This window comes from Caballeronia arationis (assembly GCF_001544975.2).
Taxonomy (GTDB): domain Bacteria; phylum Pseudomonadota; class Gammaproteobacteria; order Burkholderiales; family Burkholderiaceae; genus Caballeronia; species Caballeronia arationis.
Genome location: NZ_FCOG02000032.1, coordinates 1 through 57,671 on the forward strand (window position 1 = coordinate 1; position 57,671 = coordinate 57,671).

The following is a 57,671-nucleotide window of genomic DNA, read 5'->3' on the forward strand; positions in this document are numbered from 1 at the left end:
CTGCTTTCTTTGCTTACTTTCTTTGCAGCAGCAAAGAAAGTAAGTCCCGCCCCGGACAGGGGCAGAGCCAATAGACCGACGCGAAAACAAGTTCCACAGAAGCCCAGAAACATCCAACGGTGTAACCGCCCCAAAAACCAGCGCCCCCACGACGCTCAACATCACGATGAACCCACACAACTCTCCGGTTTCACCCATCCTGCCCGGCGCCTGGCTTGGCATGGTCGGTGGCGGCCAGCTTGGCCGCATGTTCTGTTTCGCGGCGCAGTCGATGGGCTATCGCGTCGCCGTCCTTGATCCGGACGAGTCGAGCCCGGCGGGCGCCGTCGCAGACCGTCACATCCGCGCGTCCTACGACGACAAAGCCGCGCTCACCGAGCTCGGTCGCCTGTGCGCGGCGGTATCGACGGAATTCGAGAACGTGCCGGCCGCGAGCCTCGAATTCCTCGCGAACTGCACGTTCGTGAGCCCCGCGGCGCAGTGCGTCGCGATCGCGCAGGATCGCGTGGCGGAAAAGCGCTTCATTTGCGATGCGGGCGTGCCGGTCGCGCCGCATGTCGTGATCGAGTCGCCGGACGCGCTCGCCGCGATCCCCGACGAGAAGATCGCCGCCGTCTTGCCCGGCATCCTGAAGACGGCGCGTCTCGGCTACGACGGCAAAGGCCAGATCCGCGTGCGCAACGTCGATGAAGTGCGCACCGCGTATGCGTCGCTGTCGGGTGTGCCGTGCGTGCTGGAAAAGCGCATGCCGCTCAAGTTCGAGGTGTCGGTGCTGATTGCGCGCGGCGGCGACGGCAAGTCAGCCGTGTTCCCGCTCGCGCAAAACGTGCACGTCAACGGCATTCTCGCGAAGACGGTCGTGCCCGCGCCCGACGCGCCCGCTTCTCTCGTCGCGCAGGCGCAGGACGCCGCGCTCACGATCGCCGCGAAGCTCGGCTATATCGGCGTGCTGTGCGTCGAGTTCTTCATACTCGAAGACGGCACGCTGATCGCCAACGAAATGGCGCCGCGTCCGCACAACTCGGGGCACTACACGGTCGATGCCTGCGCGACGAGCCAGTTCGAGCAGCAGGTGCGCGCGATGACCGGCATGCCGCTCGGCGACACTCGCCAGCATTCGCCGGCCGCGATGCTGAACCTGCTCGGCGATGTCTGGTTCGACGGCAAGAAGGCGCGCACGCCGCCGTGGACGGAAGTCGCTGCAATGCCGGCGGCGCGCCTGCATCTGTACGGCAAGGAAGAGGCGCGCGCCGGCCGCAAGATGGGCCATATCAACTTCACGGCGGCGACGCTCGAAGAAGCCCGCACGGCGGCACGCGACTGCGCGCGCATGCTGCACATCCCGCTCGACTGAGCGCGCGCCGATGAGCATCATCTACCCGGGCGCGGCGCAGATCGACGAGGCGGCGGCGCTTCTCGATGCGGGCGAACTCGTCGCGTTCCCGACCGAAACGGTGTACGGCCTCGGCGGCGACGCCGAGAATCCGGATGCCATCGCGCGCATCTATGCAGCGAAGGGGCGACCGGCGAATCATCCCGTGATCGTGCACCTCGCACCGGAGGGCGATCCGGCGTACTGGGTGCAGTCGCTTTCGCCGGACGCGGTCAAGCTGATCGACGCCTTCTGGCCTGGTCCGCTCACGCTGATCCTGAAGCGCGCCGCGCATATACCGGCGGCGGTCAGCGGCGGGCAGGATTCAGTCGGAATTCGCGCGCCGTCGCATCCCGTGGCGCAGCAGCTTTTGTCGGCGTTCAGTGCACGGCGAAGCGGACATGGCGGCGTCGCGGGACCGTCGGCGAACCGCTTCGGACATGTCAGCCCGACGACCGCGCAGCATGTGCGCGACGAGTTCGGTGCAACGGTCCACGTGCTCGATGGCGGCGCGGCGGACGTCGGCATCGAATCGACGATTCTCGATCTGTCACGCGGCTTTCCCGCGCTGTTGCGCCCCGGCCATGTGAGCCCGCAGGAGATCGCGGACGTGCTCGGCGTCGCGCCGCGCCTGGCGGACGGCAGCGACGCCACTGCGCCGCGCGCCTCGGGAACGCTGAAGGCGCATTACGCGCCGCGCACGCCGCTCGTGCTGTTACCGTTCGCCGCGCTCGAAGCACTGCTCGCGTCGCATGGCGCTTCCAGCGCGAAGAAAATCGCGCTCGTCGCGCGTGCGTCGAGCGCGGGCGAGTGGGCGAAGGCGCCGGGCGTGCATTTCGTCGCCGCGCCCGAAGACCCGCAGACCTACGCGCGCGATCTCTACGGCTTGCTGCGCGCGCTGGACCGGGCGAACGTCGAGCGGATCCTCATCGAGAAGCTGCCCGATTCGATCGACTGGATCGCGGTGAACGATCGACTGGGCCGCGCAGCGGCGGCGTTCGAGGCGCAGGAATAGGCGTCCCGTCCCGACGACGCAAAAGCAAAACGCCCGGTCGATCGACCGGGCGTTTTGCATTCAGACGGCTTTTCAGAAAGCGGGAATCACTTGCCGAGGCCGGACTTCGCGATCGCCTGCTCGACGGCCTGCGCGTACAGCACGTGCAGATGGGTCGTCGGATGGATGGTGTCGGCGTACATGTAGGTCTGGTCCGCGCCCGCGACCGTCTGCGTTTCAGGCGAGCAGAAGAGCGAGCTGCCGAATGCCGTCGGGTTCGTCTGGCCGGCCTTCGTGGCGGCGGCGATCATCGCCTGGAGGTTGCAGGCCGTGCCGGTATTCGACACCGTGAAGCCCATCGACTGAAAGTTCGCCGTGATGTTGGCGAGCAGCGGCGGCAGGTCCACGTAGATAACCTTGGAAATCAGGCCGGCCTGCGTCAGCGCGCCCTTCAGCACGGTATTGAAACCATTCGATGCGCTCGACAGCGTTACACCCTTGTCGGCGCTCATGAGGCCCTGCGGCGTCGTGCCGATGTCCGGCACGTTCGACACGACGACGTGCGTCGCACCCGCCTGCAAGACCCGCCCGATGACACCCGCCAGATCGATCGCCGCTTGCTGGATCGCGGCCTGCGCCGCCGCGCCTGCCTGTTGCGCAGCTTGCGGGGTGATCTGCCCGGCCGCGGCCTGCGCGGCGGCAGTCTGCGCTACAGTCAGATTCAGCAGGATGTCGTTCGCGCCGCCGTTGATCAGCACGAGCTGATTCGCGTTAAAGGCGCCGTGCGCGGCGATATAGTTGCTCACCTGCTGGTTGATCGGGATGGTGGTCGCTTGCGAGAAGTCGGCGTTGGTCGTGCCCGGCGTCGCGTGGCCGATGCCCGGCTGCAGCGTCACGCGCGCGCCGCCCTGGCCGTAGCCGAAGCCGGTTCCCGGCGTGAGCGGCACGCCGAAGCCGCCGGTCGCGGCGGGCGTGAGCGTGTCGCCGTAGTACTGCGCCACGTTCTGCGTCCAGACCTGTCCCGGGTTCGTCGTGAAGCGGCCGCCGCCGAAGCTGCGGGTGATCACGGGCGAGTACGTGCCGACGTCGGACAGGCTGTCGCCGAACGAAACGACCTGCAGCTTGATGCCGCCGGGCGGAGTCGAATTGTTGTTGTTGTTGTCGTCACCGCCGCCGCCGCATGCGGCGAGCAAGGCGAGCGCGGCGCCCGCAGTGGCGAACTGGGCATATCGCAGCATCGCGCCGCGCGTCGTGTAGTGCTTGTTCATCGACCTCGTCTCCATCTCTTGGTGAATCTTGTAATTGATGCCGCGGCTCGACTGCCGCGTTTTTTATCCATGTTTTCAGGCGCCGCGCCGGGACATGCCGCCCAGCCAGCGTCGCGATAGCTTACCGAATCTTCACACCTCCATCAGATGTTTCGCGCGAATGGCGTATCGTCGGGGCGTGGCCGCGTGCGTGAGGGATATCCAGCGCCTGTTTCGAGCGCGTCGAACGGATCGGCATGAACGCCGGCAGAAGCAATCCGGGATCGAATTGCATGCTTGTCTCCCTCCTGGCGAGCGGTCTGTGCCGCCGTGCCCGACAGCAACTTTTGCATGGGACCCGAGTAAGCGCTAAAGCGCTAACTCTGGTCGACAGCGTACACGGCGAGCGCGCGGCGGCGCTCGCTACTTCGTAGAAGGAATATTCGAGGCCCGGACCGCGCGGTCCGGGTTTCTACTCGGCCGCGCCGGGCTTGCGCGCGCCCTCGTACACCCACTCGAGCAGCGCATCGTGGGCGGCACGCGCGGCTTCCGCGCGTGGATCGTTGATGAAGCTCACGACCACATAGGTCTCGCCGTTCCCTGCGCCCACGTAGCCGGCGATTGCGCGAACGTCACGCAGCGTGCCCGTCTTGATGTGAGCATTGCCGAGCGCGCCTGCGTTAGTCAGCCGGTTGCGCATCGTGCCGTCGACACCCGCGATCGGCAGCGATTCCGTGAACACCTGCGCGACCGGGCTCGAATTCGCCGCCTGCAGGAGATCGGCGAGCGAAAGCGCGCTGATCGTCTCGTCGCGCGACAGGCCGGAGCCGTTGTCGAGCGACAGGCCGTTCATCGGCAAGGCGCTTCTGCGCAGGAACTGCTGGATGGCCTGCGCGGACTTCGCGGGCGTTCCGGGCGGCTTCGCGGTGGCCGCGCCGATCGTGAGGAACAGGTTACGCGCCATCACGTTGTTGCTGAACTTGTTGATGTCGCGAACGATGTCTGAGAGCACCGGGCTGCGGTGCGTGCCGACGAGCCGCGCGCTCGACGGCGTCGCGCCTTCGCGGGTCGTGCCGGCGAAGGTGCCGCCCGTCTGCTTCCACAGCGCAAGGAAGCCGCCCGCGAAGAACGTGGAGTGGTCGAGCGCCGCGACGTTGATCGTGCGCGAGCCGCAGCGCAGCGGATAGTCGCCGATGAACGACGCCTGCACGAAGCCAGTGTTCGTCTGCGCGACGCTCGGCGAAGCCGCCGGCAGCGTGCCCGCGCACGCGCCGCGCGTGACGCGCAGTTCGTTGTCGATCTGCAGTTGCGCGAGTTGCGGCAGCACGTCGATGGAGACGCCGCCTTCCGGATTCGGCGTCAGCGTGAAGGACAGCGACTTGAACGCGTACAGGAGCGGATCGGGGCCGACGTTGTACGGCGCGCTGTCGTCGTGGTCGAAGGCGGGCAGGTCGCGCGTGGAGGCGTCGAAGTAGCGCTTGTCGAGCACGAGCGCGCCGTTGATGCCCGTGATCCCGTTGCGACGGATCTGGTCGACGAGATCGATCAGTTCTTCCGGCACGAGCTTCGGATCGCCCGTGCCCTGGATGTACAGGTTGCCGTGCAGCACGCCCTGCGCGTCGACGTCGCCGTCGGCGTAGGCCGTCGTCTTCCAGCGATAGTCCGGGCCGAGCAGCGAAAGGCCGGCGTAGGTGGTGACGAGCTTCATTGTCGAGGCGGGGAGCATCGGCGTGTTCGCGTTGATTGCGACGACCGGCACCGGCGCGCCGATGCGCTGCACGACCACGCTCATCGACGACATCGGCACATGCGCGCGCGCGAGCGCGCTCATCACGGTGGGCGGCAAGGGACCGGACGGCACGACGACGCGTTCCGCGCGTCTGGCTTTAACGCCGCCGTGCGCCGCGCGCTTGGGCGACTGCGCCTGCGATTCGGCTTTCGTGCCGCCGCGCGCGTCGGCCTGAGGGGCATACGCGAGCGCGCCGCCTACGACGAACGCAACGGCGAGCGCGTACGAAGACAGGCGCGCAGGGAAGGAGCGGGGGACGGCGCAAAGCGGAGCGAGCAGCATGAATTCTTTTTGGATGCGAAGTGGTGAGCGCCGCACATGCGTCGGGGCCCGGAACGAAGCGGCTATTGTAGACAAGCTTCCTTGCTAAATCGTTGCCGTGTGACGCAGTGTGCCGTCGCGCGCCTTTAAGTCCCGCTTAATCCTTGGGCCGCCGGGCGCGGCTAAAATGGACCGCACCCCCATACGATAACGAGCGCGCCATGCGAATCCTGCTAGTCGAAGATGATCGGATGATCGCCGAGGGAGTGCGAAAGGCGCTCCGTGCCGACGGTTTCGCCGTCGACTGGGTGCAGGACGGCGACGCGGCGCTGACGGCCGTCGGCGGAGAGCCCTACGACATGATGCTGCTCGACCTCGGCCTGCCGAAGCGCGACGGCCTCGATGTGCTCAAGAGCCTGCGTGCGCGCGGCAACGCGCTGCCGGTGCTGATCGTGACGGCGCGCGACGCCATCGCGGATCGCGTGAAAGGGCTCGACGCCGGCGCGGACGACTATCTCGTCAAGCCCTTCGATCTCGACGAGCTCGGCGCCCGCATGCGCGCGCTGATCCGCCGTCACGCTGGACGCGGCGAGTCGCTCGTGCGCCACGGCCCGCTCACACTCGATCCGGTCGGCCATCAGGTGACGCTCGACGGCGCGCCCGTCACGCTCTCCGCGCGCGAGTTCGCGCTGCTCGAAGCGCTGATGGCGCGTCCAGGCGCGGTGCTCTCGAAGAGCCAGCTCGAAGAGAAGATCTACGGCTGGGGCGAGGAGATCGGCAGCAATACGGTCGAGGTATACATCCATTCGCTGCGCAAGAAGCTCGGCGCCGACCTGATCCGCAACGTGCGAGGCCTTGGCTACATGGTCGCGAAGGACGCCTGATGCATTCGATTCGCCGCCAGCTTCTCGTCTGGCTGCTTGCGCTCGTGATCGTCGGCGTGGGGTTCGCGGGCTGGCTCATCTACCGTCAGGCGCTCGCCGAAGCCAACGAACTCTTCGATTACCAGTTGCAGCAGATCGCATCCGCGCTGCCGTCCGAGCCGTTTTCGTCGGTGCTCAGTTCGCGTGCGGACAGCGACGAAGGCGTCGTGATCCAGATCTGGAATCGCAACGGCGTCCTGATGTACTACTCGCATCCGCGCGTGCCGCTCGCGCCGCACGCGGAACTCGGCTTTTCCACCGAGATGACCGCGCGCGGCGAATGGCGCGTGTACAGCGCGATCGTCGGCGACAACGTCGTGCAGCTCGCACAGCCGCTCTCGATCCGTAACCGGCTCGCGGCGGGCGTCGCGTGGCGCACACTGTGGCCGCTCGTGCTGCTGTTGCCGTTCCTCGGGCTTGCCGTGTGGCTGATCGTCGGACGCGGGCTCGCGCCCTTGCAGCGCGTGACGCGCGCGCTCGACACGCGTCATCCCGAAGCGCTCGATCCGTTGCCCGATACGCGTCTGCCAGAAGAAGTGCAGCCCGTCGTGCACGCGCTGAACGCGCTGCTCGCGCGCCTCGCGACGGCGCTCGACACGCAGAAGGCCTTTGTCGCGGATGCCGCCCACGAACTGCGCACGCCGCTCGCGGCCGTGCAGATCCAGGCGCAGCTCGTCGCCCGCGCGCAGGACGACGCTTCGCGCAAGGAAGCGCTCGCGGACCTGCAGGCGGGCATCGCGCGCGCGACGCGCCTCGCGGAGCAACTGCTCGCGCTCGCGCGCGCGGACCCCGACAGCAAGGCGCCGATGCAGGGCGTCGACCTGCATGCGCTCGTCGACGAATGCGTGGGCGCGAGCGTGCTGCTTGCGCAGGAACGCGGCGTCGACCTCGGCATCGAGACGAGCGAGGCCGCGACCGTCACCGGCGACCGCGACGCGCTGCGCGTGATGCTCAACAACGTGATCGACAACGCAACGAAATACACGCCGAGAGGCGGGCGTGTCGACGTCTCGCTGAAGGTCGAGGGACGTCCGGTCGTGCGCGTGGCCGACAGCGGCCCGGGCATTCCGGCCGAAGAGCGCAATCTCGTCTTCGACCGCTTCTATCGCGCCGGAGAAGGTGCGAGCCGCGCACGCACCGACGTCTCGGGCAGCGGCCTCGGACTGGCGATCGTAAGGCGCATCGCGCTTCAGCACGGCGCGACCGTGGAGCTCGGCGGATCGCCTGCTGGCGGGCTGCTCGTCACCGTGCGATTCTGACTCGTGTGCTTTAGCGCGAACTTTCCGGCCACTTTAAGCGACCTTTAAGCGACGCCACGTAACCTTCGTTTCATCCTAAAACGCCCCTGTCAGGAGCACTCGATGAAAGCGAAGATCCTCACCCGCAGCGCCGTCGCTGCAGCCGTCGCCGTCGCCTTGTCGGCGGGCTACGTGGCCGGTCACAACAACATCCCGGCGCCGCAGGTCATCGCACCCGCACAGGCCGCCGCGTTGATGCCGGCCGAAGCCGCCGCGAAGACCGGCGTTCCCGACTTCTCCGGCCTCGTCGAGACCTACGGCCCGGCGGTGGTGAACATCAGCGCGAAGCACGTCGTCAAGCAGACTTCGTCGCGCGGCAACGGCGCCTCGCAACTGCCGATCGATCCGAACGATCCGTTCTATCAGTTCTTCAAGCGTTTCGGCGGCATGCCCGGCTTCGGCGGCCCCGGCGGCGGCAATGGCGGGCAGGATCGCCCGAGCGAAGGCCTCGGGTCCGGCTTCATCGTGAGCAGCGACGGCTACATTCTCACCAACGCGCACGTCGTCGATGGCGCGAATGTCGTCACCGTCAAGCTCACCGACAAGCGCGAATACCGCGCGAAGGTCGTCGGCGCGGACAAGCAGTCGGACGTCGCGGTGCTCAAGATCGACGCGAAGAACCTGCCTATCGTGAAGATCGGCGATCCGAACGGCAGCAAGGTCGGCCAGTGGGTCGTCGCGATCGGCTCGCCCTACGGTTTCGACAACACGGTGACCTCGGGCATCATCAGCGCGAAGTCGCGCTCGCTGCCGAACGAGAACTACACGCCGTTCATCCAGACCGACGTGCCGGTGAACCCGGGCAACTCGGGCGGCCCGCTCTTCAACCTGCAGGGCGAAGTGATCGGCATCAACTCGATGATCTATTCGCAGACGGGCGGCTTCCAGGGACTTTCGTTCGCCATCCCGATCAACGAGGCGATCAAGGTGAAAGACGCGCTCGTGAAGACGGGCCACGTCGATCGCGGGCGCCTCGGCGTGACCGTGCAGGGCATGAACCAGACGCTCGCCAATTCGTTCGGGATGAAGACGCCGCAGGGCGCGCTCGTGAGTTCCGTCGAACCGGGCGGTCCGGCCGCGAAGGCGGGTCTGCAGCCGGGCGACGTGATCATGTCGCTCAACGGCCTCGCGGTCACGGATTCGACCTCGTTGCCGTCGCAGGTCGCGGGCCTGCCGCCGGGCAGCCAGGCGAAGGTGCAGGTCTGGCGCGACAAGGGCACGAAGGACCTGACGGTGACGGTCGGCGCGCTCAACGACGCCAAGACCGCGAGCGCGAAGGGCGACAAGAGCGATGGCGACGGCGCCTCGGCGCAGGACGCGCGCCTGGGCGTGGCGGTGCGGCCGCTCACGCCGGAGGAAAAGCAGGACAGCTCGCTGTCGCGCGGTCTGATCGTCCAGCAGGCGAACGGCGCCGCGGCCAACGCGGGCATCCAGCCCGGCGACGTGATTCTCGCGGTCAACGGCCAGCCGGTGATGAGCGTGCAGCAGTTGAAGGCGATGGTCGCGCACGCGGGCGACAGCCTCGCGCTCCTGATCCAGCGCGACGATGCGCAGATCTTCGTGCCGGTCGATCTGGGCTGATCGGCAGGGCCGGCGAACGCGCGGTCGGGCACGAAGTATGCTGTCGCCACGTCGTGGTGCCCCATCGCGCCGTGCCGGTGCATCGGGCGTATTTCGGGTCAAGCGTAGCCGTGCGCTGCGCGAACACAAGGAGCGAACGACAATGACGATCAAGACCAAAGGCAGGCATGCGGCGCTGGCGATGGCAGCCGCAATCGCGCTCGGCGTGACGGGCGGCGCGTGGGCGCAGGCATCGAGCGCCGGGACGAGCGACACGAGCAGCGCCGGCAACACCAACGGAGGCGGCCTGCCGCAGATCGAGCAGCAAGGCAGCGTGTCGTACACGTCGGGCGGCGTCGGGCTCGACGAATCGAAAGCGCTGTTGCGCGAACAGGCTCAGTGGCCGCTATCGTTGCGCTTCACGGGGCCGACCGCCGACTATCTCTCGGGCGTCCACGTGAGGATCGTCGATGCGAAGAACGCCGAAGTGCTCAATGCCGTGGCGATGGGTCCCTACATGCTGGTCAAGCTGCCGGCCGGCAGCTACACCGTGTATGCGAAATACAAGGATCAGGAGCAGAAGCACGCTGTGAGCGTCGCTGGCGCCGGCAAGGCGAAGGCCGCGTTTCACTGGAGTATTCAATGATCGGCGAGTAAGCGTCCGGCAAAACGCCGGCTTGCGATCTTGCGTGAAATACGCACGATCGAGCGCGTGAAAGCGCGCACACAGCCGGCCGGAGTTTGCTCATAATGAAGCCACGGGTCACGTATTTGCCCGTGGCTTTTTTTTGCGGTTAGTCCGGGGACAACGACGTGTCCCGCGCTTTTCTCGCCGAACCGGGAGGGCATCGATGAACACCGACACGCAAGATTCCGCGCATCGCATCGAGATCACGCCGAACGGCCGTCGTTGCCGGGTGATCCATCAGGGCGTCACCTTCGCGGATACGCACGCATCGCTGACCGTCGTCGAAACCGGCTTGCCCGCCGTACATTACTTCCCGCGCGCGGACGTCAACATGGCGCGCCTGCAGCGCTCGATCCACGTTTCGCATTGCCAGCACCTGGGCGATGCCACCCATTACCATCTTCTGACCGAGGACGGCCCCGTCGAAAACGCCGCCTGGAGCTACGAGCAACCCACCGAGGGCGCCGCCCGGATCAAGGGCTACCTCGCATTCCATGCGACACGCGTCGACCGCATCGACGAGACTTCCTGAACGCCGCATCCGTTTTGTTGCTTTGCCCGTAACGCCGATTCTGCTTCGCCGCTTCATCCACGCCGCAACATAACGAACGAGTGCAGTCTTTGCCTGGGAGGCTCAGATGGAAGTCACCGATGCGTTGCGTGTTCCCCTCGACCCGGTGCACGTCCGGGAAGCCCTCGGCGATCTCGCGCTCCTGCGGGCGAGCCTCGACAACTGCGAATCGTTCGCGAAGCTCCCGGGCGGCGAATATGCGCTCACGATGATCGTGCCACTCGGCGCGTTGCGTGCGCGCTACGAGATTCGTGCGCATGGAGCCGGCGTGACGCGGCAGAACGCACATACCGATGGCGAAGCGGATGCCGCCGCACCCACGCCCGACGCGCCCGGCGCATACGCGCGCACGCTGAGTTTCAAGGCGCGGGGCGAAGGCGTCGGCTCGTTGCGCGGACAGATCGCCGTCGCGCTCAATCCGGATGCGAACGGGGAATCGACGTGGATCGAATACACGCTGTGGGCGACGGTTTCGGGGCCGCTTGCCGGCTTGCCGTCGCGGCAGATCGAGAATTCGCTGCGCGAAGTCGCCGACGATTTCTTCTCCGAATTCTGCGAAGTCGTGCGCGCGAAGCACGGCCTTTCGTCGATACGTGCGCAGCAGGAACCCGGCACGCGGCGTCACGTCTTCCTGCGGCCGAACGCGATGTCGGCGGCGTTCATGCGGCGGCCCGGCGCGGCACAGCGCCAGATGCGCCCGGGCGGCGCCGATGCCGCGAGCGGCGTGCTGCATCACCGGCTGCCGGGACACGGTCTAGGGCACCGCGACCGCGACCATTCGCACGATCCGCATCCGCTCGGCCTGCCGGGCTGGGCGTGGGCGGCGATGCTGGTCTGCATCGCGCTGTTCGCGTTCCTGGCGCCGCGCGTCGGGCTGCAGTGAGCGCAAGCCGCTTCTTCGGCTAATTTCCCCGAAACTCCCGCCGATACGTCGACGGGGACGTCTTCAGCGCCTGCGCGAACTGCTGGCGCAGCGTCGCGCCCGTGTTGAAGCCGCACGCCTCGGCGATCCGGTCGATCGAAAGGTCGGTCGTCTCCAGAAGCCGCCGTGCGAACGCGATGCGTTCGCCTAGCAGCCACGCGCCCACCGTCGCGCCCGTCAGCCGATGGAAGCGCCGCGTGAACGTGCGCCGGCTCATCGCGACGCGCGCCGCGAGCGCGTCGAGCGAATGCTGTGCCCCGAGATTGCCGCGCAGCCAGTCGAGCAACTCCGCGAGACGGTCGCCGTGCGCGTGCCTCGGCAGCGACTCTTCGATGAACTGCGCCTGCGAGCCCTGCCGGTGCGGCGGCACGACGAGCCGCCGCGCGACGTGATTCGCGGCTTCGGCGCCGCACAACTGCCGCAACACATGCAGACAGCAGTCGATTCCGGCCGCCGTTCCCGCCGACGTGGTGAGCGTCGCGTCGTCCACATAGAGCACCTTCGGATCGAGCCGCACGCGCGGAAAGCGCCGCGCGAAGTCGTCGGCCCAGGCCCAGTGCGTGGTGGCGGCGCGGCCGTCGAGCAGGCCGGCGGCCGCGAGCACGTACGCGCCGAGGCACAGGCCGATCAGGTGCGCGCCGCGCGCGTGGGCTGCCCGCAACGCGTCGAGGAGGGCGACGGGCGGCGCCTCGGCGGGATCGCGCCAGCTCGGGACGATCACGATGTCGGCACCGGCGAGGGCGTCGAGCGCGTGTTCGGCTGCCATCGTAAAACCCGCGGTGGTCGACAGGCGTCCCGGCTCGGCGGCGCAGACGCGGAAGTCGAAGCGCGGCAGGCCGGCGTCGGTGCGGTCCTCGCCGAACACGATGCACGGCACCGACAAGTGAAACGGGCTGATGCCATCGAAGGCGACGACGGCGACGACAGTCATTTGCGTTCTCCCGCGCGTGGCGTATTGGCCCGATTCTATCGCTGCTTGGCTATCGGGCCACTTACGCGCGAACGCGCGGACCGCGAGAATGAATCCATCGCCAGCCAATTCGAGGAAATGAACCATGCCACGCCGCGCCCTGATCGTGATCGATGTCCAGAATGAATACGTCACCGGCAATCTGCCGATCGAATATCCGGATGTGAATGTCTCGCTCGCCAATATCGGCCGGGCGATCGATGCCGCGCATGCGCATCGCGTGCCGGTCGTGGTCGTGCGGCAGGTGGCGCCCGCGACTTCGCCGCTGTTCGCGCAGGATTCGCACGGCGCCGAATTGCACGAGGTGGTCGCGAGCCGCCCGCACGCGCACCGGATCGACAAGGCGTTGCCGAGCGCCTTCGCCGGCACCGATCTCGCCGACTGGCTCGCAGGGCACGAGATCGACACGCTCGTGATCGCCGGCTACATGACCCACAATTGCGACGATTCGACCGTGAAGCACGCCGTGCACTCGGGGCTGGCGGTGGAATTTCTCTCCGACGCGACGGGCGCCGTGCCCTACGAAAACCGCGCCGGCCGGGCGAGCGCGGAGGAAATCCATCGCGTCTTCAGCGTCGTGATGCAGTCGCGTTTCGCGGCGGTGCTCACCACCGCGGAATGGATCGCCGCACTCGAAACGGGCGAGGCGCCCGTGCGCGATTCCATCTATGCGTCGAATCAGATGGCGCGCTCAGGCCGCGCTACGGGTTGAGCGCAGCGCCGGACTGAAGCGCAGCGAGTCGAAGCAGGCGTCGATCAGCCGTTCGGCGTCGCGCTCCAGATCGACGCCCTCGGGCAGCATCAGCGCGTCGTGCAGGATGCCGGTGAAAAGCGCGTGCAGGATCGTCGTGGCCTGCCGCGTGTCGAGGTCGGCGGAAAGCTGGCCTTGCGCGATCGCGTTGACGAGCCCGCGCTCGATGCGCTCGATGCCCTCGCGCATGTTGTTCTGATGCCGCTCGCGCACCGGCCCCATTTCCTCGACGAACTCGCATTTCAGAAAAAGAATGTCGAACACGCGCCGGCGCTGCTCGTCGAGCGCGATGTTGCGCATGCACCAGACGAAGATGTCGCGCATCCGGCCGAGCGGATCGGGCTCCTTGCTGTCGAGCGACGCGACGATCAGTTCGTCGAGCGGCATGAGGCTGCGGTCGAACATGGCGGTAAACAGATCGCCCTTGTTCGCAAAATGCCAGTAGATCGCGCCGCGCGTGACGCCGGCTTCCTGCGCGATGTCCGCGAGCGTCGTGCGCGACACGCCCTTGTCGTAGAACACGCGTTCCGCCGCGTCGAGAATGCGGTTGCGCGTCGCCTGCGCTTCTTCCTTGGTTCGTCTGACCATATCCTGCGGCCGTGGCCGTCATCTCCTGCTTGCTGCTGATTGCCTGGCCGCTGCGATTGCAGCGGCGTCAAATGTTTGTCGAAGGTAATCGATACCTTTGAGGGGAATCCGCTCGGGCACTCCATCTCGAATTAATTTCACCACTTATACATTCATTCATGAATGTATATACAATACCATCCGTCGATCGATGACCCAAGTCATGTCGAACGGTTAATATCCGACAAGCTTTCAATCCAACCGCCCGATCCAGGCCGTCCCTCCGGCCAGAGGCGCCATCAGAGCGCCGCGCGCGGGCATGAATGACGAGTCGGCGCCGGCCGTTTTACCTGCCAGCCGGCTGTTGGTCAGCGTCGTCGAGACGCTCGTGCGCGGCCTGCCCGAAGAAGGCGGCCGCGCACTTATTTCAAACTCAGCCTTAGACAGAGGTCGCTTCCATGCGCGTCGAACGGGTTCCATTCCGCTTAATCAGTGCCGCGACGGCTGCCTTGTTTTTTGCAGCCTGCGGACAAAAACAATCGGCACCTCCGCCGCAGACGCCCGAAGTCGGCGTCGTCACCGTCCAGCCGACCACCGTGCCCGTCGTGGCCTCACTGCCGGGCCGCACGAGCGCGTTCCTGAATGCACAGGTGCGCGCGCGGGTCGACGGCATCGTGCTGCGCCGCGAGTTCGTCGAAGGCTCGGACGTGAAGACCGGCCAGCGTCTCTACAAGATCGATCCGGCGCCCTACATCGCGACGCTGAACAACGCGAAGGCGACGCTTGCGAAGGCGCAGGCCAACGTCGCGACGCAGAACGCGTTGGTCGCGCGCTACAAGGTGCTCGTCGCGGCGAACGCGGTCAGCAAGCAGGATTACGACAACGCCGTCGCAGCTCAGGGCCAGGCGGTCGCCGACATCGCGGCGGGCAAGGCCGCCGTCGATACCGCGCAGATCAACCTGGGCTACACCGACGTCGTCTCGCCCATCACCGGCCGCACGGGTCTGTCGCAAGTGACGCCGGGCGCGTACGTGCAGGCGAGCGCCGCTACGCTGCTCACGACCGTGCAGCAGCTCGATCCGGTGTACGTGGACCTGACGCAGTCGAGCGTCGAAGGTCTCAAGCTGCGCAGGCAGATCCAGGAAGGGCGTCTCCAGACGCAGGGCATCCACGCCGCGAAGGTGACGCTCGTGCTGGAAGACGGCCGCGTCTATACCGAACCCGGCAAGCTCCAGTTCTCCGACGTGAGCGTCGATCAGGGCACGGGCTCCGTCACCGTGCGCGCGATTTTCCCGAACAAGGACCGCGTGCTCTTGCCGGGCATGTTCGTGCGCGCGCGCATCGAGGAAGGCGTGAACGACCGCGCGCTCGTCGTGCCGCAGATCGGCGTGACGCACGACCAGAAGGGCCAGGCCGTCGCGCTCGTGATCGGCCAGGGCGACAAGGTCGAACTGCGCACGCTCGTGACGTCCGGCACTTTCGGCAGCAACTGGGTAGTCGACAGCGGGCTGAATCCGGGCGATCGCGTGATCGTGAACGGCGTCGAGAAAGCGAAGCCGGGCATGACGGTCAAGCCGGTGGCGGCGCAGTTGCCCGCCCAGCCTGCCTCGGACGCACAAGCGGGTAATGCACCCGCTGCGCCCGGCGCGTCCGGCACGCCCGCCGCGAGCGGCGCACAGGGAGCGGCAAGTGGTGCAGCGGGAGCGTCGAGCGCTCAGGCCGCATCCGGCGCGAAATAACAGGGAGCCTGTTTCATGGCAAAGTTTTTTATCGATCGTCCGATCTTCGCCTGGGTGATCGCCATCATCCTGATGCTGGCGGGGATCGCGTCGATCTTCAACCTGCCGGTCGCGCAGTACCCGACCATCGCGCCGCCTGCGATCCAGATCAGCGCGACGTACCCGGGCGCATCGGCTTCGACCGTTGAAAACACGGTCACGCAGGTGATCGAGCAGCAGATGAGCGGTCTCGACCACTTGCTGTACCTGTCGTCGACGAGTGACGACTCCGGTACCGCGACCATCACGCTGACGTTCGCGGCCGGCACGAATCCGGACATCGCGCAGGTGCAGGTGCAGAACAAGCTGCAGCTCGCGACGCCGCTTCTGCCGCAGGCCGTGCAGCAGCTCGGCACGAAGGTGACGAAGTCGAGCAGCAGCTTCCTGCTCGTGATGGCGTTCGTCTCCGAAGACGGCAGCATGAGCAAGTACGACCTCGCGAACTACGTGGCGTCGAAGGTGCAGGACCCGATCAGCCGGATCGACGGCGTCGGCACGGTCACGCTCTTCGGCTCGCAGTACGCGATGCGCGTGTGGCTCGACGCGACCAAGCTGACCAACTACAGCCTGACGCCCGTCGACGTGAAAACCGCGATCACGAACCAGAACGTGCAGGTGGCGGGCGGCGGTCTCGGCGGCACGCCGTCGGTGCCGGGCCAGATGCTGCAGGCGACCATCACGGAAGCGACGCTGCTGCAGACGCCCGAACAGTTCGGCGACATCCTGCTGAAGGTGAACCAGGACGGCTCGCAGGTACGCCTGAAGGACGTCGCGCGCATCGAGCTCGGCGGCGAAAACTACAACTTCGACACGAAGTACAACGGCGCTCCGACGGCCGGCTTCGGTATCCAGCTCGCCACGGGCGCGAACGCGCTGCAGACGGCGAAGCTGGTGCGCCAGAAGATCGACGACCTGTCGAAGTACTTCCCGCACGGTCTCGTTGTGAAGTACCCGTACGACACGACGCCGTTCGTGAAGCTCTCGATCGAGGAAGTGGTCAAGACGCTGATCGAAGGTATCGTGCTCGTGTTCCTGGTCATGTACCTGTTCCTGCAGAACCTGCGCGCCACGCTGATCCCGACGATCGCCGTGCCGGTCGTTCTGCTCGGCACGTTCGCGATCATGTCGATCGTCGGCTTCTCGATCAACACGCTCTCGATGTTCGGTCTCGTGCTCGCCATCGGCTTGCTGGTGGACGATGCAATCGTGGTCGTGGAAAACGTCGAGCGGGTGATGGCGGAGGAGGGCTTGTCGCCTCGGGATGCCACCCGCAAGGCGATGGAGCAGATCACCGGCGCGCTGATCGGCGTGGCGCTCGTGCTCTCGGCGGTGTTCGTGCCGGTGGCGTTCTCGGGCGGTTCGGTCGGCGCGATCTACCGGCAGTTCTCGCTCACGATCGTCGCGGCGATGGTGCTGTCCGTGCTCGTCGCGCTGATTCTGACGCCGGCACTCTGCGCGACCATTCTCAAGCCGATCCCGCAGGGCCATCACGACGAGAAGACGGGCTTTTTCGGCTGGTTCAACCGCACTTTCGCGAAGAGCCAGACGAAGTACCACAGCGGCGTCGAACACGTCATCAGGCGCTCGGGCCGCTGGCTCATCATCTACCTGGTGGTGATCGTCGCGGTGGGCATGCTGTTCATCCGGCTGCCGAAGTCGTTCCTCCCCGACGAAGACCAGGGCACGATGTTCGTGCTCGTCCAGGCGCCGGTGGGCTCGACGCAGGAGCGCACGGCCAAGGTGCTCGTCGACGTGCAGAACTACCTGCTGAACGACGAGAAGGCGATCGTGGAATCGGTGTTCACGGTGAACGGCTTCAGCTTCGCGGGCCGCGGCCAGAACTCCGGTCTCGTGTTCGTGCGGATGAAGGATTACGCGCAGCGGCAGGCGAGCAAGGACAAGGTGCAGGCGCTCGTCGGGCGAATGTTCATGCACTTCGCGGGCTACAAGGACGCGATGGTGTTCCCGGTCAACCCGCCGTCGATTCCCGAACTCGGCACGGCCTCGGGCTTCGACTTCGAGTTGCAGGACCGGGCGGGCGTCGGCCACGCGAAGCTGATGGAAGCGCGCAACATGCTGCTCGGCATGGCGGCGAAGGATCCGTCGCTCGCGCAGGTGCGTCCGAACGGCCTGAACGACACGCCGCAGTTCAAGGTCGATATCGACCGCGAGAAGGCAAACGTGCTCGGCGTGACGGCTGCCGACATCGACCAGACTTTCTCGATCGCGTGGGCGTCGCAGTACGTGAACAACTTCCTCGACGTCGACAACCGGATCAAGAAGGTCTACGTGCAGGGCGAACCGAGGTTCCGCATGAACCCCGAAGACCTCAACGCGTGGTACGTGCGCAATGCGTCGGGCGGGATGGTGCCGTTCTCTGCATTCGCCACCGGCCAGTGGATCTTCGGCTCGCCTAAGCTCGAGCGCTACAACGGCATCTCGGCGGTCGAAATCCAGGGCGCGGCGGCGGCGGGCAAGTCGACCGGCCAGGCGATGACGGCGATCGAGGCGATTGCTGCGAAGCTGCCGGCGGGTATCGGCTACGAGTGGACAGGGCTGTCGTACCAGGAACGCCAGTCGGGCTCGCAGGCGCCGATCCTGTACGGCATCTCGATCCTCGTCGTGTTTCTGTGTCTCGCGGCGCTGTATGAAAGCTGGTCGATTCCGTTCTCGGTGATCATGGTCGTGCCGCTCGGCGTGCTCGGCGCGCTGCTCGCGGCCACGCTGCGCGGTCTGGAAAACGACGTGTTCTTCCAGGTCGGCCTGTTGACGACGGTGGGTCTGTCGGCGAAGAACGCGATTCTGATCGTGGAATTCGCCCGCGAGCTGCGCATGCAGGGGATGTCGACGATCGAGGCCGCGGTGGAAGCGGCGCGGCTGCGGCTGCGCCCGATCCTGATGACGTCGCTCGCGTTCATTCTCGGCGTTCTGCCGCTCGCGATCAGTAACGGCGCGGGCTCGGCGAGCCAGCACGCGATCGGCACAGGCGTGATCGGCGGCATGCTCACGGCGACCTTCCTTGCCATCTTCATGATCCCGATGTTCTTCGTCGTGATCAGCAAGTTCAGCAAGAGCAAGGACACGCCGACACCGGGCACCTCCGCAGCTATCGAAGGCCCGCACGACGGCGGCGGCAGCAACGGCGGCGCGCCCAAGGAAGGACATTGAAATGCTTAGACAATCTTTGATGGCGACAGCCGTCGCCGCAGCGCTCTCGGTGCTCGTGGCCGGCTGCACGTTCGAGCCGAAGTATGAGCGGCCGGCCGAGCCCGTCACGTCGACGTTCCCCGAAGGCGGCATCTACAGCAACCAGCCGACTTCGTCGTCGACTGCGAGCAACGGTCGCACGGCGAACGACCTGGCGGCGCCCGACATCGGCTGGCGTGATTTCTTCGCCGATACGCGGTTGCAGGGCATCGTCGAACTTGCGCTGAAGAATAACCGTGACCTGCGCGTCTCGGTGCTGAACGTCGAGGCGGCGCGCGCGCAGTACCAGATCACGCGCGCGGCGCTGCTCCCGACGCTCGATGCGGTCGCGAGCCAGAGCAAGCAGCGCACGCCGAAGGACCTGTCGTTCTTTAACCAGACGATCTCGAACACGTATTCGGTCGGGCTCAACGCGTCGTGGGAAATCGACTTCTTCGGGCGCATCCGCAGCCTGAAGGACCAGGCGCTCGCGCAGTATCTGTCGACGGCCGAATCGCGCAAGGCGGCGGAGATCGCGCTGGTGTCGTCGGTGGCAGACCAGTATCTGCAGATGCTTGCCGTCGACGATCTCCTGACCGTCACGCGCAACACACTGAAGACGGCCGAGGATTCGTACCGCATCACGAAGCTGCAGTACGACAACGGCGTGGGCTCGGAACTTGACGAGCGTCAGGCGGAAGGCGTCGTCGAGCAGGCGCGCGCGAATCTGCAGACGGAACTGCGTCTGCGGGCGCAGGCGGAAAACGCGCTGGTGCTGCTCGTTGGCGAGCCGTTGCCGGACGACCTCCCGACCGGTCTCCCGCTCGACAGCCAGAATCTGCTGTCCGACATTCCGGCCGGATTGCCGTCCGATCTGCTCGTACGCCGCCCCGACATCGCGGCGGCCGAGCAGTCGCTCCTCGCGGCGAACGCGAACATCGGCGCGGCGCGCGCGGCGTTCTTCCCGCGCGTTTCGCTGACGGGCAGCTTCGGCACGCTGTCGCCGACGCTCGGCGGCCTGTTCAAGCCGGGCTCGGCGGCGTGGTCGTTTGCGCCGCAGATTTCGGTGCCGATCTTCGAAGGCGGCGCGAACGTCGCCAACCTCGATCTGGCGCAGGTGCAGAAGCGCATCGAGATCGCGAACTACGAGAAGGCGATTCAGAACGCGTTCCGCGAAGTGGCGGACGGGCTCGCCGCGCGCGGCACTTTCGACGACCAGATCAAGGCGCTCGAACGCTTCACGAATTCGCAGAGCCGTCGGCTGGAACTGTCGGACCTGCGGTATCGGAACGGCGTCGACAGTTATCTCGCGGTGCTGACTGCGCAGACCGATCTGTACAGCGCGCAGCAGTTGCTGATCAACGCGCGGCTGCAGCGGCTGACAAATCTCGTCGACCTGTATCAGTTCCTCGGCGGCGGGTGGATCGAGCATGCGGGCGATCAGCCGCGTCCGGCCGATGCACCGGTCGACTATGGTTCGACGGCGCCGGCTGCGGTTCCGGCTTCGGGGGCTGTGGCTGCGTCGTCGGCGACGGTGTCGCAGATGACGCCCGTCGGTCGACCGCTGCCCCGCGCGCCGCAAACCGAAACGCCTCAAAAGGCCAGCGCGCCGGGCTGATTAGCCGGACGCTGAAGACAAAAACCGCAGTCTCGAAAGAAGCTGCGGTTTTTTTTGACCTTCAACCAGACGTGGCGTCGTTTAAATCCCGATCGCTCCGCCGTCGTCCTTCGTGATGAAGATCGTCGCCGAGCGCGGACGCGCCGTGCTCGCCGCGTTGCCCTGGCTATCCGGCCAATGGCTCGTGAGCTTCGAAGCCGTGCCGCCTTCGCCCGGATGCTGGATGTTCACCATCAGCGTCTTGTTGTCGGGCGTCATCGCGATGCCGGTCAGCTCGCATTCCTTCGGTCCGACCAGAAAACGCCGCAGATTCTGCTCGCCCGGATTCGCGCCCTTGAACGTCGCCGTGCCTCCGCCCGCAGTGATCGCGCCGCCGTCGCCGACCTGACCCGGCGTCGCCGCGAGCAGCATGCAGTTCGTCGTCGACGTGTACGCGCCGTCGTCGGTTTCGATCCACAGCACGCCGCGCGAGTCGAACCAGAGGCCGTCGGGGCTCGAGAAGTCGTTGTTGTCGGTGAGCGCCGAGAGGTTGTAGCCCGGCGCCTCCGCCGACGGCGAGCCGAAGAGATACACGTCCCACTGGAACTGCGTCGCGTCGGCGCGCGAGTTCGCTTCGCGCCAGCGCACGATATGTCCGTTGACGTTGCCCGGACGCGGATTCGCGGCATCGGTCGCGCTTTGCGGACGCACGGCGCTCGTGCCGTTCGTGAGCGTCACGTAGACCTCGCCGTTCGTCGGATGCACGGCCGTCCACTCCGGCCGGTCCATCTTCGTCGCGCCTACGATGTCCGCTGCGAGTCGCGTGTCGATGAGGATGTCGGCGTCGCTAGCGAACGATGCGAGCGCGGGATTCGAGGTCGAGAGCGCGACCCAGCTGCCGGTGCCGTCCGCGTTGAACTTCGCGACGTAGAGCGTGCCTTCGTTCAGATACGTCGCGCCGGCGGCGCGGCCCTTGTCGGCGGCGGACCACGGCGCCTTCGACACGAACTTGTAGATGTACTCGTTGCGGCTGTCGTCGCCCATGTAGAAGACGAGCGGCTGGCCTTCCACCGGGTTCGCCGGCTGGCAGCCCTCGTGTCCGAAGCGGCCGAGCGCGGTGCGCTTGACGGGCGTCGAGGCCGGATCGAACGGATCGATTTCGACCACCCAGCCGAACGTGTTCGCGATGTTGCGATAGTCGGCGGAACCATCGACGGCGGCCGTCGACGACGTGTCCCAGCGGCGGTACAGGTCGCCCTCGGGCGTGCTCCAGCCATAGTTGCCCGACTGGCCGGTCTTCACGCCGTAGCGGTCGAGGCTTTTAGCATCGGTGCGCGCGGTGTCGGTGGCGGCGCGCTTGAAGTAGCCGGCCCAGTTTTCTTCGCACGTGAGATACGTGCCCCACGGCGTGTAGCCGTTCGCGCAGTTGTTGACGGTGCCGCGCGTCGCCGCGCCGTCGGCGGCGTAGAGCGTCTTCATGCGCGCCGAACCGGCGGCCGGTCCTTCGATCGCGAAGCGGCTGGCCGCCGTGAGCCGCCGGTTCAGACGCGAGGCGCGCACGTATTGCAGCGCATTGCCGGTCGCGCGCTTCAGTTCCAGCACGGAGACGCCGTGACAGTTCACTTCCTTGTCGACTTCGGCGGCGGGGCGCGCGCCTGCGACCGTCGTCGGACCGGCTGCGTGCAGGTACGCCTGCGTGATGTTCTCGTGGTTCACGCAAAGCACGCCGCGGTCCGAGCGAGAGGCGGCGTAAGTGCCGTCGTCGGCCAGACCGAAGAAGTGCATGCCGTCGTGATGGTCGCCCGCGCGGCGGTCGTAGGATTCGCCCGTCTCGGCGCCGTTGCCGGACCAGCTCGCATCGCCGAACTGCTGCGGATCGCCGAGCGCGTACAGCACGCCGACGCTGTAGCCCGCTGGCACCTTCACGATGTCGTCGAGGCTGTGGCCCACGGCGCTGAAATTGAGCGCGGCCTTCGTGACGGGCGGCGTGGCCGGCGTGGCGGGATTGTCGCTGGAACTGCCGCCGCAAGCGGAGAGCGAGAACGAGCCGAACAGCGCGGCCGTCGTCGCCGACAAGCCGCCGATCACCGTCTGCCGGCGGGTCAGGCGGGCGTTCAGAATGTCGGTGAAATGAAAGTTAGCGCTAGGGTTGTCGTCGTCGGGTTCGGTGTAGGTCTCGGGCTTGTGGGCGTAGCGGTTCTTGCTCATTGTGGATTTTCCGAGGGGGAGAAGAATCCACGAATGTAGGCTGTCTGTATGGAAATATTATTACAAAGTACTTTCTCGTTTATCGGGTTTGCGCCAAACGCAAAACGCCGCGACTTTCGTCGCGGCGTCTCCGTTTCACTCGATCACTGTTGCGGCTTTACTTCGCTTCCGTTGCCGTCCCGTCGAAATCATGACCCGCATTGCGAATCTCGCGATGCGCATCGCGTTCCTTTCTCACGCCGTTGAAAATGATGTTCAGCACCACCGCCGACACCGATGCCAGCAGAATCCCGCTATGCAGAATCGGTTCGAGCGCATGCGGCAGTTGCGAGAAGAACTTCGGTGCGACGACCGGCACCATACCGAGGCCGATGCTCACCGCGACGATGAACAGATTGTGGTGGTTCTTCACGAAGTCCACTTTTGACAGCACCTTGATGCCGTTCGCCGCCACCATCCCGAACATCACGATGCCCGCGCCGCCGAGCACGAACGGCGGCACCGAGGCGACCACCTGCGCCATCTTCGGAAAGAGCCCAAGCACCACGAGGATCACGCCGCCCGTCGCGCAGACGAAGCGGCTCTTCACGCCCGTCACGCCGATCAGCCCGACGTTCTGCGAGAACGACGTATGCGGGAACGAGTTGAAGATGCCGCCGATCAGCGTGCCGAGTCCGTCGACGCGCAGTCCGCGCACGAGCGCCTTCTGGTCGACCGGACGTTCCACCAGGTCGCCGACCGCGAGGAACATGCCGGTGGATTCGATGAAGGTGACGAACATCACGATGATCATCGTCGCGATCGAGAGCGGGTCGAAGTGCGGCAGGCCGAAGTGGAACGGCAGCACGACGCCGACCCACGGTGCGTGCGCGACGCTGTCCATGTTGACGAGGCCGAGCGTCGCCGCGATCGCGAAGCCCGCGACCATCCCGAGCAGCACCGAGATGTTCGCGATGAAGCCGCGCATGAACTTGTTGATGAGCAGGATCAGCATCAGCACGACGAGCGACAGCAGCAGGTACACGGGATTGCCGTAGTCCGGATTGCCGACGCCACCCGCCGCCCAGTTGATCCCGACGCCCATCAGCGAGAGCCCGATCACCGCGATCACGGTGCCGACCACGACTGGCGGGAAGAAGCGCAGCAGCTTGCCGATCATCGGCGCGAGCACGATGCCGACGACACCCGCCGCGATCGTCGAGCCGAACACGTCGAGGATGCCGAGGCTCGGATTCGTGCCGATCGCGACCATCGGGCCAACGGCGGCGAACGTGCAGCCCATGATCACCGGCAGGCGAATGCCGAAGATCCAGAGGCCGAGCGTCTGAATCAGCGTGGCGATGCCGCACGAGAACAGGTCGGCGCTGATGAGGAACGCGATCTGGTCCTTCGGCAGGTTCATCGCGGCGCCGAGGATCAGCGGAACCGCGACCGCGCCCGCGTACATCACGAGAACGTGCTGAATGCCCAGCGTGAGCAATTGTCCGGTGGGTAGCCGCTCGTCGCAGGGATGTACGGTGTTCGAAGCCATATGCTGTCTCCTGATTGCTGTTCTGATTGAGTGGCATCAAAGGTAAGCGCCACAAAAAGGCTCAACAAGACTGCGTGGCTCTATACGTCGCGTTCGCCAGGCGATATGCGAAACGCTTCGAAGGATCGGGGTGATCGGTCCGAAGCCCTTGCTGCAAGGGGCTTGACGCACATCGCCCGATATTTGTCGCGCGGCATAAGGCCACGATCTTGTGCGCGTCGTTATGATGTTTATCCGTCCGCCGATATAGGTCGTTTTCGATCACTCGTGCGGAGACGGCGGGTTAACCCGCGCTTCTGCGGGCTTTCCCTTATCTTTTCGACCGCGCTCATTGGACCTCGACTCCCATGCGTTTTCTCGGCATCGATCTCGGCACGGCTTCGCTGAAACTCGCCATCGTCGACGAGCACGGACGCGAAATCGCGTTCTCGAATGCGGCTTATGCCGTCAGGACCGAGCATCCCGGCTGGGCTGAGACGCCGGTCGACGACTGGTGGAATGCGCTCGTCGCCGCTGCGTCGCGACTGCCGGCGGCCGAGCGCGAGGCAGTGCGCGCGATCGGCTTCTCCGGGCAGATGCACGGCGTCGTGCTGACGGACGAGCAAGGGCGCGCGTTGCGCCCCGCGATGCTCTGGCCCGACACGCGCGCCCGGGATCTGCTCGATGCGTGGCCTTTGCCACAGGTCAATCCCGTCGCGCCCGGCATGGCCGGGCCGCTCTTGCGCTGGATCGCGCTCAACGAACCGGCACTGCTCGACGAAGCGCGCTGGGCGCTGCAGCCGAAGGACTGGCTGCGCACGCGGCTGGGTGGCGAAATGGACGGCGCCATCGCGACCGATCCGTCCGACGCCTGCGCGACCGCGCTTGCCGAGCCGTCCGGCCTCTGGGACGACGCGTCGATCGCGAAGCTCGGCCTGCCGCGCACGTGGTTTGCGCAACTGGCGCCTTCGTATGCGGCGGCGGGCACGCTGTCCGCCGAGGCTGCAACCGCGCTCGGATTGAAGGCGGGCGTCGTGATGGCGGTCGGCGCGGGTGATACGCCTTGCGCCGCGCTCGGCAGCGGCCTTTGCCGCGATGGCGACGCGCTGCTCACCACCGGCACGGGCGGGCAGATCGTCGTGATGTCGCACGATGCGCCGGCTTCGGTCGCCGGATTGCACGCATATCGCGCGGCCACGGACGAGTGGTACCAGATGGCCGCGATGCAGAACGTGGGCGTGGCGCTGGAAGCCGTGCGCGGCTGGCTCGCATTCGATGCCTGGCCGCGCGCCTACGAAGACGCGTTCGCCGCGCAACCGTCCGCGCGCGTGAGCTTCCTGCCGTACCTGAGCGGCGAGCGTTCGCCGTGGATGAACCCGGCGGCGCGCGGCGGCTGGCTCGGTCTCGGTCTCGGGGACACGCGCGGCACGCTGATGCGCGCGGCGTTCGAAGGTGTCGCGTTTTCGTTGCGGGCCGGTCTCGACGCGATCCGTTCGAGCGGCGCGACGATTGCCGCGATGCGCCTTGCGGGCGGGGGCTCGATCGATCCGCGCTGGCGGCAACTGCTCGCCGATGCGCTGAAGGTGGAACTCCATGCCGTCGATTGCCCGAACGCCGCGACGCGCGGTGCGGCGTTGCTCGGCGGGCTCGCGGTCGGCCACTGGCACGCGGGCGATCTCGCCACATTGGCGCCGTCGACGACGCTCGCCGCCACGCCACGCGACGACGCCGCGCTCGACGAACGCCATGCACGCTTCATCGATCTGTACGGACGCGTCAAAGACTGGTTCTGACATCAAACTGCTGAACGCTTACACTTGAACCCCGCGTCGCTGGAGCGCGCGACGTCGAGACAACACTTCGAACCTTTCCATGCCCGCCATCGAAACCACGACATCCGCACAGCCTGCACAACCCGATTTCCGCTCACGCGAGTTCCTTCTGGATCACGCGCTGCGCACGATGACCTTCTATCACCCGCACTGCATGGACCCGGCGGGTGGCTTCTACCACTTCTACAAGAACGCCGGCACGATCTACGACCGCAAGACGCGGCATCTCGTTTCGAGCACGCGCTTCGTCTTCAACTATGCGATGGCATACAGGCACTTCGGCCTCGACGAGTATCGCGGCGGCGTGGCGCATGGCATCGACTATCTGCGCCGGTTTCATCGCAATCCGGAGACGGGTGGTTACGCGTGGACGCTGGACGGCCGCGACGTCACCGATGCCACGAATCATTGCTACGGCCTGGCGTTCGTCGTACTCGCTTATGCGAAGGCACTCGAAGCCGGCTTCGAAGAGGCGCGCGCCTACCTCGATGAAACCTGGAACCTGATGGAGACGCGCTTCTGGGACGCGCCGCACGGCCTCTACAAGGACGAAGCGACCGCGGACTGGCAAGTGTCGGACTATCGCGGGCAGAACGCGAACATGCATGCGTGCGAGGCGTTCCTCGCGGCCTACGAAGCGAGCGGCGAAGCGCGCTATCTGGACCGCGCCGCGCTCCTCGCCGACAACATGGTGAACCGGCAGGCGGCGCTCGCGGGCGGGCTCGTGTGGGAGCACTACAAGCCCGACTGGTCGATCGACTGGGAGTACAACAAGGGCGATCGCAGCAACATCTTTCGTCCGTGGGGTTTTCAGCCGGGGCATCAGACCGAGTGGGCCAAGCTGTTGCTGATCCTCGACCGGCATCGGCCGGATGCGTGGCATCTGAAACGAGCACGCGAACTGTTCGACCGCGCGTTCGAACTGTCCTGGGACGGCGAGCACGGCGGCATGGTCTACGGCTTCGACCCCGAAGGCCGCTTCTACGACGAAGACAAGTATTTCTGGGTCCAGGCCGAATCGCTGGCGGCGGCCGCGCTGCTCGCCGGGCGCATGTCGGAGCAGGGCGACGAAACCGCGGCCCGGCGTTACTGGAACGAATACGAACGACTGTGGGCCTATAGCTGGGCGCACTTCGTCGATCACAAGTACGGCGCGTGGTATCGCATCCTCACCCGCGACAACCGCCAGTACAGCGACGAGAAAAGCCCGGCCGGCAAGGTCGACTACCACTCGATGGGCGCATGCTACGAAGTCTTGAACGTCACGCGCTGAAACCGTTTTGCATTGTCATGAAAGGAGCGACACCATGAAAACCAAAGCCGCCATTGCATGGGAAGCGGGCAAGCCGCTGACGATCGAGGAAGTCGATCTCGAAGGGCCGCGCGCCGGCGAGGTGCTGATCGAAGTGAAGGCGACGGGCATCTGCCACACCGACTACTACACGCTCTCCGGCGCCGATCCGGAAGGCCTCTTCCCGGCGATTCTCGGGCACGAAGGCGCAGGCGTGATCGTCGATGTGGGGCCGGGCGTCGGCACGCTTAAAAAGGGCGATCACGTCATTCCGCTCTATACGCCGGAATGTCGCCAGTGCAAGTTCTGCCTTTCGCGCAAGACCAACCTTTGCCAGGCGATCCGCTCGACGCAAGGCCGCGGCCTGATGCCCGATGCGACCTCGCGCTTTTCGCTGGACGGCAAGCCGCTCTTTCACTACATGGGCACGTCCACGTTTTCGAACTACATCGTCGTGCCTGAGATCGCGGTCGCGAAGGTGCGTGAAGACGCACCCTTCGACAAAATCTGCTACATCGGCTGCGGCGTGACGACGGGCGTGGGCGCCGTCGTGTATTCGGCAAAGGTCGAGGCGGGCGCGAACGTCGTCGTGTTCGGACTGGGCGGCATCGGCCTGAACGTGATCCAGGGCGCGAAGATGGTGGGCGCCGACAAGATCATCGGCGTCGACCTGAATCCGGGCCGCGTGGAACTCGCGAAGAAATTCGGCATGACGCACTTCATCAACCCGAAGGACGTGGAGAACGTCGTCGATCACATCGTGCAGTTGACCGATGGCGGCGCCGACTATTCGTTCGAGTGCATCGGCAATACGAAGGTGATGCGTCAGGCGCTCGAATGCACGCACAAGGGCTGGGGCCAGTCGTTCATCATCGGCGTGGCGGCGGCGGGTGAGGAAATCTCGACACGTCCGTTCCAGCTCGTGACGGGCCGCGAGTGGAAGGGCTCGGCATTCGGCGGCGCGCGCGGGCGCACCGACGTGCCGAAGATCGTCGACTGGTACATGGAAGGCAAGATCAATATCGACGACCTGATCACGCATCATCTGCCGCTCCAGCGTATCAACGAGGGCTTCGATCTCATGAAGAAGGGCGAGTCGATCCGCTCGGTCGTGGTCTACTAAACCGGAGGCGGCGACGATGCTTGAACTTGTGGAAGAACATCGTTCGTGGGGCGGCGTGCAGCGGACCTATCGGCACGACTCGAAGTCGATCGGTCTGCCGATGCGCTTTTCCGTGTTTCTGCCGCAGCAGGCGTCGTCGGGGAAGGTGCCTGCGCTCTTCTATCTCGCGGGGCTCACCTGCACCGAAGAGACATTTCCGATCAAGGCCGGCGCGCAGCGTTATGCCGCCGAGCATGGCATCGCGCTGATCTCACCGGATACGAGCCCGCGCGGCGCGGGCATTCCGGACGAGGGCGCGGCCTGGGACTTCGGCGTCGGCGCGGGGTTTTACGTCGATGCGACCGAGGAACCCTGGTCGAAGCATTACCGCATGTATTCGTATGTGACGCAGGATCTGCGCGAGGCGGTGCTGGCGGAGTTGCCCGTGCTCGGCGACCGGCTCGGTATCTTCGGGCATTCGATGGGCGGACATGGAGCGCTCGTGCTGGCCCTGCGCAATCCCGATCTCTACCGGTCGGTGTCGGCATTTGCGCCGATCGCGGCGCCTTCGCGCTGCCCGTGGGGAGTGAAGGCGTTTTCAGGTTATCTCGGCGAGGATCGCGAAGCGTGGAAGCGGTATGACGCGAGTGAACTGGTCGCGGGAGCGTCGGCGGGGCGGTTTGCCGAGGGCATCCTCATCGATCAGGGGCTTGCGGATCAGTTTCTCGCAGAGCAGTTATATCCCGATGTGTTCGAGGCTGCCGCAAACGGCGCGGGACAGAAGGTCGTGCTGCGCCAGCATGAAGGCTATGACCACGGGTATTACTTCATTTCCACCTTCATCGGGGAGCATGTTGCGCATCATGCGCAGGTTTTGCGCGCCTGAGGCTTCAGGTGCTCGCTCTTTAACTCCATTCGACGACGGTGCTGCGCTTCTATGGAACTTGCTTTCTTTGTGGTCTATTAGCTCTGCCCCTGTCCGGGGCGGGACTTACTTTCTTTGCTGCTGCAAAGAAAGTAAGCAAAGAAAGCAGCTAGGGGGCCAACAGTATTAGGACGCGACCACCCTCGCGATACAGAGTGGCCCAGCCCCTAAGTGTCGCCCTCAAACATCCACCCGGCTTGGTGCGCGGCACGCACTGGCACCCCTCGCACTCCAACAGAGTGGTATGCGCTGCGTTCCGGTCCGTCCGCGCTTCGCTCGGACGACGGGCACGATCGAAAACCAGCGGATTGCGGCCGCTACCGCCATCTCAACCGCGACCCTCAACCGCACGACTGAATGGACCTTTCGTCCAGCGAAGCGAAAACGGATGAATGACTGCTGTGCCAATTCGTACACTGCGCGATGTCACATTGCGTGCCGCGCACCAAGCCGGGCGGATGTTTGAGGGCGACACTTAGGCGCTGGGCCACTCAATGACGCGGATGCGTTGACATGCTGCGACTGCTGCCTAAAAAAGCTGCTTTCTTTGCTTACTTTCTTTGCAGCAGCAAAGAAAGTAAGTCCGGCCCCGGACAGGGGCAGTGCCAATAGACCGACACGAAAGCAAGTTCCATAGAAGCACAACCTATCCACTCCAAAAACCGCAAGCATCACCGCCGCCTCAAAAGACTCGTGCCATAAACCAGCGCCGCGAGCATCGTGATCCAGAAACTGGTGGGCCAGTCCGTGTAGTAGGCGAGCACGAGCCCGGCCCACGCCTGCCCGAGCGCAAATACGGCGGCGAGCAGGAGCCCGGTCCAGAGCCGCGTCGTCACGTTTTGCGCCGCGGCCGCAGGCCCGACCATCAGCGCAAACACGAGCAGCACCCCCACGATCTGCGTACACGCAGCAACCGCGAGCGCGGTCACCGCAAGAAACAGCACCGACACGAGCCGCAACGACACACCTTTCGCCTCGGCCAGTTCGGGCTGCAGCGAGGCAAACAGCAACGGTCGCATGATCGCCGCCAGCGCGAGCAGACTGACCGTCGCGAGTCCCGCTAGAACGGCAAGCGTCTCCCGGCTCACGCCGAGCACATTGCCGAAGAGGAGCGCTGTCGCCTGCGTCGCGTATGCCGTGAAGAAGTGCAGGAACAGCAACCCCAACCCGAGCGACAGCGACAGAATCACGCCGATGGCGACATCGCGCCCCGACAGCCGCTCGCCGAGCGCGCCCATGCCGACGCCCGCCGCGAGCGTAAAGCCCACCATGCCCCAGAGCGGCGACACGCCCACCAGCACAGCGCCCGTCGCGCCCGTGAAGCCGACATGCGAAAGCGCATGACCCGCAAAGGTCTGTCCGCGCAACACCAGAAAATATCCGACGATGCCCGCCAGCACCGCGACGATCCCCGACGCCGCAAAGGCGTTCACCATGAATTCGTATTCAAACATTGTGCGTGTGCTTTCCCTTGGCCTTATGGTCGTGGCCATGACCGTGGCCATGATCGTGGTCATGCTCATGGTCGTGCTCGTGACCCTCGTCGCCTTCTTCGTGCGCGTGGTCAAGCTTGTCGATCTCGACACCGCCCGACATCACGAAGATGCGTCCGTTCACGCGCATCACGTCGATCGGCGAGCCGTATAGCCGCGACAGCACCGCCTTCGTGATGACCTCGTCGACGGTGCCGAGCGCCGCGCGTCCATTGCCGAGATACAGCACGCGATCGAGCGAGTTGAGCAGCGGATTGAGCTCGTGCGCGGAGAACAGGACGGTGATACCCAGCTCGCGCTGCACGCGCCGCACGAGGTCGACGACACCCGTCTGATGCCGCGGATCGAGGCTGATGAGCGGCTCGTCGAGCAGCAGCACCTTCGGCTTGCCGAGCAGGCATTGCGCGAGCAACAGACGCTGCCGCTCGCCGCCCGAAAGCTCCGACAGCGGCCGCGCGGCCAGCGCGTGAGCGTCGACCAGATCGAGCACGCGTTCGACATCGGCGCGCACGGCGGGACTCGCGTGCGGCAGGCCCCAGTGATGCCCGTCCGCGGCCATCGCGACGAAATCCCGTCCGCGAACGCGCCGTCCCGCGAGGCCGCTGCGAATCTGCGGCATGTAGCCGATCGACGGATTGCCGCGCACGACCGCTTCGCCATCGACGCGAATCGATCCGCTCGACAGCGGCAAAAGGCCGAGCAGCGCGCGCATCAGCGTCGTCTTGCCGGCGCCGTTCGGCCCGAGCACGCCGATGAATTCGCCCTTGAGAACGGTAAAGCTCGCGTCGTCGAGAATCGCGCGGTCGCCGAGTTCCAGCGTCACGTGATCCACTTCGATCGCGTTCGCGCGGGTGTCGCCTGAAGCGTCGGTCATCGTTGCCATCCCTGTAGCGCGCCCGAAAGCGCGTCGAGCTGCGTCAGCATCCATTGCTGGAACGTCTTGCCGGCGGGCAGCGTTTCGGTGACGCTTACGCTCGGCACGTGCCAGTCCTTCGAGAGCTTGAGCATGCGCTTCGTCAGCGCCTCCGTGGCCTGGCTGTTGTAGAGCAGGACGTGCACGCGCCGCTCGCGCAGATCCTTTTCGAAGGCGGCGATGTCGGAGGCGCTCGGCTCCGTTTCGTTCATCGCGGCGAGCTGGAAGCGCTGGTTGCGCATCTCGAAGCCGATCGCGTCCGCCATGTAGCCGAAGACCGGCTCGGTCGCGGTCACCGGCACGCCCTTGTAGTGCGCATGCAGCGACGCGACCCGGTCGTCGATAGCTTTCAGCGACGAGAGGAATGTCGCGAGCCGAGCGTCGTAGTCGGTCTTGTGCGCCGGGTCGGCCTGCACGAGATAGCCGCTCACCGCCTTCGCGACAACGGGCATCGTCGCCGGGTCGTACCACAGATGCGGGTTGTCGCCGGACTTTCTGCCAACGAGATTCGCCACGACGATCGTCGTGCGCTTCTCACCCTTCGATACGGCGAGAAGCTTGTCCATCCACGGATCGTAGTCAGCGCCGTTGTAGACGACGAGCGCCGCGTGCTGCAGCGCGCGCGCCGTCTTCGGGCTGGCTTCGAAGAGATGCGGGTCTTCGTCGGGATTGTTGAGGATGCTCGTCACCTGGACGCGGTCGCCGCCCAGTTGCTTCACCACGTCGGCGTAGAAATTCTCCGCGGCGACCACCGGAATGCGCGCGGTCTGGGCCGCCACGCTGCCGCAAAAACCGAGCGCAAGCGCTGCTCCGGCCAGAAAAATGGCAAGTCTTTTCATGTTGTTGTTGGGTGTCGGGTTGATCGGAATTTGACCGGAATCAAGCGTCGCGATGCTTGTGCTGGCAGTCGCTGCAAACACCGCTCAGTTCGACGACCTGGTGGCGCACTTCGAAGCCGTGCGCGGGCGGGCTCGCGGAGAGCGTCGAGGCGAGTTCGTCGCCGGGAATTTCGAGCGTCGCGCCGCATTCGTCGCAGATCAGGAACTGGCTTTCGTGCGGCTGGCCGACATCGCAGCACGCGAAGAACGCGTTCTTCGATGCGATCCGGTGTACGAAGCCGTTCTCCACCAGGAAGTCGAGCGCGCGATAGATCGTCGTGGGCGGCACGCGCCCGCCGCGATGCGGCTCCATCGCGTCGATCAGGTCGTAGGCGCCGATCGGTTTTTGCGCGCGCAGGACGAGTTCGTAGACCTGGCGCCTGAGCGGGGTGAGCGCGAGGCCGCGTTCGGCGGCGAGCCGTTCGGCTCGCGAGAGCATCTGTTCGTAGGACGCGGACATGAGATTTCGAGGTAGGTGAGCGAGCCGTCAGCGGCGTCGGAATTTACCGAGATGATATAACGTATCACTCGCTTCTGCATGCCGAACTTGCGTGGCACGACCTCGCCCGAAATGCCTGTAACCGCGCTGTCAGCCGCGCCAGCAGGGGTTTTCCCGGGGACGACGGGATTGCGCGCCGCAGCATCGAAAGATCGCAACGCGCCTTGACAGCGCTCGATGCGTCACCGATCATTCGATCAAAGAGAGAGCAATTGTTCGCGTGCAGAGCGTTCGCTCAGTGCGACGACCGGAAAAATATGAACTCGGAGACAGCCTTGAAACTGCAAGACAAGGTCGCGATCATCACCGGAGCGGCGAGCGGCATCGGTGAGGCGGTTGCCAGGCGGTATCTCGACGAAGGCGCGAAAGTCGTCGTCGTCGACGTAAAGGACGAAGGCGAACTGGCACAGCGTTTCACCGCCATCGCCGACCGCGTGCTCGCCTTGCGCGGCGACGTCACGAAGCGCGAAGACATCCAGCGCATTGTCGATTCGGCCGTCGAGCGCTTCGGCGGCGTCGACATCCTCTTCAACAACGCGGCGCTCTTCGACATGCGCCCGATCCTCGACGAATCCTGGGACGTGTACGACCGCCTCTTCGCCGTCAACGTGAAGGGCATGTTCTTCCTGATGCAGACGGTCGCGAAGCGCATGGTCGAGCAGGGACGCGGCGGCAAGATCATCAACATGTCGTCGCAGGCGGGACGGCGCGGCGAGGCGCTCGTGTCGCACTATTGCGCGACCAAGGCGGCGGTCATCAGCTATACGCAGTCGGCGGCGCTCGCGCTCGCGAAGGAGCGCATCAACGTGAACGGCATTGCGCCGGGTGTCGTTGATACGCCGATGTGGGAGCAGGTCGATGCGCTCTTCGCGAAGTACGAGAACCGGCCGCTTGGCGAGAAGAAGCGGCTCGTCGGCGAGGAGGTGCCGCTCGGCCGCATGGGGCTTCCCGCCGATCTCACCGGCGCGGCGCTCTTTCTTGCATCGGCGGATTCGGACTACATCACGGCGCAGACCCTGAACGTGGACGGCGGCAACTGGATGAGCTGATTGCGCGCGTCGGGGCGCGCGTAAGCGCTGCCCGCCGTGCCATCAGGCTTCGCTTCACTTGAATGCCTTCTTGCGCCGTCTATATTGGAACGGCGCAAGACCGAACGACGGTCGGAACGCAGTCGAACGGCGGCGCACGCCGCTACTTGCATCGGTAACTTGCACCGCGAGTTTGCATCATCAGGCAGCTTTGCCGGCAACACGTACAGGGAGTCGCAACGCTATGCGCCTCATGCACGCCGAGGCGCGTGAATACGCATCAGGCCAACCCACACTATCCATAACCAACCGCATCGAGCCTGCAAACAGGCAAGCCACGCAGCACGAGTGCCCGTGCTCACGAAAAAGGAGACGAAACAACATGAAACGCGCCCAATTCAACGTTCGAGCATTGCAGGGCCGCACGACGGCTGCCCGCACGCTCGCCCTTGCCGCCTTCGCCGCTGCCGCGCTCGGTTCCATGACAGCGAAGGCCGCCACGACCGTCACGGTCGCCACGCTGAACAATCCGGACATGATCGAGCTGAAGAAGCTCTCCCCGGCGTTCGAAAAAGCGAATCCCGACATCCAGCTCAAGTGGGTGATTCTGGAGGAGAACGTACTGCGCCAGCGCGCCACGACCGACATCACGACCAACAGCGGCCAGTTCGACGTGGTGACGATCGGCACCTATGAAGCGCCGCTGTGGGGCAAGCGCGGCTGGCTCTCGCCGATCAGCGGCCTGCCCGCGTCCTACGATCTCGACGACGTCGTGAAGACCGCCCGCGACGGTCTCTCGTACAGTGGCCAGCTGTACGCGCTGCCGTTCTATGTCGAAAGCTCGATGACCTACTACCGCAAGGACCTGTTCCAGGCGGCCGGTCTCAAGATGCCCGATCAGCCGACCTACGACCAGATCAAGCAGTTCGCCGACAAGCTCACCGACAAGTCGAAAGGTCAGTACGGCATCTGCCTGCGCGGCAAGGCGGGCTGGGGCGAGAACATGGCGTTCGTGTCGACGGTGGTGAACACCTACGGCGGCCGCTGGTTCGATGAAAACTGGAAAGCCCAGCTCGACTCGCCCGAGTGGCAGAAGGCGGTCAGCTTCTATGCGGACCTCCTGAAGAGCGACGGCCCTCCGGGAGCCAGCTCGAACGGCTTCAATGAAAACCTCACGCTGATGTCCTCGGGCAAGTGCGCAATGTGGATCGACGCGACGGTCGCTGCCGGCATGCTCTACAACAAGGCGCAGTCGCAGGTGGCCGACAAGATCGGCTTCGCTGCGGCGCCGGTCGCGGTGACGCCGAAGGGTTCGCACTGGCTGTGGTCGTGGTCGCTCGCGATCCCGAAGACGTCGAAGTCGCAGGACGCGGCGAAGAAGTTCATCGCGTGGGCGACGTCGAAGGAATACATCGAGATGGTCGGCAAGGACGAAGGCTGGGCGTCGGTGCCCCCCGGCACGCGCAAGTCGACTTACGCGCGTCCCGAGTACAAGCAGGCAGCGCCGTTCGGCGACTTCGTGCTGAAGGCGATCGAATCGGCCGATCCGAACGATGCGTCGCTGAAGAAGGTGCCTTATAGCGGCATCCAGTTCGTCGGCATTCCGGAGTTCCAGTCGTTCGGGACCGTCGTCGGGCAGTCGATCGCGGGCGTCGTGGCCGGCCAGACTACCGTCGATGCTGCACTGAAGGCCGGCAACGCCACCGCCGACCGGGCGGTGAAGCAGGCGGGTTACCAGAAATAAGTACGGAAGTCGTTGCTGTAACCCAACGCAGTGAAGCGGGCCGCGCACGACTGAGAGCGCGGCGAGGCCCGCGCATCATCGAGAGGTGACACGATCATGAGTCAACTGAATCCCCCCATGACGGACCACTACGCCGAGTCTGCCGCCGAGCGCGACAAGCGCCGCGCGAAGTCGGTCCGCTGGCTCATCACGCCGTCGACCGGACTGCTGTTCCTGTGGATGGCGATCCCGCTCGCGATGACGATCTGGTATTCGTTCTCGCGCTACAACCTGCTCAATCCCGATGTCAAAGGATTCGCCGGCTTTGACAACTATCATTTCCTCGCCACCGACCCGGCGTTCGGCCCCTCGATCGGCCACACGCTGACGCTGATCGGCTCGGTACTTGCGATCACCGTGATCGGCGGCGTGCTGCTCGCGGTGCTGTTCGACCGCAAGTTCATCGGCCAGGGCATCGCGCGGCTGCTCGTGATCGCGCCGTTCTTCGTGATGCCGACCGTCAGCGCGCTGATCTGGAAGAACATGATCCTGCATCCGGTGTATGGGCTCATCGCGCAGGGCATGCTCGCGCTCGGCATGCAGCCGATCGACTGGTTCGCGCAGTATCCGCTCTTCGCGGTGATCATCATCGTGGCGTGGCAGTGGCTGCCGTTCGCGTTCCTGATCCTCTTCACGGCCATTCAATCGCTCGACCAGGAACAGAAGGAAGCCGCACGCATCGACGGCGCGGGTCCGTTCGCGATGTTCTTCTTCATCACGCTGCCGCACCTGAAGCGCGCGATCGCGGTCGTGGTGATGATGGAAACCATTTTCCTGCTGTCGATCTTCGCTGAGATCTACACCACGACGGGCGGCGGTCCCGGCACCGCGACGACCAATCTGTCGTACCTGATCTACGCGCTCGGCCTGCAGCAATTCGACGTCGGCCTCGCGTCCGCCGGCGGCATTCTCGCGGTCGTATTGGCGAACATCGTCGCGTTCTTCCTCGTGCGGATGCTCGCGAAGAACCTGAAAGGGGAGTACGAGTCATGAGCCATCCCGTTACCGCAACCACTTCCGTGCCGGTCCTGGACACGGTCAAGCGCGCCATCCCGGGCATCTTCGCGTGGTTCTTTGCGATCCTGCTGTTCTTCCCGATCTTCTGGATGACCATCACGGCGTTCAAGACCGAGCAGCAGGCGTATGCGTCGTCGCTGTTCTTCACGCCGACGCTGGAGAGTTTTCGCGAAGTGCTCGCGCGCAGCAACTACTTCGGCTTCGCCCTGAACTCGGTGCTGATTTCGCTCGGCGTCACCGTGCTGTGCCTCGTGCTCGCCGTCCCGTGCGCCTACGCGATGGCCTTCTTCCCGACCCGGAAGACGCAGAAAGTGCTGCTGTGGATGCTGTCGACCAAGATGATGCCGTCGGTCGGCGTGCTGGTGCCGATCTACCTGCTGTGGAAGAACACGGGTCTCCTCGACACCGTGACCGGTCTCATCATCGTCTATACGCTCATCAACCTGCCGATTGCCGTGTGGATGGCGTTCACGTACTTCAATGAAGTGCCGCGCGACATTCTCGAAGCAGGGCGCATCGACGGCGCGACGACCTGGCAGGAAATCGTCTACCTGCTGATGCCGATGTCGCTGCCGGGACTCGCATCGACGGGCCTCCTGCTCGTGATCCTCTCGTGGAACGAGGCGTTCTGGAGCATCAACCTGTCGAGTTCGAACGCGGCGCCGCTGACAGTGTTCATCGCGTCGTATTCGAGCCCTGAAGGGCTGTTCTGGGCGAAGCTCTCGGCGGCGTCGCTGCTCGCAGTCGCACCGATCCTGATCGTCGGCTGGCTGTCGCAGAAGCAACTCGTGCGCGGTCTGACCTTCGGCGCCGTGAAGTGAGGCCGGCCTCGTGGACCTGAACCTCACTTCAAGCCCGGCCGAGCACGCGGATCGCCTGATGATCTGCGACTGCGACGGCGTGCTGATCGACAGCGAGGCCGTCGCGGGCCGGGTGCTGGTGGAAGAACTGCACGCGCTCTGGCCGGGCGTCGATGTCGAGCCGGTCGTGATGCCGCTGCTCGGCCTACGGATCGAAGGCGTGCTCGCGGGCACGGCCGACACGCTCAATCGCACGCTGACGCACGAGCAGATCGACGCCATCCGCCGCGCGGTCGAGGCGGCGGCCGTAGAGGCACCGCCCGTCGCGGGCATTGCCGAGGCGCTGGCAGCAATCCCACTGAGGAAGGCGTGTGCGAGCAACAGCTTCACGCCGTATGTCGAGACTGTGCTCAAGCGCACGGGCCTCGTGCGCTTCTTCGGCGAGCGGCGGTTCTGCGCGGACATGGTCGAAAACCCCAAGCCCGCGCCCGACGTCTACCTGGCCGCGGCACGCACGCTCAGGGTGTCGACGGCGCACTGCCTGGTGGTCGAGGACAGCGTGACGGGCGTCACCGCGGCGACGGCGGCGGGCATGGCGGTGCTCGGCTTCATCGGCGGCGGGCACGCGACGGAGGGACAAATCGATGCGCTGCGGCGCGCGGGCGCGAGCGTCGTCTTTGATGACATGAAGCGGCTGCCCGCGCTCGTCGGCGAGTGGTTGCAGAACGCGACTTTCGAAATTCGTTAGGGGCCGGGGCAACGGCCCCAATGGCCCTACTGGCCTTATCGGCACCGGATGCATGGGAGACACATCATGGCAAGTCTGACCTTACGCGGCATCAACAAGCGCTACGAAGAAACCGAGGTGATGAAGAACGTCAACCTCGATATCAGCGACGGCGAGTTCGTCGTGTTCGTCGGCCCGAGCGGCTGCGGCAAGTCGACGCTGATGCGGATGATCGCGGGACTCGAGGACATCAGCGCCGGCGATCTGATGATCGACGGCACGCGCGTGAACGAACTGCCGCCCGCGAAGCGCGGCATCGCGATGGTGTTCCAGTCGTATGCGCTTTATCCGCACATGACGCTCTACGACAACATGGCGTTCGGCCTCAAGCTCGCGGGCGAGAAGAAGCCCGCGATCGACGCGGCGGTAAAGAACGCCGCGAAGATCCTGCACATCGACCACCTGCTCGACCGCAAGCCGAAGCAACTGTCGGGCGGACAGCGGCAGCGCGTCGCGATCGGTCGCGCGATCACGCGCAAGCCGAAGGTCTTTCTCTTCGACGAGCCGCTCTCGAACCTCGACGCCGCGCTGCGCGTGAAGATGCGCCTCGAATTCGCTCGCCTGCACGACGAGCTCAAGACGACGATGATCTACGTGACGCACGACCAGGTCGAAGCGATGACGCTCGCGGACAAGATCGTCGTGCTCTCGGCGGGGAATGTCGAACAGGTGGGCACGCCGAACCAGCTTTATCACGCGCCGGCGAACAAGTTCGTCGCGGGGTTCATCGGCTCGCCGAAGATGAATTTCCTGAACGGCACGGTCACGCAGGTGATGACCGACGGCGTGCTCGTGAAGTACGCGACCGGCGAGACGCAACTGGTCGCGGTCGAGCCGGGGCCGGTGAAGGTCGGCGATGCGGTGACGGTCGGCATCCGGGGAGAACATCTGCACGCGGGCACGGCGGCGACCGTCGAGCATGGCGTGTCGAGCACGACGATGGCGGTCGAATCGCTCGGGGATGCGGCCTATCTCTATGCGGAGACGCCGGTCGCGCCGGACGGGCTGATCGCGCGGATTCCGCCGCTCGAACGGCACTCGCGCGGCGAGACGCTCAAGCTCGGCGCCACGCCGGAGCATTGCCATCTGTTCAACGCGGAAGGGCAGGCGTTCAAGAGGAAGATCATCGAGGTGTTGTCCGCGGCCTGATGAGCGCGTGAAGCGCTGGTCGTTCGCCGACTTTCGGTGTCGAGCGGGGCTGAACAGGATCGAAGCGCCTGGACTGCATTGCGGCCAGGCGCTTTTGTCTTCTGTTCCGCATTCAGCCATGCTGCGAGAGCGCAATGCGGCGCCGCATCCATGGAGCAAGGCCCGAAGCGCACCTTTTGCAAAGGGTGCAAACCATGGGCGCCTCACGCCTCCAGCGCTGCCCTCGCGCAAAGCTCGTCGGTCACGAGCCCCGACAGCCATTTGCCCTTCAGCGTCGCGATCAATGCTTCCCGCTTTCTCTGTCCGCCTGCAAACCCGATCGTCGGGCGCTTTGGCGGCGTATCCAGCCGCAGGCTCGTCACTCGCGCGCCCGTCGTCGAATTTACCCGCGCGCCGTCGGCATCGATCGGCAGGCCGAGCAGTTCCGCCACCGCGCCCGCCTGCATCAGCTCCTTCACTTCGGCCGACGTGATGAACCCGTCCTCATGCAGCGGACAGTTGATCCCCACGTTGCCGATCCCGACGAACGCCACATCGGCCTTCTGCGCGAGCGCATCGACGATTCGATAAAGCCGGTGATTGCACCACTGCGCGCGCTCGGCTTCGTTGTCGGCCATGAGCGGCGCGGGCAGCATGAAGTGCTTGCCGCCGGTCTTCTCGGAAAGATGTTGCGCGACGTCGTAGCGATTCGACGATCCATCGTGCGCAATCGCGCCCACCATCGACACGAGCCGATGCTGCGGCCGGTCGAGTTGCCCGATCTGCGCGACGGCGGCCTTCAGCGTCCGGCCGCTGCTGATCGACACGACGAGCGGCTTTTCCTCGACGAGAAAGCGTTCCATCACCTGCGCCCCCGCGACGGCGAGCTTGCGGTCGACCTGCTCGCTGGTATCGCCGTCGATGGGCACGACTTCGCACATCGAAAGCCCGTAGCGCTTCGACAACTGCGCCGCAAGCGAAAGGCAATCGGCGATCTGATGATCGACGCGCACGCGGATCAGATTCTTCTCGACCGCAAACGCGACGAGCCGCTGCGCGACCGGCCGCGAAATCTGCAGTTTCTCGGCGATCTCGTTCTGCGTGTTGCCCGCGACGTAGTAGAGCCAGGCGGCTCGCGTCGCGAGATCGAGTTTTTCGTTGGACTTGGGCACGGTGTCGTCGTTGTCGTTGCGCTCGCGCCGCCGAAGCGGGCGCTCACCTAGTTATTGTTATTGTGCCTCGCGTGTGGCCGCGAGCGGCGGTCGGGCCGCCGTCAGATCGCGGCCGTGACGAATTCCGCTGCCCGGCTCACGCGAGCCGCGGACGCGCCGGATCGAAAAGCGGCCGCACATGCTGATACAGCTCCCGGAAACCCTTCAAGCGTTGGCGAAGCAATTCATGTCGTTCCTGGTCAGGCCTGAACTCGTCCTTGACGGGCGGTTTCGCGAGCACCGTCGCCGGATCGCCGCCCGCCGCGAGCCAGCCGAGCCGCGCCGCGCCGAGCGCCGCGCCTGTCTCGCCGCCGCCGTGCGTGCGGGTCGTCGTGTCGAGCGCGTCGGCAAACATCTGCCCCCAGTACGCACTGCGCGCGCCGCCACCGAGGAGCGACAGCGCATGCGCCTCCGTGCCGCCCGAGCGCAACGCGTCGAGGCCGTCGGTGAGCGCGAGCGTCACGCCTTCCAGCACAGAATAGCCGAGCAGGGCGCGGTCGGTCGCGTGCGTCATGCCGAAGAACACGCCCTGCGCGAACGGATCGTTGTGCGGCGTGCGCTCGCCGCTCAGGTACGGCAAGAAGAGCGGAGCGATGGCCGTCGATTCCGGCCCGAGCGCGGCGATTTCGGCGAGCAGTGTCGGTTCGTCGGTGGAGGTGAGCTTGCAGACCCAGCGCAGGCAGCTCGCCGCCGAGAGGATCACGCTCATCTGGTGCCAGCGGTCGGGAATCGCGTGGCAGAACGCGTGCACCGCCGACGCGGGATTCGGCCGGAAGCGGTCGCCGACCACGCACAGCACGCCCGACGTTCCGAGCGACAGGAAGCCGTCGCCCGGTTCGGTCGCGCCGATGCCGATCGCGCTCGCGGCGTTGTCGCCGCCGCCTGCCGCGACGATCACGCCGTCATGCAGGCCCAGCTCGCGCGCGAGTTCGGGAAGCAGCGTGCCGGACGGCTCGCTGCCTTCGGCTAGCGCGGGCATTTGCGCACGCGACATGTCGCAGGCGGCGAGCAACTCGTCGGACCAGTCACGGCGGGCGACGTCGAGCCAGAGCGTGCCGGCCGCATCCGATGGATCGGAAACCTTCGTGCCCGTCAGGTGCAGGCGCAGATAGTCCTTAGGCAACAGCACGCAAGCGGTCTGCCGGAAGATTTCCGGCTCGTTGTGCGCGACCCAGAGCAGCTTCGGCGCGGTGAAGCCGGGCATCGCGAGATTGCCCGCGATGCGATGCAGTTCCGGCGCGCGCTCGGTGAGTTCCGCGCATTCCTTGTCGCTGCGCATGTCGTTCCAGAGGATCGCGGGACGCAGCACGCGATCGTTCGAATCGAGCAGCACGGCGCCGTGCATCTGCCCCGAGAGGCCGATGCCGCGCACTTGCGCGAACTCGTCCGGAAACTTCTCGCGCAAGGCGAAGAGCGCGGTGCGCGTGCCTTCCCACCAGTCGAGCGGATTCTGTTCCGCCCAGCGCGGCTTCGGCCGGGACACGGAGAACGGCGTGCCCGCCGTGCCGATCACGCTGCCGTCGCTCGCGAGCAGCAGGACTTTTACTTCGGAGGTGCCGAGGTCGATACCCAGATACATGAACGAACCCTTATCGAAGGCGAAAGGCGATGGTGGAAGCCGCGACCCGCTAATGTAGCGCCGCGTCCCGCGTTACGCCATGAGCATTAGAACGGAGCCCGCAGGCTCCGCTTGCCGGTGTGAGCGCCTGAAAGCGCGGGCGGATCAGGCGCGCCTTTCCAGCCATCCGTCGGCGCGTGCGACGGCGGCGCGCAGCACGCGCTCGAGCCCTTCCGACGCGGCCATGCTGCCCCACAGCAGCTTGTCGCTCGCGAACGCCTTGAGCGGATCGGGCGAGGCGAAGAAGCCGTGTGCGACTGCCGGGTCCATCACGCCGTCCTGATAGGTGTAAGGCAGCTTGCCCTCGTGCCAGCGTTCGAGGAAGCGGAAGAAGAGCGCGGGCAGGATGGCGGTCGCGTTCGGATCGACGTTGCGGGCGAAGCATTCGGAAAGCGTCGGCGCGATGAAGCCGGGCAGCTTCGAGAAGCCATCGGCGGCGACGCGCTGGTTCGTGTCCTGGATATGCGGATTGCTGAAGCGGTCGAGCACGACGTCGCGATACTTCGCAAGATCGAGCGGGCTCGGCGTGAGGCACGGAATCACGTCTTCGGTGACGTAGGCCTCGGCGAACGCGCGGATCCCGGGATCGAGCGTGCCTTCGTGGATATATTGCAGCCCGACGAGCGTCCCCGCCCACGCGATGCAACTGTGGCTCGCGTTCAGGATGCGGATTTTTGCTTCCTCATACGGCAGCACCGACTCGACCAGTTCCGCGCCGACCTTTTCCCACGCGGGCCGCCCCGCGCAGAAGTGATCCTCGATGACCCACTGGATGAACGCCTCGCCCATGATCGGCGAACGGTCGTCGAAGCCGGTCGCGGCCTTCACGCGCTCGCGCACGTCCGGTGTCGGACGCGGCGTGATGCGGTCGACCATCGAATTCGGACACGACGTGTTCGCGGTCATCCAGTCCCGCAACGCGGTCTCGCCGCGCAACTCCAGGAATTCGAGCATGCCGGCCTTGAAGCGATCGCCGTTGCTGCGCAGGTTGTCGCAGTTCTGCAGCGTGACCTTGCCGGCGTTGCCGTTCATGCGTGCGTCGAGAATCGCGGCGAGCGCGCCGTAGATCGTCGTGCGCGCGCCTTTCAGGTCGGCGGCGAGATCGGGATTGGCGGTATCGAGCCGGTCGTTTTCGTCGAGGTAATAGCCGCCTTCCGTCACGGTGAACGACACGATCTTCGTTTCGGGCGCGGCGCCCGCGACGACCAGCGCGTTCAGATCGGCGGACCAGGGCACGACCTGTGTGATCGCCTTGACCGTCTCGTACGCACGCTCGCCCTGCGGCGTCACCGTTTCGAGCGTGTAGGCGCCGTCCTGGGCCGCGAGCGCTTCGAGCACGGCGTTCATGTCGCCGCGAATGTTGCCGACGGTCAGCGACCAGCGCGTGTCGCCCGACTCGATCAGCCGGTGCAGGTACCACGCCTGATGCGCACGGTGAAACGATCCCGCGCCGATGTGCAGGATCACATCGGCGGCCGCACTGCGTTCGCTAGTCATGTCTGTCGTCCTCTGAATGGAAGCGTCCGTCGATGGCGTCCGCTGTTGTGCGTCGATGCCGGCGAGGAGTTCGGTTCCAGATGGCCGGTGATCGATCAATTGCTCTCGTTGTGAGCGAATGATCGTATCCGGATCGCGGAAAGTCAAGGCGCCTTGCAGCACGTCGAGCGTTGCAATGCGGCAGGAAACATCGGGGAAACGGCGGCGCGCACGCGTGACCTGAACGCTGCGATCGTTGCGTCGCACAACGATCGTTTGAAACGACCCCGACGCTCAGCGCGAATTTGCCGGATGCGCGTCGAACACAGGGCCTTGCACGAAGCGCACGTCGAATTGCTGGAGAGCGTCGAACTGCGCTTCGTCGACGACGTGACTGAAGATGAGCGGAATGCGCAGGCGGCTCGCGTAGCCGACGAGATGCTTTACCACCGAATCGCGCAGTGCCGACGCCGCATCCATCTTGATGAAGTCGAGCCGCGCCATCTCCGACACCGACATGATCTGCCCGGCGTTCGGAAGATTGCCCGCGACCTTGAAGCCGTAGCGCTGGTAGCTCTTCGTCAGATAGCCGAGAAACGTCTTGTGCGCGACGGCCGCCGCCGGCAGTTCGATCACGATGCGCGAAGGATTGAGCCCGAAATCGATCAGCACGGACGAGAAGTGCAGCCCGTGATCGTATTTCACGCTCTTCAGGAGCCGTTCGTGGACGCGCAGGAACAAGAGGCCCGGCCGCTGCGTCCCGAAGAAATTGAACGCGTGCAGGGCGCGCGACAGGCGATCCAGCTCGACCAGTTCCCGATCGTCTTCGATTTGCGCGAACGGATCGTAGGACTCGCCCCCGCCGACGAGCGTCAGCGCCTGCATGCCGAGTTCGTCGCCGAAACGCTCGGCGCTCTCGGGCGACGCGGAGAGCGTCTGCGGAAAGCTGTGCGTGCCGACATCGAAGATCGGTTCGTAGGCGCTCGCGAGCGTGCCGTCGTGGTAATGCGCGACGGCCACGCCGCCATGCTCGCAATCGCCGAGCGCGATATGCGCGCCGAGAAACGGATGTGTCGCTGCTTTGGAGACGAGTTCGGGGACGGTCGGCGCGATCATTGTGTACGTAGCTTTGGGCAGGGCGCGATGCCGGATGCGATGACGCAGCGAGGCATCCGTCGATGGTAGCAGCGCGCGGCGCGCCGCTTTGCACAATATTCACATATTGATATTCCCGCTCCATACCGCACGACGCGTGCCCCTAGGGTTTACGACGATTTAACTAAACGTAATTCGTTTTACTATTCGTAAATCATCTTCGTCCGTCTAAAAACGCGGCCACTCGCGTTCAAAGGCGGACAGCCCAACGAGGACATCATCACCATGCCGACGTTCGAGACTCACACGGACACGAGCCTTCACTATCAGTCGGGCTTCGCCAACGACTTCGCGACCGAGGCGCTGGCAGGCGCCCTGCCGCTCGGCCGAAACTCGCCGCAGCGCGCACCCTATGGGCTCTATGCCGAGCAGTTGTCGGGCACGGCGTTCACCGCGCCGCGCGCGCACAACCGCCGGTCGTGGCTTTATCGCATTCGCCCGGCGGCGGTCCACATGCCGTTCACGCAGGTCACGGGCGACGAGTTGCGCGCGAAACTCGTCGCGAATTTCGCTGAAGTGCCGCCGACGCCACCGAACCAGCTTCGCTGGGACCCGCTGCCGATGCCCGCCGAGCCGACCGATTTCGTCGACGGCTGGGTGACGATGGCGGGCAACGGCGCCGCCGAATCGATGACGGGCTGCGCGATCCACCTGTACGCCGCGAACCGCTCGATGAAGGACCGCTTCTTCTACAGCGCGGACGGTGAGTTGCTGATCGTCCCGCAGGAAGGGCGGCTCGCGATCTTCACGGAGATGGGCAAGCTCGATGTCGCGCCGTTCGAGATCGCGGTGATTCCGCGCGGCGTGCGTTTCTCCGTCGCGCTGCCGGACGATCAGGCGCGCGGCTACATCTGCGAGAACTTTGGCGCTCTGCTGCAACTGCCGGATCTCGGGCCGATCGGCTCGAACGGCCTTGCCAATCCGCGCGACTTCCTCACGCCGCAAGCCGCGTATGAAGATCGCGAAGGCGCGTTCGAGCTCGTCGCGAAGATGAACGGCGTGCTGTGGCGCGCGGACATCGGCCATTCGCCGCTCGATGTCGTCGCGTGGCATGGCAACTACGCGCCCTATAAGTACGACCTGCGCCACTTCAACACGATCGGCTCGATCAGCTACGATCATCCCGATCCGTCGATCTTCCTGGTGCTGCAGTCGGTGAGCGACACGCCGGGCGTCGATACGATCGACTTCGTGATTTTCCCGCCGCGCTGGCTCGCCGCCGAGGATACGTTCCGCCCGCCGTGGTTCCATCGCAATGTCGCGAGCGAGTTCATGGGACTCGTGCACGGCGCCTACGACGCGAAGGCCGAAGGTTTCGTGCCGGGCGGTTCGAGCCTGCACAACTGCATGTCGGGACACGGCCCGGACGCGGGCACGTTCGAGAAGGCGTCGGGCATCGATACATCGAAGCCGGCCAAGGTCGGCGACACGATGGCGTTCATGTTCGAAACCCGCACGCTGATCAAGCCGACGCAGTTCGCGCTCGAAACCGCGCAACTGCAGGCGCATTACTATGAATGCTGGCAAGGCCTCACGAAACATTTCAACCCGGAGCAACGATGAGCACGTCCGAGCAACTGAAAGCCACGCTGGCCCCGGCGCTGAAAAGCTGGATCGATTCGGCCAATGACGCGGCAAGCGACTTCCCGATCCAGAACCTGCCGTTCGGCGTGTTCAGCAACGAGGTTAATCCGTCGCGGCGCGTGGGCGTGGCGATCGGCGACTGGATCGTCGATCTCGCCGCCCTCGAACGGGCCGGGCTTCTGCCGGTGAGCGGCGTGTTCGACAAGCCGCGCCTGAACGATTTCATCGCGCTCGGCCGCGACGCCTGGCGCAACGTGCGCATCGCGTTGAGCGCGCTGCTGGCGAACGGCAACGCGACCCTGCGCGACGACGCCGCGCTGCGCCAGCGCTCGCTCGTGCCGCAACCGGACGCGACGCTGCATCTGCCCGTCGAGATTCCCGGCTACACCGATTTCTATTCGTCGAAGGAGCACGCGACGAACGTCGGCTCGATGTTCCGCGATCCGAAGAACGCGCTTTTGCCGAACTGGTCGGAGATGCCGATCGGGTATAACGGGCGCGCGTCGTCGGTGATCGTGAGCGGCACGCCGGTGCGTCGCCCGAACGGCCAGATCAAGCTGCCGAACGACGAACGGCCGGTTTTCAGCGCGTGCCGCAAGTTGGATATCGAACTGGAGATGGGGTTCATCGTCGGCGCGGGGAATGCGCTCGGCGAGCCGATCGACTGCAACGAAGCCGAGTCGCACATCTTCGGCATGGTGCTCCTTAACGACTGGAGCGCGCGCGACATCCAACAGTGGGAATACGTGCCGCTCGGGCCGTTCAACGCGAAAGGTTTCGCGACGACCATCTCGCCGTGGATCGTCACGCTCGACGCGCTCGAACCGTTTCGCACCGCGACGCCGAAGCAGGACCCCCAGCCGCTCGCGTATCTGCGCCACGAGGGCGACCACGCATTCGACATCGAACTGCAAGTGACGCTTCGTCCCCAAAGCGTGTCGAAGGCGACCACGATTTCGCGGACCAACTTCAAGCTGATGTACTGGTCGATGGCGCAGCAACTCGCGCATCACACGGTCGCGGGCTGCAATACGCGCGTTGGCGACCTGATGGGCTCGGGCACGATCAGCGGGCCCACGACGGATTCGTGCGGCAGCCTGCTGGAGAGCACCTGGAACGGCCAGCGTCCGATCAAGCTGGAAGAGGGCGGCGAGCGCGCGTTCATCGTCGACGGCGACGAGCTCACGCTCACCGGCTGGTGCCAGGGCGACGGCTATCGCGTCGGCTTCGGCGAGTGCGCCGGGCGGATCCTGGCGGCGCGTGCCGTGCCTTCAGTCTGAGACGTTCGACACCGCGCGCCCGGCGCGCGCTTCCCAGGCCGCCGCGACCAGAAACGCGGCGGCGCTCGCGACCAGCACCGCGATCAGTGCGTTCGGCCCGCTCTGGCGCATCAGCGCGCCCGCGACGACCGGGCCGCCGAAGCTCGCGATACTCCACGACCCACCGACGATCGACGTCGCCGAAACGAGCGCCGCGCCGCGAAAGCGCTCGCCGCACGCGACGAGCGACAGCGTGTAGATGCTGCCCGCCGCCGCGCCGATCACGTAGAGCAGCGGCCAGCAGACCCACGGCCGCGACGCCGCCCACGGCAAAAGCGGCAACAGCATCACCACGACCACCGCCGCGCCGATATGCACGCGCGTGCGTCCGACGTGATCGGCGAGCCAGCCGATGGGGAACTGCATCGTCGTGTCGCCGAGCAGGAGCGCGGAGGCGAAGAGCACCGCCACTTCCGCCGATACCCCGTGCGACATCGCGAAGAGCGGCATCAGCGAGAGCGCGAGCGTGTCGAAGAGCGCGAAGAAGCCGGTGCCGACCACGATGGCCGGCATGCGCGGCAGGACGTGCCGCCAGTTCGCGGGCGCGTCGTGCGTTTCCTCCGTCTGCGGCGCGACGCGGATCAGCGCGAGCGCGGGCAGCGCGCAAAGAAAGATCGCGCCGCACAGAGCGAAGCGCCCCGCCTGCCAGTCGCCGATAAAGCTCACCAGCACCGGCCCCGCCATCTGGAACAACGTGAAGTTGGTGGCGTAGATCGCGACGACGCGTCCGCGCGTCGAATCGTCGGCGAGTTGCGTGACCCATGCCTCGCCGATCGTGAACAGCAGCATCAGCGCCGCGCCGCACACGAAGCGCAGCACCGCCCAGAGCCACAGGTTGGTCGTAAATTGCATCAGCACCGTCGCGCCGGCCACCGCGATCACCGTGCCGACGATCGCCTCGCGCGCGCCGAACCGCGCGGCGATCCGGCTCGCGAGCGGCACGATGGCAAGGCCGCCGCCGGCGTGCATCGCGGTCATCAGGCCGACGACGTCGGTGCCGTAGCCCGCCTGCGTCAGCGCAAGCGCGGTGAGCGGCAGCGTCGCGCCTAGGCCGAGCCCGACCACGGCGACGCTGAGAATCAGTGCAAGAAAGTCACGCGAGAGAATGCGTTTCATCGACGAACGCGCGCCGTCGCGGATTCACCGGGCGCGCGTGGAATTGTGAAGCCGTGATTGTGCCTTTTCCGATTGAAAGGCGGCGAGGGAGGCGGCGCGATCGCGCCGCTCGCCAGAAGGAAGAAGAATCAGGCCGTCTGGCCGATTGCCGAGCGCCGCGCACGCCGCTCGATCGACGCCGACAGAAGCGTCAGGCCGAACGCGCCGCATGCCATCAGGACGCCGACCCACGGCAGCGCCTCGAGCGGTGCGCCCGCACTGATCGCGACGCCGCCGAGCCACGCGCCCGTCGCGTTGCCGAGGTTGAAGGCGCCTTGATTCAGCGTCGAGGCGAGGTTCGGCGCGTCGCTCGCGCGGTTCACGATCAGGATCTGCAGCGGCGGCACGATCGCGAACGCGAGCACGCCCCACAGGAAAATCGTGATCATCGCGGGGATTTCGAAGCGCATCGTCCCGGCGAAGATGATGAGAATCGCGACGATCGCGAGCAGGAACGACAGCAGCGAGCGCAGCACCTTCCAGTCGGCGAGCTTCCCGCCGAGCGTGCTGCCGACCGTCAGCCCCAGCCCGAAGAGCAGCAGCACGTAAGTGACCGCATGCGGCGAGAAGCCGGTGACTTCTTCAAGGATCGGCGTGATGTAGGTGAAGACCGAGAAAAGGCTGGCGGACGCCAGCACGCTGATGCCGAGCACCATCAGCACCTGGGGATTCTTGAGCACGTCGAATTCGCGCAGGATGCTGGTTTCGCGCATCTCGATGTGCTTTGGCAGGCAGACGGCGAGCGCCCCCGCCGCGACGAGGCCGATCAGCGTCACGACCCAGAACGTCGCACGCCAACCGGCCGCCTGGCCGAGCGCGGTGCCGAGCGGCACGCCGAGCACGTTCGCGAGCGTGAGGCCGGTGAACATCAGCGCGATCGCCTGCGCGCGGCGGTTCGGCGCGACGAGGTCGGCCGCGACCACCGAACCGATGCCGAAGAACGCGCCGTGGCAGAACGCCGTCACGATGCGCGCGCCCATCAGGACCCAGTAGCCCGGCGCGATCGCGCACAGCATGTTGCCGACGATGAACACGCCGATCAGCCCCATCAGCGCCTTTTTCCGCGGCATCTTCGCGGTGATGATCGCGAGGATCGGCGCGCCGATCGTCACGCCGAGCGCGTAGCCGGAGACGAGCATGCCCGCGGCGGGAATCGATACGTCGAGGTCGCGGGCGACATTGGGCAGCAGGCCCATGATGACGAATTCGGTCGTGCCGATGCCGAACGCGGCAATGGCGAGAGCGAGAAGAGGCAAGGGCATGGCGGCGGAGGGGCGCGGAAGTGTCGTCGCGACGCGCGTTTTCGAAATGAAGGACGCCAGGCGTTACGCGATGAATGAAGGAGTGAAGTGTACCGAAGGAAGCACGCGCTTGCTGGTGAAAACCCTTAGTTTTGTCGGTCGGGCACGGCGCTCGCGTGAGGCTTATTTTCCGGAAAGGTCCGATGTACGCATGAGTCTTCCCTGCGACGGGGCGCTTTTGAATGGTTCTTTTAATTACGCGATGTCAAAATTCGGATCATTGCGCGTTGGCGCGGTGTTGGGAAAGCGCCGCGTTTCCAGGAGTCATTCGATGATCGATTGCCGCAGATTTCTTCAGGGCCTGCTTGCGACAGCAGCGCTTTTCGCCAGCGTCGCGCATGCGCAAAGCGGCACAACGGGACCCGTTGCGACCGTCGGAGGCTCGCTTCAGTTCGTGCAGGAGGGAAGCGCTTACGTCGCGCAGATCGACGGCCAGCCGTTCGATCGCGTGAACGGCAGCCGCCTGCGCCATTTCGACGATACGTCGGGGCCGCACGAGGCGGTCGCGCGGATGCTTGTCGAAGAGGGCAATGGCCTCGTGCTCTACGACTTCCGCAGGAAGCCGCCGGCGGTCGAGCGCATCGGACGGCGCCTCAGGATCGACAGCGTGTACTGGCAGCGTGACGAAGCCGTGCTCAGAACCGGCGAAGGCTGGTACAGGTTCCAGCGCGGGACGCTGACGAGGCTCACGTCGTCGAAGACGATTTATCACTAAAGGCGGGTTTTACCCCCGCACTTCCAGCACCCTTTCCCCGGCGACGACATAAATCGCCTCGCCGCGCGCCGAGTCGTTGACTTCGAACCCGCCGGTGAACTCGCCGAACGCGGGCAACACGCCGCCGCGCGCGCCGAAGCGAAAACACGGCAGCCGCACGCGGTCCGCGCGCGTCGCGATCCGGTACACCGGATGCTCGTGCCCCGCGAGCGCATACGCGTCGTCCACCGCCTGGGGATGGTGACAAAGCGCCCACGGTCCCATGTCGAACGGTTCGAACACCATCTCGATGCCGAACGCCTCCGGCAACGCGCCCGCATGCCGGTCGTGATTTCCTTCGACGAGCAGCATCCGCAACTGTCGATGCCGCGCGCGCCACGCCGACAGCGCGCCCAGCGTCTCGTCGGCATGCGATTCCCGCGCGTGCAGCAGGTCGCCGAGAAACACGATCGACTCCGGCCGGTGCGTCGCGACGAGCGCATCGAGCCGCGCAAGGTTCGCATCGGTCGACCCCGCGGGCACCGGAATGCCGCGCGCACGGAACACGGCGTCCTTGCCGAAATGCGCATCGGCGACAAAGAGCGCCTTCAGGAGCGGATCGAATGCCGCGCGCTCGGCCGAGAGCAGCAGCGTGTGGCCGGCGACATCGACGGTCAGCGCTTCGGTCGTCATGTGCGCGCCGCCTTTTCCAGATCGGCCAGCATCCGCTCGACGCGATCCGACAGCTTCTCGGTGCTCACCTTCTCGCGCAGCCGTCCGATGATCAGCGGAAACGCGAAGGGCGTCGGCTTCTTCGGATGCGTGAGCGCGAGGCGGCTCGCGTTCATTCCTTCGAGCGCCACGCGGATACGGTCCAGTTCGAGTTCCTGCAACCGCACTTCGTCCTCGGCCTGCGCGAGCAGCAGGTTGTCGGCGTCGTGCTTGCGAAACACTTCGTAGAAAAGCCCGCTCGACGCCTGCAACTGCCGCGCGCTTTTCTGCTGTCCCGGGTGCCCCTGATACACGAGCCCCGACACGCGTGCGATCTCGCGAAAGCGTCGCGCCGCGAGTTCCGACGAGTTGAGGCTCGCGAGAATGTCGCGTTCGAGATTCGCCGGCGAGAAGAGTCCGCCTTCGATGAGCGTCGCCCAGTCGAACGGACGCGCCGACAGCAGTTCGAACCCATAGTCGTTCATCGAGATCGAGAACGTGCTCGGCTGGTCGCGCGCGACGCGCCAGCCGATCAGCGATCCCAGCCCGATATGCGCCGTGCGTCCGGCGAACGGATAGCAGAAGAAGTGATGCCCTTCGCGCGAACGAATCGCCTCGACGAGCAGCACGCCCGGTCCCGGCAGCGCGGACCATTTCGCCTGCAATTCGAGCAGCGGCCGCACGGCGCGCATCTCGGGTTCGTCGTAGATGCCGGCGTTCGCTCGCGCGAGCATCATGAGCGTCGCGCCCGCGAGTTCTGACGACAGGGGCATGCGGCTGCCGGCCCATTGCGGCATCGCGCCGCGCGAGGAGGTCGCGCGCTTCACGTAGGCGGTCATGTCGCGCACGCGCACGAGTTCGAGCGTGCGGCCGCCGAAGGTGAAGACATCGCCCGGTTTCAGCCGCGAGATGAACGATTCCTCCATCGCGCCGATGCGTCCGCCCGTCATATAGGCGACGTTGACGGTCGCGTTCGCGACGATGGTGCCGACATTGTTGCGATGCCGCCGCATCAGGTCCTCGCGCGGCACGCGATAGACGCCGCTGTCGTCGCGCTCGACCCGGTGATAGTCCGGGTACGCCGCGAGCGACGTGCCGCCGCGCTCGACGAAGGCGAGCGCCCAGTCGAATTCCTGCTGGGTCAGGTCGCGGTACGCATACGCGTTGCGGATTTCGTCGAAGAGTTCGGGCGCCTTGAAGCCGCCGCCGATCGCCACCGTCACGAGATGCTGCACGAGGACGTCGAGCGGCTTGTACGGCATCTCGCGGCCTTCGATGTGCTTCTCCTCGACCGCCCAGCGCGCCGCCGCCGCTTCGACGAGTTCGAGCGCGTGCGTCGGCACGATCGTCACCCGCGACGCGCGCCCGGGCGCGTGGCCGGAGCGTCCGGCGCGCTGCATCAGCCGCGCGACGCCCTTTGGCGAGCCGATCTGGAAGACGCGTTCGACCGGCAGGAAGTCGACGCCGAGATCGAGGCTCGACGTGCACACGACGGCCTTCAACTGGCCGTTCTTCAAGCCGAGCTCGACCCACTCGCGCACTTCCTGGTCGAGCGATCCGTGATGCAGCGCGATCAACCCGGCCCAGTCGGGGCGCAGTTCGAGCAGCGCGCGATACCAGATTTCCGACTGCGACCGCGTGTTGGTGAAGACGAGCGAGCTGCGCGCCTGATCGATTTCATCCGCGACCGGGCCGACCTGCCGCACGCCGAGATGGCCGCCCCACGGAAAGCGCTCGATCGTATCGGGGATCAGCGTATCGACGATCAGCGTCTTCGGCTGGGCGCCGCGCACCGTCACGCGCGGCGTCGTGACCGGAGCGAGCAGCGCGTCGTGCGCGAGACCGATATTGCCGAGCGTCGCGGAGAGGCCCCACACCTGCAGCTCGGGCCGCCAGCGCGCGAGGCGCGCGAGCGCGAGCTGGGTCTGCGTGCCGCGCTTGTTGCCGAGCAGTTCGTGCCATTCGTCGACGACCACGAGCCGCACATGCGCGAGTTCTTCGCGTGCGTTGGCGCGCGTGAGCATAAGCGTGAGGCTTTCGGGCGTCGTGACGAGCGCCGACGGCATCCGGCGATTCTGCCGCGCGCGTTCGGCCGATTGCGTGTCGCCGGTGCGCAATCCGACCGACCACGGCACGGCGAGCGCGCTCACGGCCGCCTGCAATGCGCGGGCGGTATCGGCGGCGAGCGCGCGCATCGGCGTGATCCACAGCACGGTGAGCGGCGCGGGCAGGGCGCGCGGCTTCGGTTCCGCAAAAGCCGCGAGCGCGCCGAGCCACACCGCCCAGGTCTTGCCCGCGCCCGTCGTCGCGTGAAGCAGGCCGCTCGATCCCTGCGCGATCTCGCGCCACACCTCGCGCTGGAAATCGAACGGCTGCCAGCCTTTGTCGTCGAACCAGCGTTTCACGCGTTCGTCGAACGGCTTGATCGCTTCGAGCGGATCGACGACGAACGGCGCGGGCCGGAACGATCCGGCCGCGGCGGCATCGCTTTTCGCCTGCGCTGCGCGCGTCTTCGGCACGCGTCGCGGACGCGGCGGGCGTGGCGGCCGATCGCGGGCGTCGTCCGGCGCGTTCATGACGCGGTCTCGCCGAGAAAGCCCTTGAGCATGTCGAGCGAATCGGCGTCGTCGATCTGCTTGTCCGTGCGCCAGCGCAGCATGCGCGGAAAGCGCACCGCGATGCCCGACTTGTGGCGCGGGCTCGCCTGTATCCCTTCAAAGCCGATCTCGAAGACGAGCGTCGGCGTGACGCTGCGCACCGGGCCGAACTTCTCGACCGTCGTCTTGCGCACGATCGCATCGACCTGGCGCATTTCCTCGTCGGTGAGGCCGGAGTAAGCCTTCGCGAACGGCACCAGCGTGCGGACGCCGTCGGCTTCGTCCCAGACTGCGAAGGTGAAATCCGTGTAGAGGCTCGCGCGGCGACCATGGCCGCGCTGCGCGTAGAGCAGCACGGCGTCGACGGCGTACGGGTCAATCTTCCACTTCCACCACGTCCCCGATGCCTTCGTGCGCCCCACGCCGTACATCGAGTGGCGCTCTTTCAGCATCAGGCCTTCGACGCCGCGCGCCCGGCTCTCGTCGCGCAGCGTCGCGAGGGCGTCCCAGTCATCGGCCGCAACGAGCGGCGACACGCGCAGCAAATCGACCGCGAGCGTTTCACCGAGCTTCACGGCAAGTGCATCGAGCCGCGCGCGGCGTTCATGGAGCGGCGTCGTGCGCAAGTCGATGCCGCCGGCTTCGAGCAGGTCGTAGGCAAGGAGCGCAGCGGGCGAATCGGCGAGCACCTTCTTCGTCAGCGACTTGCGCGTGATGCGCGGCTGAAGGCGCGCGAACGGCAGCGGTGCCGGGCCGCCCGGCTCCCAGGCGAGAATCTCGCCGTCGATCACGGTGCCGTCGGGCAGCGCCGCGCCGAGCGACGCGAGCTCGGGAAAGCGATCGGTGATCAGGTCCTCGCCGCGCGACCACAGCCACACACGCCCGCCGCGCTTGACGAGCTGCGCGCGAATGCCGTCCCACTTCCATTCGACGAGCCAGTCCGATGGCGGGCCGAGCGTCGCCGGATCGGCCTGCAGCGGATGCGCGAGGAAGAACGGATAGGGCAGGCCGAGATCGCTTTCGTGCGGTTCGTCGACGTCTTCGCCCGCGCTCTCGGGCGCGACGAGCCGCAGATAGCGCGCGGCGCTCGGCGCCTGCCGCGAGTCGGTCCAGCCGACCATCCGCTGCGCGATGCGCTTGTGATCGACGCCCGCGACCTCGGCGAGCGCGCGCACGACCAGTTGCCGCGCCACGCCGACGCGAAATCCGCCGCCGATCAGCTTCGTCAGCAGAAAGCGCTCGCTCCAGTTCAGTTCGTCCCAGTAACCCAGCAACCGCTCGCGCAACTCCGGCGGATTCGCGCCGCGTAACGTCAGCACGCGATCCTCGATCCACTGCGCGAGCCCGAGTTCGGATTCGCGCGTCGCGGGCGGCAGGATATGCGCGATGGTCTCGGCCAGATCGCCGACCGCCTGGTACGACTCGTCGAAGAGCCATTCCGGCAGGCCCGCGCGCTCGCGGGCGAGTTCGGTGAGCAGGCGTGTCGGCACCGACTGGCGCGGCTTGCCGCCCGCGAAAAAATACGACGCCCACGCGGCGTCCTCGGGTTCGGCCGCCGAAAAGTACGCGCTCAGCGCTTCGAGCTTTTCCTTCGTCGAGGTCGTCGCGTCGAGCGCGGCGAAGAGCGTGGCGAAGCGTTTCATCGGGCGTCGCTCGCGGCGCTTTCCGCCGCCGATGGCGCTTCGGCGGCGTCGGCTTCGATCGCATCGTCGCCGTATTCGGTCGTGAACGCGCCCGCTTCCAGGCCCTGTTCGCGCAGCCACCGCACCATCGGCTCGATCTGGCCGTGCGTGACGATCACGCGTTGCGCACCCGTCGCACTGATCGCGAGTTGCAGCCCGGGCCAGTCGGCGTGATCGGACAGCACGAAGCCGCGATCCAGCCCGCGACGCCGCCGCGTGCCGCGCAGGCGCATCCAGCCGGACGCGAACGCGTCGCTGTAGTCGCCGAAGCGGCGCATCCACGCGCTGCCCTGCGCGGACGGTGGCGCGACCACGAGCGCGCCTTTGAACGCGGCTTTGTCGCGCGCGGCGATGTCGGAGACGAGGCGCGTCGGCGGCAGCGCCACGCTGGCCTCGCGATACGCGCGGTTGAGCGGCTCGACCGCGCCGTGGCAGAAGATCGGCCCGATCGCGGCATCGACGCCCGCGAGAATGCGCTGCGCCTTGCCGAACGAATAACAGAACAGCACCGACGCGCGTCCCTGGGCCGCGTTGTGACGCCACCAGGAGTCGATGCCGTCGAACACCACCTGCGACGGCTCCCAGCGATAGATCGGCAGGCCGAACGTCGATTCGGTGATGAACGTGTCGCAGCGCACGGGCTCGAACGGTGCGCAGGTAGGATCGGGCTCGACCTTGTAGTCGCCGGATGCGACCCACACGCGGCCGGCGTGCTCGACGCGCACCTGCGCCGAGCCGAGCACGTGTCCGGCCGGATGCAGCGACACGGTCACGCCGTTGATGACAATGCGTTCGCCATAGGGCACGCCCTGCAGGTCGATGCCGGGCAGCCGCGACAGCAGTACGCCGACGCCCGGTTCGGCCGCCAGATAGTGCCGATGGCCGAAGCGCGCATGATCGGCGTGCGCATGCGTGATGACGGCCCGCTCGACCGGCCGCCACGGATCGATGTGAAAGTCGCCCGCCGGGCAATAGAGCCCTTCCGGACGCGCGACGATCAGGTCTGCCTGCGTGTTTCCGTTCGTGTTCAACCTCGCTCCGGCTGGTTTCTCGGATGAGAGTAGTTTGATTCACGCAACAGAGCACATGCCGTGCCCGTCATGAGTCTTTCACGAACCGCCACTAGGGTGTACAAGTTTCACTTAACAAGCGTGCGCATGGAGCGCGCGCGGCCCTGGCTCTTCTTTCTCTATGTCGATCGATTCTGCGATGGTTGCCCCGGCCGCTGCCGAAGCGGTCTGGATCGTGCGGCTGCAAGGCCACACGCTGTACGACTTCGTGCGCCTGAAGCGCATCTTCACCGAGCGCGACTCGCGTCATCAGGTCGTGCTGGTCGACGTCCGCAGACTCCTCGAGTGCGCCGATCGCGACGATACCGACTACGTGCTCAAGGCCGTCAGCGACTGGCATGCGGGCAAGGTGAAAGGGATCCGCGAATTTCTCGATCCCGACAATCCGCGCGTGCCCGAAATGCCCTACGTGACGATCTCGGCGCGGCGC

At 65.9% G+C, this 57,671-nt stretch carries 46 protein-coding genes (1 of these 46 running past the window's edge); 26 read left to right on the top strand and 20 right to left on the bottom strand.

The features are described from left to right. Positions 1-166: 166 nt before the first annotated feature. Together AWB81_RS20080 and AWB81_RS20085 are read left to right on the top strand one after the other, a co-directional pair. The gene (locus tag AWB81_RS20080) at positions 167-1,354 is read left to right on the top strand and encodes a 5-(carboxyamino)imidazole ribonucleotide synthase (protein WP_062638306.1); all 1,188 of its coding nucleotides are present in this window, start codon (positions 167-169) and stop codon (positions 1,352-1,354) included. A 10-nt stretch (positions 1,355-1,364) separates the two neighbouring features. Continuing rightward, the gene (locus AWB81_RS20085) at positions 1,365-2,387 is read left to right on the top strand and encodes an L-threonylcarbamoyladenylate synthase (protein ID WP_062638307.1); all 1,023 of its coding nucleotides are present in this window, start codon (positions 1,365-1,367) and stop codon (positions 2,385-2,387) included. Between the two features lie 86 nt (positions 2,388-2,473). Here the strand turns inward: AWB81_RS20085 and AWB81_RS20090 are convergent, their stop codons facing one another. Continuing rightward, positions 2,474-3,634: an SGNH/GDSL hydrolase family protein gene (locus AWB81_RS20090; RefSeq protein WP_087135074.1), complete on the bottom strand. Its 1,161-nt coding sequence runs from the start codon at positions 3,632-3,634 to the stop codon at positions 2,474-2,476. 451 nt (positions 3,635-4,085) lie between these two features. Continuing rightward, on the bottom strand, positions 4,086-5,684 hold the full coding sequence (gene dacB / locus AWB81_RS20095) for a D-alanyl-D-alanine carboxypeptidase/D-alanyl-D-alanine endopeptidase (RefSeq protein WP_062638309.1): 1,599 nt from the start codon (positions 5,682-5,684) through the stop codon (positions 4,086-4,088). 200 nt (positions 5,685-5,884) lie between these two features. Between dacB and AWB81_RS20100 the strand changes: the two genes are divergently transcribed. From AWB81_RS20100 to AWB81_RS20125, 6 genes are all read left to right on the top strand, one after another. After that, entirely contained in the window at positions 5,885-6,547 is a 663-nt protein-coding gene (locus AWB81_RS20100) for a response regulator (protein WP_062638310.1), read from the top strand. Continuing rightward, complete coding sequence (locus AWB81_RS20105; RefSeq protein WP_062638311.1) at positions 6,547-7,845, top strand: ATP-binding protein; 1,299 nt, start codon at positions 6,547-6,549, stop codon at positions 7,843-7,845. The genes AWB81_RS20100 and AWB81_RS20105 overlap by 1 nt, the downstream gene beginning before the upstream one ends. Positions 7,846-7,947: 102 nt before the next feature. Next, a complete protein-coding gene (locus AWB81_RS20110) occupies positions 7,948-9,465 on the top strand; it encodes a DegQ family serine endoprotease (RefSeq protein WP_062638312.1) in 1,518 nt (505 codons plus the stop codon). A gap of 142 nt (positions 9,466-9,607) precedes the next feature. Continuing rightward, positions 9,608-10,090 (top strand): hypothetical protein, encoded by a 483-nt coding sequence (locus AWB81_RS20115; protein ID WP_062638313.1) that lies wholly within the window; start codon positions 9,608-9,610, stop codon positions 10,088-10,090. A 205-nt stretch (positions 10,091-10,295) separates the two neighbouring features. Further along, positions 10,296-10,664, top strand: coding sequence for a DUF427 domain-containing protein (locus AWB81_RS20120; RefSeq protein ID WP_062638314.1), 369 nt, complete (start codon positions 10,296-10,298; stop codon positions 10,662-10,664). Between the two features lie 106 nt (positions 10,665-10,770). Next, positions 10,771-11,586, top strand: coding sequence for an SRPBCC family protein (locus AWB81_RS20125; protein ID WP_062638315.1), 816 nt, complete (start codon positions 10,771-10,773; stop codon positions 11,584-11,586). Positions 11,587-11,605: 19 nt separating this feature from the next. On the opposite strand, the gene AWB81_RS20130 is transcribed toward AWB81_RS20125, so the two are convergent. Beyond that, a complete protein-coding gene (locus AWB81_RS20130; protein ID WP_062638362.1) occupies positions 11,606-12,556 on the bottom strand; it encodes a helix-turn-helix domain-containing protein in 951 nt (316 codons plus the stop codon). A 124-nt stretch (positions 12,557-12,680) separates the two neighbouring features. Between AWB81_RS20130 and AWB81_RS20135 the strand changes: the two genes are divergently transcribed. Next, on the top strand, positions 12,681-13,307 hold the full coding sequence (locus tag AWB81_RS20135) for a cysteine hydrolase family protein (RefSeq protein ID WP_062638316.1): 627 nt from the start codon (positions 12,681-12,683) through the stop codon (positions 13,305-13,307). Here AWB81_RS20135 and AWB81_RS20140 read toward each other — a convergent pair. Further along, the gene (locus AWB81_RS20140) at positions 13,287-13,934 is read right to left on the bottom strand and encodes a TetR family transcriptional regulator (RefSeq protein ID WP_062638317.1); all 648 of its coding nucleotides are present in this window, start codon (positions 13,932-13,934) and stop codon (positions 13,287-13,289) included. The two genes, AWB81_RS20135 and AWB81_RS20140, sit on opposite strands and share 21 nt — an antisense overlap. A gap of 437 nt (positions 13,935-14,371) precedes the next feature. Here AWB81_RS20140 and AWB81_RS20145 point away from each other — a divergent pair, with 437 nt between their 5' ends. The 3 genes from AWB81_RS20145 to AWB81_RS20155 are packed head-to-tail and all read left to right on the top strand — an operon-like array spanning position 14,372 to position 20,495. Beyond that, positions 14,372-15,652 (top strand): efflux RND transporter periplasmic adaptor subunit, encoded by a 1,281-nt coding sequence (locus AWB81_RS20145; protein WP_062638318.1) that lies wholly within the window; start codon positions 14,372-14,374, stop codon positions 15,650-15,652. Between the two features lie 15 nt (positions 15,653-15,667). Further along, positions 15,668-18,859, top strand: coding sequence for an efflux RND transporter permease subunit (locus AWB81_RS20150; protein ID WP_062638319.1), 3,192 nt, complete (start codon positions 15,668-15,670; stop codon positions 18,857-18,859). 1 nt (position 18,860) lies between these two features. Beyond that, positions 18,861-20,495, top strand: coding sequence for an efflux transporter outer membrane subunit (locus tag AWB81_RS20155; protein ID WP_087135075.1), 1,635 nt, complete (start codon positions 18,861-18,863; stop codon positions 20,493-20,495). 81 nt (positions 20,496-20,576) lie between these two features. Here the strand turns inward: AWB81_RS20155 and AWB81_RS20160 are convergent, their stop codons facing one another. Together AWB81_RS20160 and AWB81_RS20165 are read right to left on the bottom strand one after the other, a co-directional pair. Further along, entirely contained in the window at positions 20,577-22,682 is a 2,106-nt protein-coding gene (locus AWB81_RS20160; protein ID WP_062638320.1) for a PhoX family protein, read from the bottom strand. Positions 22,683-22,839: 157 nt separating this feature from the next. Then, complete coding sequence (locus AWB81_RS20165) at positions 22,840-24,213, bottom strand: nucleobase:cation symporter-2 family protein (RefSeq protein WP_062638321.1); 1,374 nt, start codon at positions 24,211-24,213, stop codon at positions 22,840-22,842. Positions 24,214-24,560: 347 nt separating this feature from the next. Here AWB81_RS20165 and AWB81_RS20170 point away from each other — a divergent pair, with 347 nt between their 5' ends. The 4 genes from AWB81_RS20170 to fghA all read left to right on the top strand — a co-directional run bounded on the left by AWB81_RS20170 (position 24,561) and on the right by fghA (position 29,303). Continuing rightward, complete coding sequence (locus AWB81_RS20170; RefSeq protein WP_062638322.1) at positions 24,561-25,985, top strand: xylulokinase; 1,425 nt, start codon at positions 24,561-24,563, stop codon at positions 25,983-25,985. Between the two features lie 79 nt (positions 25,986-26,064). Next, the gene (locus AWB81_RS20175; protein WP_062638323.1) at positions 26,065-27,297 is read left to right on the top strand and encodes an AGE family epimerase/isomerase; all 1,233 of its coding nucleotides are present in this window, start codon (positions 26,065-26,067) and stop codon (positions 27,295-27,297) included. A 34-nt stretch (positions 27,298-27,331) separates the two neighbouring features. Next, a complete protein-coding gene (locus AWB81_RS20180) occupies positions 27,332-28,438 on the top strand; it encodes an S-(hydroxymethyl)glutathione dehydrogenase/class III alcohol dehydrogenase (RefSeq protein WP_062638324.1) in 1,107 nt (368 codons plus the stop codon). 16 nt (positions 28,439-28,454) lie between these two features. Then, positions 28,455-29,303 carry an S-formylglutathione hydrolase gene (gene fghA / locus AWB81_RS20185; protein ID WP_062638325.1) on the top strand — a complete coding sequence of 283 codons (849 nt, stop codon included), beginning with the start codon at positions 28,455-28,457 and terminating at the stop codon, positions 29,301-29,303. Between the two features lie 710 nt (positions 29,304-30,013). Here fghA and AWB81_RS20195 read toward each other — a convergent pair. From AWB81_RS20195 to AWB81_RS20210, 4 genes are read right to left on the bottom strand one after another with little or no spacing between them, the layout of a single operon-like run. Further along, positions 30,014-30,796, bottom strand: coding sequence for a metal ABC transporter permease (locus AWB81_RS20195; RefSeq protein WP_062638326.1), 783 nt, complete (start codon positions 30,794-30,796; stop codon positions 30,014-30,016). Continuing rightward, on the bottom strand, positions 30,789-31,709 hold the full coding sequence (locus AWB81_RS20200; protein ID WP_087135078.1) for a metal ABC transporter ATP-binding protein: 921 nt from the start codon (positions 31,707-31,709) through the stop codon (positions 30,789-30,791). Before AWB81_RS20200 ends, AWB81_RS20195 begins: the two co-directional genes overlap by 8 nt. Further along, positions 31,706-32,587, bottom strand: coding sequence for a metal ABC transporter solute-binding protein (locus AWB81_RS20205; RefSeq protein WP_087135082.1), 882 nt, complete (start codon positions 32,585-32,587; stop codon positions 31,706-31,708). Before AWB81_RS20205 ends, AWB81_RS20200 begins: the two co-directional genes overlap by 4 nt. 40 nt (positions 32,588-32,627) lie before the next feature. Further along, positions 32,628-33,086, bottom strand: a complete 459-nt coding sequence (locus AWB81_RS20210) for a Fur family transcriptional regulator (protein ID WP_062638328.1) — start codon at positions 33,084-33,086, stop codon at positions 32,628-32,630. Positions 33,087-33,400: 314 nt separating this feature from the next. On the opposite strand from AWB81_RS20210, the gene AWB81_RS20215 reads away from it, so the two are divergent. The 6 genes from AWB81_RS20215 (at position 33,401) to AWB81_RS20240 (ending at position 39,689) form a co-directional block, all read left to right on the top strand. Then, the gene (locus AWB81_RS20215) at positions 33,401-34,174 is read left to right on the top strand and encodes an L-iditol 2-dehydrogenase (RefSeq protein ID WP_062638329.1); all 774 of its coding nucleotides are present in this window, start codon (positions 33,401-33,403) and stop codon (positions 34,172-34,174) included. A gap of 361 nt (positions 34,175-34,535) precedes the next feature. Then, positions 34,536-35,897 carry an ABC transporter substrate-binding protein gene (locus AWB81_RS20220; RefSeq protein WP_087135079.1) on the top strand — a complete coding sequence of 454 codons (1,362 nt, stop codon included), beginning with the start codon at positions 34,536-34,538 and terminating at the stop codon, positions 35,895-35,897. Positions 35,898-35,993: 96 nt separating this feature from the next. Further along, positions 35,994-36,929 (top strand): carbohydrate ABC transporter permease, encoded by a 936-nt coding sequence (locus tag AWB81_RS20225; RefSeq protein ID WP_062638330.1) that lies wholly within the window; start codon positions 35,994-35,996, stop codon positions 36,927-36,929. After that, on the top strand, positions 36,926-37,774 hold the full coding sequence (locus AWB81_RS20230) for a carbohydrate ABC transporter permease (RefSeq protein ID WP_062638331.1): 849 nt from the start codon (positions 36,926-36,928) through the stop codon (positions 37,772-37,774). The genes AWB81_RS20225 and AWB81_RS20230 overlap by 4 nt, the downstream gene beginning before the upstream one ends. A 58-nt stretch (positions 37,775-37,832) precedes the next feature. Continuing rightward, the gene (locus tag AWB81_RS20235) at positions 37,833-38,501 is read left to right on the top strand and encodes an HAD family hydrolase (RefSeq protein ID WP_062638332.1); all 669 of its coding nucleotides are present in this window, start codon (positions 37,833-37,835) and stop codon (positions 38,499-38,501) included. Positions 38,502-38,567: 66 nt separating this feature from the next. Continuing rightward, a complete protein-coding gene (locus AWB81_RS20240) occupies positions 38,568-39,689 on the top strand; it encodes an ABC transporter ATP-binding protein (RefSeq protein WP_062638333.1) in 1,122 nt (373 codons plus the stop codon). A gap of 203 nt (positions 39,690-39,892) precedes the next feature. Here AWB81_RS20240 and AWB81_RS20245 read toward each other — a convergent pair whose 3' ends face one another. The 4 genes from AWB81_RS20245 to AWB81_RS20260 form a co-directional block, all read right to left on the bottom strand. Beyond that, positions 39,893-40,840, bottom strand: a complete 948-nt coding sequence (locus tag AWB81_RS20245; protein WP_062638334.1) for a sugar-binding transcriptional regulator — start codon at positions 40,838-40,840, stop codon at positions 39,893-39,895. A 136-nt stretch (positions 40,841-40,976) separates the two neighbouring features. Then, complete coding sequence (gene xylB, locus AWB81_RS20250; protein WP_062638335.1) at positions 40,977-42,458, bottom strand: xylulokinase; 1,482 nt, start codon at positions 42,456-42,458, stop codon at positions 40,977-40,979. 144 nt (positions 42,459-42,602) lie between these two features. Next, on the bottom strand, positions 42,603-43,994 hold the full coding sequence (gene dalD, locus AWB81_RS20255; RefSeq protein WP_062638365.1) for a D-arabinitol 4-dehydrogenase: 1,392 nt from the start codon (positions 43,992-43,994) through the stop codon (positions 42,603-42,605). Positions 43,995-44,267: 273 nt separating this feature from the next. Then, complete coding sequence (locus tag AWB81_RS20260) at positions 44,268-45,089, bottom strand: EAL domain-containing protein (RefSeq protein ID WP_062638366.1); 822 nt, start codon at positions 45,087-45,089, stop codon at positions 44,268-44,270. A gap of 264 nt (positions 45,090-45,353) precedes the next feature. Here AWB81_RS20260 and hmgA point away from each other — a divergent pair, with 264 nt between their 5' ends. Together hmgA and fahA are read left to right on the top strand one after the other, a co-directional pair. After that, on the top strand, positions 45,354-46,691 hold the full coding sequence (gene hmgA / locus AWB81_RS20265) for a homogentisate 1,2-dioxygenase (protein WP_062638336.1): 1,338 nt from the start codon (positions 45,354-45,356) through the stop codon (positions 46,689-46,691). Next, on the top strand, positions 46,646-47,992 hold the full coding sequence (gene fahA, locus AWB81_RS20270) for a fumarylacetoacetase (RefSeq protein WP_087135080.1): 1,347 nt from the start codon (positions 46,646-46,648) through the stop codon (positions 47,990-47,992). The genes hmgA and fahA overlap by 46 nt, the downstream gene beginning before the upstream one ends. Here the strand turns inward: fahA and AWB81_RS20275 are convergent. Together AWB81_RS20275 and AWB81_RS20280 are read right to left on the bottom strand one after the other, a co-directional pair. Then, positions 47,984-49,147: an MFS transporter gene (locus AWB81_RS20275; protein ID WP_062638338.1), complete on the bottom strand. Its 1,164-nt coding sequence runs from the start codon at positions 49,145-49,147 to the stop codon at positions 47,984-47,986. The two genes, fahA and AWB81_RS20275, sit on opposite strands and share 9 nt — an antisense overlap. A gap of 128 nt (positions 49,148-49,275) precedes the next feature. Then, positions 49,276-50,448 carry an MFS transporter gene (locus AWB81_RS20280; RefSeq protein ID WP_062638339.1) on the bottom strand — a complete coding sequence of 391 codons (1,173 nt, stop codon included), beginning with the start codon at positions 50,446-50,448 and terminating at the stop codon, positions 49,276-49,278. Positions 50,449-50,758: 310 nt separating this feature from the next. Between AWB81_RS20280 and AWB81_RS20285 the strand changes: the two genes are divergently transcribed. After that, complete coding sequence (locus tag AWB81_RS20285; RefSeq protein WP_062638340.1) at positions 50,759-51,202, top strand: hypothetical protein; 444 nt, start codon at positions 50,759-50,761, stop codon at positions 51,200-51,202. 9 nt (positions 51,203-51,211) lie between these two features. Here AWB81_RS20285 and pdeM read toward each other — a convergent pair whose 3' ends face one another. The 4 genes from pdeM to AWB81_RS20305 are packed head-to-tail and all read right to left on the bottom strand — an operon-like array spanning position 51,212 to position 57,202. Further along, a complete protein-coding gene (gene pdeM, locus AWB81_RS20290; RefSeq protein WP_062638341.1) occupies positions 51,212-51,874 on the bottom strand; it encodes a ligase-associated DNA damage response endonuclease PdeM in 663 nt (220 codons plus the stop codon). Next, positions 51,871-54,468, bottom strand: a complete 2,598-nt coding sequence (locus AWB81_RS20295; protein ID WP_062638342.1) for a ligase-associated DNA damage response DEXH box helicase — start codon at positions 54,466-54,468, stop codon at positions 51,871-51,873. The genes pdeM and AWB81_RS20295 overlap by 4 nt, the downstream gene beginning before the upstream one ends. Beyond that, positions 54,465-56,132, bottom strand: a complete 1,668-nt coding sequence (locus AWB81_RS20300; RefSeq protein ID WP_062638343.1) for an ATP-dependent DNA ligase — start codon at positions 56,130-56,132, stop codon at positions 54,465-54,467. Before AWB81_RS20300 ends, AWB81_RS20295 begins: the two co-directional genes overlap by 4 nt. Continuing rightward, complete coding sequence (locus AWB81_RS20305; protein WP_062638344.1) at positions 56,129-57,202, bottom strand: ligase-associated DNA damage response exonuclease; 1,074 nt, start codon at positions 57,200-57,202, stop codon at positions 56,129-56,131. The genes AWB81_RS20300 and AWB81_RS20305 overlap by 4 nt, the downstream gene beginning before the upstream one ends. A gap of 160 nt (positions 57,203-57,362) precedes the next feature. On the opposite strand from AWB81_RS20305, the gene AWB81_RS20310 reads away from it, so the two are divergent. After that, positions 57,363-57,671 carry the 5' portion of a plasmid fertility inhibition factor family protein gene (locus AWB81_RS20310; protein ID WP_062638345.1) on the top strand. It continues 198 nt past the right edge of the window, so 309 of the gene's 507 nt are visible here — the first part of the coding sequence; the start codon lies at positions 57,363-57,365; its stop codon lies off the right edge, out of view.

Bases quoted from the DNA above. Each gene is read 5' to 3' on its own strand.
- dalD (WP_062638365.1), bottom strand. From the start codon at position 43,994: ATGACTAGCGAACGCAGTGCGGCCGCCGATGTGATCCTGCACATCGGC.
- AWB81_RS20195 (WP_062638326.1), bottom strand. From the start codon at position 30,796: ATGTTTGAATACGAATTCATGGTGAACGCCTTTGCGGCGTCGGGGATC.
- AWB81_RS20205 (WP_087135082.1), bottom strand. From the start codon at position 32,587: ATGAAAAGACTTGCCATTTTTCTGGCCGGAGCAGCGCTTGCGCTCGGT.
- AWB81_RS20240 (WP_062638333.1), top strand. From the start codon at position 38,568: ATGGCAAGTCTGACCTTACGCGGCATCAACAAGCGCTACGAAGAAACC.
- xylB (WP_062638335.1), bottom strand. From the start codon at position 42,458: ATGTATCTGGGTATCGACCTCGGCACCTCCGAAGTAAAAGTCCTGCTG.
- AWB81_RS20210 (WP_062638328.1), bottom strand. From the start codon at position 33,086: ATGTCCGCGTCCTACGAACAGATGCTCTCGCGAGCCGAACGGCTCGCC.
- AWB81_RS20105 (WP_062638311.1), top strand. From the start codon at position 6,547: ATGCATTCGATTCGCCGCCAGCTTCTCGTCTGGCTGCTTGCGCTCGTG.
- AWB81_RS20130 (WP_062638362.1), bottom strand. From the start codon at position 12,556: ATGACTGTCGTCGCCGTCGTCGCCTTCGATGGCATCAGCCCGTTTCAC.
- AWB81_RS20155 (WP_087135075.1), top strand. From the start codon at position 18,861: ATGCTTAGACAATCTTTGATGGCGACAGCCGTCGCCGCAGCGCTCTCG.
- AWB81_RS20260 (WP_062638366.1), bottom strand. From the start codon at position 45,089: ATGATCGCGCCGACCGTCCCCGAACTCGTCTCCAAAGCAGCGACACAT.
- fahA (WP_087135080.1), top strand. From the start codon at position 46,646: ATGCTGGCAAGGCCTCACGAAACATTTCAACCCGGAGCAACGATGAGC.
- AWB81_RS20295 (WP_062638342.1), bottom strand. From the start codon at position 54,468: ATGAACGCGCCGGACGACGCCCGCGATCGGCCGCCACGCCCGCCGCGT.
- AWB81_RS20175 (WP_062638323.1), top strand. From the start codon at position 26,065: ATGCCCGCCATCGAAACCACGACATCCGCACAGCCTGCACAACCCGAT.
- AWB81_RS20090 (WP_087135074.1), bottom strand. From the start codon at position 3,634: ATGAACAAGCACTACACGACGCGCGGCGCGATGCTGCGATATGCCCAG.
- AWB81_RS20170 (WP_062638322.1), top strand. From the start codon at position 24,561: ATGCGTTTTCTCGGCATCGATCTCGGCACGGCTTCGCTGAAACTCGCC.
- AWB81_RS20125 (WP_062638315.1), top strand. From the start codon at position 10,771: ATGGAAGTCACCGATGCGTTGCGTGTTCCCCTCGACCCGGTGCACGTC.
- AWB81_RS20235 (WP_062638332.1), top strand. From the start codon at position 37,833: ATGATCTGCGACTGCGACGGCGTGCTGATCGACAGCGAGGCCGTCGCG.
- dacB (WP_062638309.1), bottom strand. From the start codon at position 5,684: ATGCTGCTCGCTCCGCTTTGCGCCGTCCCCCGCTCCTTCCCTGCGCGC.
- AWB81_RS20200 (WP_087135078.1), bottom strand. From the start codon at position 31,709: ATGACCGACGCTTCAGGCGACACCCGCGCGAACGCGATCGAAGTGGAT.
- AWB81_RS20140 (WP_062638317.1), bottom strand. From the start codon at position 13,934: ATGGTCAGACGAACCAAGGAAGAAGCGCAGGCGACGCGCAACCGCATT.
- fghA (WP_062638325.1), top strand. From the start codon at position 28,455: ATGCTTGAACTTGTGGAAGAACATCGTTCGTGGGGCGGCGTGCAGCGG.
- AWB81_RS20100 (WP_062638310.1), top strand. From the start codon at position 5,885: ATGCGAATCCTGCTAGTCGAAGATGATCGGATGATCGCCGAGGGAGTG.
- pdeM (WP_062638341.1), bottom strand. From the start codon at position 51,874: ATGACGACCGAAGCGCTGACCGTCGATGTCGCCGGCCACACGCTGCTG.
- AWB81_RS20150 (WP_062638319.1), top strand. From the start codon at position 15,668: ATGGCAAAGTTTTTTATCGATCGTCCGATCTTCGCCTGGGTGATCGCC.
- AWB81_RS20080 (WP_062638306.1), top strand. From the start codon at position 167: ATGAACCCACACAACTCTCCGGTTTCACCCATCCTGCCCGGCGCCTGG.
- AWB81_RS20220 (WP_087135079.1), top strand. From the start codon at position 34,536: ATGAAACGCGCCCAATTCAACGTTCGAGCATTGCAGGGCCGCACGACG.
- AWB81_RS20120 (WP_062638314.1), top strand. From the start codon at position 10,296: ATGAACACCGACACGCAAGATTCCGCGCATCGCATCGAGATCACGCCG.
- AWB81_RS20165 (WP_062638321.1), bottom strand. From the start codon at position 24,213: ATGGCTTCGAACACCGTACATCCCTGCGACGAGCGGCTACCCACCGGA.
- AWB81_RS20280 (WP_062638339.1), bottom strand. From the start codon at position 50,448: ATGCCCTTGCCTCTTCTCGCTCTCGCCATTGCCGCGTTCGGCATCGGC.
- AWB81_RS20110 (WP_062638312.1), top strand. From the start codon at position 7,948: ATGAAAGCGAAGATCCTCACCCGCAGCGCCGTCGCTGCAGCCGTCGCC.
- AWB81_RS20160 (WP_062638320.1), bottom strand. From the start codon at position 22,682: ATGAGCAAGAACCGCTACGCCCACAAGCCCGAGACCTACACCGAACCC.
- AWB81_RS20285 (WP_062638340.1), top strand. From the start codon at position 50,759: ATGATCGATTGCCGCAGATTTCTTCAGGGCCTGCTTGCGACAGCAGCG.
- AWB81_RS20145 (WP_062638318.1), top strand. From the start codon at position 14,372: ATGCGCGTCGAACGGGTTCCATTCCGCTTAATCAGTGCCGCGACGGCT.
- AWB81_RS20135 (WP_062638316.1), top strand. From the start codon at position 12,681: ATGCCACGCCGCGCCCTGATCGTGATCGATGTCCAGAATGAATACGTC.
- AWB81_RS20225 (WP_062638330.1), top strand. From the start codon at position 35,994: ATGAGTCAACTGAATCCCCCCATGACGGACCACTACGCCGAGTCTGCC.
- AWB81_RS20300 (WP_062638343.1), bottom strand. From the start codon at position 56,132: ATGAAACGCTTCGCCACGCTCTTCGCCGCGCTCGACGCGACGACCTCG.
- AWB81_RS20230 (WP_062638331.1), top strand. From the start codon at position 36,926: ATGAGCCATCCCGTTACCGCAACCACTTCCGTGCCGGTCCTGGACACG.
- AWB81_RS20115 (WP_062638313.1), top strand. From the start codon at position 9,608: ATGACGATCAAGACCAAAGGCAGGCATGCGGCGCTGGCGATGGCAGCC.
- AWB81_RS20275 (WP_062638338.1), bottom strand. From the start codon at position 49,147: ATGAAACGCATTCTCTCGCGTGACTTTCTTGCACTGATTCTCAGCGTC.
- AWB81_RS20180 (WP_062638324.1), top strand. From the start codon at position 27,332: ATGAAAACCAAAGCCGCCATTGCATGGGAAGCGGGCAAGCCGCTGACG.
- hmgA (WP_062638336.1), top strand. From the start codon at position 45,354: ATGCCGACGTTCGAGACTCACACGGACACGAGCCTTCACTATCAGTCG.
- AWB81_RS20085 (WP_062638307.1), top strand. From the start codon at position 1,365: ATGAGCATCATCTACCCGGGCGCGGCGCAGATCGACGAGGCGGCGGCG.